This window comes from Cyanobium sp. Maggiore-St4-Cus (genome assembly GCF_024345615.1).
Lineage (GTDB): Bacteria > Cyanobacteriota > Cyanobacteriia > PCC-6307 > Cyanobiaceae > Cyanobium_A > Cyanobium_A usitatum.
In genome coordinates, this window is record NZ_JAGQBL010000016.1 from 1 (window position 1) to 51,078 (window position 51,078).

Genomic DNA, 51,078 nt, shown 5'->3' on the forward strand with positions numbered 1-51,078 from the left:
AGCTACGGCAGCTCAGAGGGCTTTGTCAGCAACCGGATGAGGTGAAGACCTGCGGCATCCTCATGGAATTGAACCGTTCGGCACGAATCGACAAGGCTCAGATCTGATCATTTCCGACCAGGCTCAGCCCTTGATATTGCCAAGCGTGGGAGTGCGGAGCAGCCGCAGGCCATTGGCGATCACGATCAAGCTTGTGCCCATGTCCGCGAAGACCGCCATCCACATCGTGGCATTTCCGGCCACGGTGAGCACCAGAAACAGGGCCTTGATTCCCAGTGCCAGCGCGATGTTCTGGCGCAGGATGGTGAAGGTGCGGCGAGAGAGGGCGATCGTTTCCGGTACGCGCATCAGATCGTCGTTCATGATCACCACATCGGCCGCTTCGATGGCGATGTGGGTGCCCGCGGCCCCCATCGCGAAACCGATGTCCGCCTGGGCCAGGGCCGGGGCATCGTTGATGCCATCGCCGGCCATGGCCGCGAATCCATAGCGGGCCTGCAGATCGGCCACCGCCTCGAGCTTCTCCTGCGGCAGCAGGTTGCTCTTCACCTCATCGATGCCGGCCAGGGCCGCAATCGCACTGGCGGTAGCTGCGTTGTCACCCGTGAGCATCACCGGGGTGACTCCCAGGGCTCGCAGGGCTTCCATGGCCGCCGCCGAGCTGGGCCGAACGGTATCGGCGACGGCGATCAGGGCGAGCACGCCGCTGTCATCCGCGAGCAGGCTGAGCGAGCGGCCCTGCCGCTCATGGACCTGCATCGACGCCTCCAGTGTGCTGGAGCAGAGCCCCAGTTCCTCGATCCAGCGGTGGTTGGCCAGCATCAGCGGCCTCCCCGCGATCACGCCGCGCACCCCGCGCCCAGGCAGGGCCTCAAAGGCCTCCACGGCCAGCCGCTCGCCATCAAGGCCTGTGGCCACCGCCCGCGAGACCGGATGGTCGGAGCGCTCTGCCAAGCTGCTGGCCCACTGTTTGAGCGCGTCAGCGTCTGCTCCTTCTTGCTGTGGTGAGAACGCCACCAGCTTGGGCTTGCCCAGGGTGATCGTGCCGGTCTTGTCGAGGGCCAGCGCCTTGATCTTGCGGGCCTCTTCGATGTAGAGGCCGCCTTTGATGATGATGCCGCGGCGGGCGGCGGTGGCCAAGCCACTCACCACCGTGACCGGTGTGGCGATCACCAGCGCACAGGGACAGGCGATCACCAGCAGCACCAGGGCCTTGTAGATCGCCTGCATGGGGGTGAATCCCAGCAAGGGCGGCGCCAGCAGGGCAACGGCCAGGGCCACCACAAACACCGCCGGGGTGTAGCGGGCCGCGAAGCGATCCACGAAGCGCTGGATCGGGGCACGGGAGGCCTGGGCTTCCTCCACGGCCTGGATGATGCGCGCCAGGGTGCTCAGCGAGGCAGGTGCCGTCACCTGGATCTCCAGGGCGCCGCCCTGGTTGATCGTGCCCGCGAACACTTCATCACCAGGGCCTTTGTCAACCGGCAGGCTTTCGCCGGTGATCGGGGCCTGGTTGATCGCACTCTCGCCGCTGAGCACCGTGCCATCAAGCGGCAGCCGTTCACCTGGGCGGACACGCACTACATCTCCGATGGCCACAGCACTGGCGACCACGCGTTGCCAGCGGCCATCGCTCTGGCGGATCTCCGCCTCATCGGGGGCCAGGGCCATCAGGCTGGTGATCGCCTGACGGGCCCGCTCCACGGCCCGCGCTTCGATCGCCTCAGCCACGGCATAGAGCGCCATCACCATGGCGGCCTCCGGGAAGCGGCCGATCAGGAAGGCGCCCGTGACCGCCACGCTCATCAGCGCATTGATGTTGAGCCGGCCCTGGCGCAGGGCGGCCAGGCCCTTGCGAAACACGGAGAAGCCCGCCAGGGCGATCGCGGTGATGGCGATCCCGATCTCCACCAGCTCATCGCCCGGGTAGGCGGGAACGACCAGATGCAGCAGCTCCGCCGTGAGCGCCAGTGCCAGGGAGCCCGCCAGGCGGAGCCGTTCAAGGCGCCGTTCGGCGCGGGTCTGGGCGGCAGAAGGCCGGTGATCGGAGCTGATCGGCTCCGGGTTGAATCCCATCCGGCGGATGGCAGCAAGGGCGGAGTTGAGCGCGGCCGTTTCGGCATCGATCGCCAGAACGCGCTCGGCCAGCAGGAACCTCAGGCCGCGGATGCCGTCGAGCCCTGCGAGGGCATGGCGGATCTCGGTTTCTTCGGTGGCGCAATCCATCGCGCTGATCCGATACAGCACTTCTCTGGCGCTTGCCGGCTCCAGCTGCGACGCCGTGGTGCCTCCAGCCTTCTGCCCGCTGGTTCCGCTGCTGCAGCAATGTTCCGCCATGGTCCTGTCATCCAGACCCCAGCAAACAGCCTGTAGTCACTTCAGGGTCAAGGGTCTTGGCGGCACCTGGTGCCCGCAGGCTGTTGATCAACGCAGCTGGGGACACTCCTGATCCTGCATCTGCTGCATCAGCCCATCGGCTTGCCGGGCCAGCTTGGCTCCAGCCGCCGTGTAGAACCTGAACTGCTGGATGTTGACGTAGAAAACCCGCCGGCTGCGCAGCAGCTGTTCTTCCGCCTTGCGGCGGCACTCGATCAGGGCCTGGTAGTCGATGGTCGTCTCGTTGTGGTCGTTGGCATTGGCCCCATCGGCCTGCTGGCTGAGGACAGGGCAGATCCGTTCGCGGGTGGTGCGAACCAGGGCGATTTCGGCCTTCATGGCCTGCTCGGCCAGGGCATTGCGTTGCTCCAGCAGGTTCCGGCACGCCTCCACTTCAGCCGCCATCACCGGAGCTGTCAGCCAGCAGCAGGCCAGCGAGAGGGTCAGGACGTGGCGCATTCACGGATCAATTCGAGTCCTGTGTCTTTGGCGGCTATGGGCGTGATCATCATGGGCAGCGTCAGACCATCCACTACTCGATCTGCAGCACCCCCATCAGCCCCAGATCCTCGTGGTCGAGGTTGTGACAGTGATAGACGGTGCGCCCCGGGAAATCCCTGAATGTGACGCGGATCCGCACCTCTTCGCCCGCTTTCACCAGCACGGTGTCTTTCCAGCGTCGCTGAGATTCAGGACGACCCGCGCGGCTGATCACCTGGAAGGGATTGACGTGCAAGTGGAAGGGGTGATCCATCACGTCGTCGTTGACGATCAGCCAGTCTTCCGTGCTCCCGAGGGCGACACGGGTATCGATGCGATCGGGATCGAAGGCCTGGCCATTGATCACGAAGCCCATGCCCATACCGCCCATATCCATGCCGCCACCGCCCATGGCGCCCATGTCGTGCTTCATCCCACCCATGCCCGTTCCCATGGCATGGGCCATGACGAAACGGCGGGTGCGCTCCGGCTTCGGCAGGGCCGGCACAGGGATCAGGGCCTTCGGCAGAGGTAGTGGTGGCACCGTTCCGGCGTAGCTGAGGGTGGCCAGGGTCCGGGGAGCGTCCTCAGCGGCGGCCATCCCCATGTGGCTACTGCGTTGGTAGGGCAGGTTGAGCAACCGGTAGCTGCCGGATGCCTGGTTGCCCTGCACGAGCACATCGGCCCGCTCGCCGGGGGCCAGCAGCAGCTCATCGAGAGGCTCTGGGGTGGCGATCGCGCCGCCATCGGTGGCGATCAGAACCAGTGAGTGGCCCTCGAGGGCCAGGCGGTACATCCGTGCATTGGAGGCATTGAGCAGGCGCAGCCGCAGCAGGCCGCCGCTGGGAATTGCCAGGCCTGGGTTGATCGCCCCGTTGACCGTCAGCAGGGGGCCTTCCCGGCCGAGCATGCGCCCCACGCCCATGGCGGCTTCCTGGCCGGAGGCGCTGGCGAAATCCTTGAGCACCAGCACGGTTTCTTTGGCGGCCGCCACTTCCGGAATCCTGTCCAGATCGCCGCGTACCACCAGGGCGCTGCTGAGGCCGCCGAACACCTGATCGGCCGAGAGTCCGTGCTGGTGGGGGTGGACGTAGAACAGGCCGGCCGGGTGGTCTTTGGCGAGCGTGAACTCATAGTCGAAGGAGCCACCGGGCGGCACGCTCAGGAAGACGTTGTCGGCCGTGCCGGTGGGGGGGATGTGGAGCCCGTGGAAGTGGAGATTGGTGGGTTGCCTGAGTTCATTGCGCAGTCGCAGGCGCACCCGATCGCCGGCGTTCACCTCCAGCAGCGGACCGGGTGAGCGGCCGTTGTAGGTGAGCAGCTCGGCGGGGCCACCCGGAAGGCTTCCCCGCGTGGCCTGGGCCACCAGCTCCAGATCGGCCACGCCGCCACGGGAGGCCAGCCGCGCCGCACCGGCCGGCTGGGCCCGGGCGGCGGAGCGCTGCAGCCGGTCCCAGAGAAGTGGGCCGACCACGGCCGTGCCGAGGCCGGCGAGCCCAAGTCCGAGTACCTGCCGTCGCCGAAGTGGAGTGGTCATGGTTGGGTTCTCATTTGGCGTACTGGGAGAAGCTGCTGATGGCTCCGGTCCGCGTGAAGGCCATCACCGTGAACGCTTCTTTGCCGTAGGCCGATTCCATGCCTGGGGAGCCCAGGGGCATCCCCGGAAGGGCGAGGCCCGCCACAGGCGGGCGTTTCTGCAGCAGCCGTTTCACATCGGCGGCAGGGACGTGACCCTCAAGGGCAAAACCAGCCACTTCGGCGGTGTGGCACGAGGCCAGGCGGGCGGGGACCCCCAGTCGTCGCTTGACGACGCCGACATCGGCCACCACGACATCACGCACCGTGAAGCCATTGGCGCGCATGTGCTTGACCCAGCCCGTGCAGCACCCGCAGCTGGCGGATCGGTAGGAGGTGACCGGCATCAGGGCTGGAGCACTGGCGCGTGCCGCGAGCGACCCGCCCCCTGAGACAACGGCAGCAACAGCGCCGACCCCCAGCAACAGGTCCAGGAACCGCGAATGACCGCGGAAAGATGTCGAGTTCATGGCCTGCGATGCGGGGATCTCTCAACCGTAGTGCCTCCACTCAGGTGGAGAGTCAAGCTCGTGATGACCGGCATCGATAGGCGCAGATTTGCTGCGCCCTTGGCCCTTGACTCTCCTGTCAAGGGGAGACCATACCGTTAGGAGGTCTCACCTTGCCGCCATGTACCCATTCCGCTTCACCGCCACCCTGATCGGTCTGGCCTCTGCCCTCACCGTTGCGGCTCCTGCCCTGGCCCAGATGCCCGGTGGCATGAATCACGAAGGGCACCAGGGCATGCCAGGGATGATGAACATGCCTGGGATGTCTGCTCCGGCCGGATCCGCCCCGGCCCATGCCGCCCACGCCCACGACGTGGGCCCGGCCGGTGCCACCTACGACCTGCGCTTCATCGACGGCATGGTGCAGCACCACACCGGCGCCCTTCGGATGAGCGAATTCGTCTTCAACATCGGCCAGCCCGGCGTGGGAGCGCTCGGCAAAACGATCTGGCGCGACCAGGCCAACGAGATCCGGGCCATGGGCCTCTGGCGCAAGGCCTGGTACCCCCAGGCACCCGTTTACCCCGTGTCCCTGGCCTCCGGAGGCGATCCCAACAGCCTCAGCGGCCTCACCCGCATGAGCCAGGCCCAGATCGATGGCATGCGGATGATGGGCGAACTCCCCACCAAGGACAACCGGGTGGTGTGGTTCTTGGAGGGCATGCTCGAGCACCACGGCGGGGCGCTGATGATGGCCCACGACGCCCTGGCCAAGAGCACCAACCCCACGATCCGACGCTTCGCGCGAGGGGTGATCGTGGCCCAGCGCGCCGAGATCATCGAACTGCGCAGGATGCTGGCGGTGGAGGGCTTGCGCAAGCCGGAGTACAGCAAATACGACGCTCTTTTTCGTCTTTGAGCGAAAACCTGGGTAGATCTTTCCTAACTAGCCCCACCGATCAGGAGCAGCCATGATGAACGCGGCGACAATCACCCAGACCCCTGGCCATTCCCACGGGAAGCCCGGAAGCCACGGCCCGCCGCCCACCGGCGGCGGCAAGGGAATGGCCAAGGATCCGATCTGCGGCATGGTGGTTCCCAAGGCCACAGCCCTCAGCGCCCAGCGCGGCGGCCGCGACTACTACTTCTGCAGCCAGACCTGCCTGCAGACCTTCCAGAATCCCGACCGCGAATTGCGCGTCATGCGCCGCCGGGTGGGCTTCGTGATCGGCGGGGTGCTGGCGCTGGCGCTGTTCCGGGCCGGAGCCTTCATCGCCCTGGCGGCCGGCATCAGCCTGGTGTCCTGGGTGCCGCTGCCGGCACTGCCCTGGATGAGCTGGGGGAAGTGGCTGTTCGTGCTTGCCACTCCGGTGCAGTTCATCGGTGGCTGGTCGTTCTACACCGGCGCCTGGGCGGCCCTCAAGCGCCGCGCCCTCAACATGGATGTGCTGATCGCCCTGGGCACCTCCGTCGCCTACTTCTACAGCGTGGTGGTGGTCTTCGCGCCCACCTGGCTTCCGGTTGGCGTCAATGAACGGGACGTCTATTTCGAAGTCTCGGCGGTGGTGATCGCCTTCGTGCTGATGGGCAAATACATGGAGGAGATCATCAAGAAACGCTCCTCTGCCGCCGTGCGCAAGTTGCTCGATCTTCAGCCCGCCACGGCCACGGTGATCCGCGACGGCATGGAGATGACCGTGCCCGCCGATGCCATCGACACCGGCGAGACGGTGCTGGTGCGCCCGGGCGAGAAGATCCCCGCCGATGGGGTGGTGCTGGAGGGCAGCTCCTCGGTGGACGAATCCTTGCTCACCGGTGAATCCCTGCCAGTGGCCAAACAGGCCGGTGCCGAACTCATCGGCGGCACCGTGAATGGCAATGGCCTGCTCCGTTTTCAGGCCAGCCGGGTGGGATCCGACACCGCCCTGGCCCAGATCGTTCGCATCGTGGAGGAGGCCCAGGCCAGCACGGCCAGCGTGCAGCGCCTGGCCGATCAGGTCACGGGCTGGTTTGTTCCAGCCGCGGTGCTGATCGCCTTCGCGGCGTTTGCCCTCTGGACCCTGGCGGGCCAGTTCAGCAGTGGTCTGCTGGCCTTCATCGCCGTGCTGGTGATTTCCTGCCCCTGTGCCCTGGGCATCGCCACCCCAGCGGCCCTGATGGTGGGGGTGGGCAAGGGCGCGGAGCAGGGCATCCTGATCCGCAGCGGCGAGGTGCTGGAGCGGGCTGAGAAGCTCACCACCGTGGTCTTCGACAAGACAGGCACGCTCACCTTGGGCAAGCCGGTGCTCACCGATCTGGAGCCCCTGGCAAGCCAGTCGGAGCAGGAGGTGCTTCAGCTCGCAGGGTCCCTGGAGCACGGCTCCGAACATCCCCTGGCAGCGGCAATTGCCGAGGCCGTTGCAGCGCGCCATCTGGAGCTGCTGCCGCTGAAGCAGTTTGAGGCCCAGGTGGGCGAGGGCATCACCGCCAAAGAGGGCGGGGACGTCGTCTGGTTCGGCAACCGTTCCCTGGCAAGCCGCTTCCTGCCTCGGCTTCCCGAGCCTGTGGAAGGCCAGCTCGCTGGGCTCGAGGCCCAGGGGAAAACGGCCATGTTGCTGGGGCGCGCCGATCAGATCCTGGGGGTGATCGCCGTCGCTGACACGGTCAGGCCCGAGGCCGAGCAGGCCGTGGCCCTGCTGCGGCGCCGTGGGGTGCGGGTGATCATGCTCAGCGGCGACAACCGCACCACCGCAGAGGCGATTGCCGCCCAGGTGGGGATCACCGAGGTGATCGCCGAGGTCCGGCCTGCCGACAAGGCCGGAACGATCAAGTCCCTGCAGTTGGATGGGCAGAACGTGGCCATGGTGGGTGATGGCGTCAATGACGCCCCGGCCCTGGCCACGGCCAACATCGGCATCGCCATCGGCTCGGGATCGGATGTGGCCAAGGAAGCCGGTGACATCATCTTGATGGGCAACGACGTGCGGCTGGTCGTGACCGCCATCGGCCTGTCGCGGGCCACCATGCGCAAGATCCGCCAGAACCTCTTCTGGGCCTTCATCTACAACGGGATCGGCATCCCGATTGCTGCCCTCGGCTGGCTGAACCCGATGATCGCCGGGGCGGCCATGGCCCTGAGTTCGCTCTCGGTGATCGTCAACTCGTCGCTGTTGCGTCGCTACCGGGCCGCTTGATCACCAGTGCTTTCGTCCGAGTCCGTCCCCTTTAGCGAGATTCGATGGCTGATCCCAACTTCCTGTCCAGCTGGTCACCACGCCGCCGATCCCGGTGGGTGCTCTATGGCTTTCTCCTGGTGGCGGCCTTCTACCTGCTGCTGGAGCACACAGCGCACACCATTCCCTTCCTTCCCTTCCTGGTGTTCCTGGCCTGCCCGCTGATGCACCTCTTCATGCATGGCGGCCATGGTCATGGCCATCACAGCGCCCCGGAGGGAACGGACTCGCGATCGACCCCTACCCCCAAGTCGTGATGAACCAAAGTGACGCCCCGGCCTATGGCCTCTGGGGACTGGCGGTGGTGAATGCCGCTGTTTTCATCTTCTTTGCCTTCAGTTTCTTCAAGCCAAAGACGCCGCGTGACTGGCGCAGCTTTGGGGCATTCAGCGCCTTCCTGGTGGCCTTGTTTGCCGAGATGTATGGATTTCCACTGACGATTTACCTCCTCTCCGGCTGGCTTGGGAGTCGCTATCCATCCGTGAACTGGCTCTCCCATGATGCGGGACACCTATTGGAAACGCTGTTTGGCTGGCGGGTGAATCCGCATTTCGGCCCCTTCCATATCGCCAGTTTCGTGCTGATCGCTGGCGGCTTCATGCTCATCGCCAGGGGCTGGGACATGCTTTATGCCGCCCAGCAAAAGCATGAACTGGCGACCACCGGCATCTACGCGCGTCTGCGTCACCCCCAGTACCTGGGCCTCATTCTGGTGATGACAGGATTCCTTCTGCAATGGCCCACGTTGCTCACCCTGGCGATGTATCCAGTGCTTGTGGTGATGTACCTGCGCCTTGCAAAGCAAGAGGAGCGGGAGGCTGTGCGCGAGTTTGGAGATCGCTATCGGGACTATCTTTCGGCTGTGCCGGGCTTTCTTCCCTGGCGGCATCGGTAAAGGAACTTCACAGAGAAGGATTCATTTCGGCCTGCCCCCGGCTGCCACGGAGATCCAGATGACCAGCCGCAAAGACACAAGCATTCGGTGGCCAAGTGACACCTGCCATAGAAGAAGCATTGATGCGTGCCTCGACGATCAATGCTGCATGGAATGGCATATCGTTGTCTCGTATACATTTTAATGGTTAAATGAATAGCCTGGTGAAGCAAAGGCTTGTGGTCAAGAAAAGTGCACGAATTCTCGCTGCACCAGAAACAAATCTGTTTCTCTTTGCCTTTCTGCTCAACTTCGTTTACGAGGTTTGGCAGTCTCCATTTTACGAGTTCTACGCAAGTCCATCCCTGGGCGACAAAGTTATTGACTTGACCCACTGCGCCTTTGGCGATGGGGTCATCATTCTCTTCAGCAGTTGGACTGTGAGCGCGTTGATGCGTTCGCGGTACTGGGTGCTGACCCCAACCTGGAAGCTGACGCTCCTGTTTACCGGTATCGGCCTTCTGATCACGCTTGCGATCGAAACCTATCGAGTTAATGTTTCCAAGGCCTACGGAGTGCCGATGCTGGCAGTGCCCCTACTAGGCATGAGTGCACTTGCCGTCATTCAATGGATCGTCTTGCCTGTCATCATCCTCTACATGGCTCGCCGGCACATGTTGGGATATTCGGGGCAAAACTTTCACTAACCCGTGGCATCATTCGCGGCTCCTGCTTCTTCTTTTGATACTCAATGTGGCATTGCCTTTGATGGCATAGATGATGCGTGCTCCCCATCAGTCGTTCAGTGTCTACGAAAGCTGTTGGCATCACTTCATTTCCATCGACCCTGTGGCCTGATTACCAGAAGATCATCCGCCGCATTCCTGGCGGAGATGAGTTCAAACCGAGTCCATGCATTTCGAAGTGGTTGTGGAGGTTGAGCTTTTTGTTGTCGTTGCGTGTCAGGCTCAGAATCCTCATTAATACCCTCCTCCTGAGCGGCCTGATCAGGCCGCTGGCGGCGGTTGCTTCATCCCCCTGCGGCGGCCCAGCAGCAGTCCCATGCCGGAGCCGATCACGAACAGGGTGAGCAGCGCCAGGACCGAGGAGTACCAGGGCTGCAGATTGAGGAGGCCGAAGTTGCCCGTGTGCAGCTTCATCAGCCAGAAGGCCTCGATTCCCTGGGCCGATAGGGCGCCGTACAGGGAGCCGGAGAGCGCCGTGAGCAGCAGTGGCAGGGCTGCCAGGGGCACGAGGCTGCGGTGCACCCGGCGCATCAGGTGATGGTGCCTCACTCCTTATCCATTGCCTTGTGCAGATCCTGCATGTTGGCGCAGGGCATCCAGAGGGAGCCCATCGCAAAAGCCCCCTTGCACTTGAGTTCGGCGGCGCGTTTCTCCGCCTCCTGCTTGGTCTTGAACATGCCCTTCATGTGCGCCGCAGCGGGTGCGCTGACGAGCAGCGGAGCGAAGGTCGCCGCTACGAGGGCCGCCAGCAGAGCCCAACGGTTGGTCTGCTGGAAGGGGCCGGTGGAGTGCTGGGTCATTGAGATTGCGAGGGGATGGTCAGTGACAGAAAAGGGACTGCTGGTGTCACTTCTCCTTGGAGACGGCTTTCTCATAGACATCGAAGTTCTGGCAGGGCATCCAGTCCTTGCCCATTGCAAAGGCGCCGCTGCACTTGAGTTCCTTGGCTCGCTTTTCCGCAGCGGCCTTGCTCGGGAACATGTCGTTGGCCTGAGCGCGGGCGGCGCCGGGTGCCAGGGCAACGCCTGCCGAGAAGAGGAGAGCCAGAGCGAAGGGGTTCACGGAATACCAGGAGGAAGAGGTGGACACCAGCTTAGAGTCTCCCCATAGCAGGAGAGTCAAGCCCATGGCAGCTGTTGGCATCAAGACCGGCATGAAGATCGGGGCGCTGGCCGGCCGCAGCGGCTTGCCGGTCAAGACCCTGCGCTACTACGAAGACTTGGGTCTGCTGCCGGCGATCGGCCGCAGCGAAGGCGGGTACCGCCTCTTCGCCGAGGAGAGCCTGCAACGCCTGGAGTTCATCCGCCGGCTCAAGACCCTCGGGCTCAGCCTGGAGGAGATCCAGGACTGCCTGGCGGTGCACGATGCCGGTGAGCTGCCCTGCGGCGACATCCAGGTCCAGCTGGGGCGCCAGATCGAGCGGATCGATGGCCAGATCAAGGAGCTGCGGCAGCTCCGCAAGGAACTGCAGGGCCTGCTGGCGGGCTGGCAGAGCGGTCCAGCCAAGGATGACGCGGTGATCTGCCCCAATCTTCACGTCTGAAGGCTGATCGTGACGTTCGGCCCATACGCAGCGAATGGGCACACCGATTCGATGAAGCCATGACCCGAATCCGTGTCCGACTCCCTGCTAAGTGCCCATGCTGAAGAAAGGCACAAGCAAGGGAGAGAACTGATGGGCCATCACCATGCCGCGTTGGACCAGAAACGTTCGGCGGCGCTCAGGCTCGCGGCCGCTGCAGGGCTGGGAGCGCTCGTTCTGTCGCTGGAGGCTCCAGCGCGCTCGGTGCCGCCCCAGGTGGTGGCCCAAGCCGGAAGCGGGATGGGAAGGGGACTAAGCGGTCCGGGGCGGATGGCGGCCCAGTCGATGGATCAGCACTTCATCGTGATGATGATTCCTCACCATGACGGGGCGATCGCCATGGCAGATCTTGCCCTCTCCCGCGCGCGCAGGCCCGAGATCAAGGAGCTGGCCCGCAGCATCAAGGCCAGCCAGAGCCAGGAGAACGCCCAGATGCGGACCTGGTACCGGCAGTGGTTTGGCGGCGATGTTCCCAGCTGGACGACCGGAGGAGCCATGGGTATGGGCGGCATGGGGATGGGCATGGGTGGTGGCATGAAGATGGGCGGCATGGGCATGGGGATGGGCGGCATGGGCATGGGGATGGGCACAAGCCTGGCCGCCCTGAAGAATGCCGCCGACTTCGATCGTGCCTTCATCGAGCAGATGATTCCGCACCACCGCATGGGCGTGATGATGGCCTCGATGGCCCAATCCAACAGCCAGCATCCGCAGCTGCGGGAGCTGCAGCAGACCATGGTTCGGGTGCAGAGCCAGGAGATCGAACAGATGGCGCAGTGGTATCGCAGCTGGTACGGAACGTCCTGATGCCAGCCATGGATCCGTTCTTCATCCTCGACACTCCGAAATCCTTCGAGGAGGCCAGTGCCGCCCTCCAGGAGGCGGTGGTGAACCAGGGCTTCGGCGTGCTGGCCGTCCATGATCTGGGCAACACTCTGCGCAGCAAGGGCCTGCCGTTCCCGGAGCAGTGCCGCATCTTCGAGGTGTGCAACCCCCAGCAGGCCGCCGCGGTGCTCAGCACCACGATGGCGCTCAACATGGCTCTGCCCTGCCGGATCTCCGTCTACACCGAAGCCGGCCAGACCCGCCTCGGGATGATCCGCCCCGAGGCGATGCTTGCTGGCCTCTCGGCCGATCCCTCCCTGAAGGAGCTGGCACGAGCGGTGGAGGCCTCCACAACGGCGATCATCGAGGCCGCTGCGGCTTAGCTAGCGGCAGTATCTGAGCGGCTGCGAGACCAAGGAGTCTCTGGACGCTGAATTTCGGGCCAGCCGGCTGCGCTACAGGGTCTGGCAGGTGCCGGGTGGGATCACCCGCCCCTGGGACTACCGCCGGGGCCGCAGAGGCGCCGTGATCCCCGATGGCACCACAGGGGTGGTCACCGCTACCGCTGTAGGGAGATCGGCTCCTATGCCCGCGCCCAGGAACTGCTGCGCCAGGGGCACACCGATCTCGATGGCAACGGCAATGAGGAAGCCTGTGAATCATTGCGCTCACTGGGTTTCTGCAGGTACGGGAACAGGCACTCCAGCAGGCCACCGCCAGCTGAAAAGGGGCGTACTTTGAACTTGAGGGGAGGCCCGGAAGCCAACCAAGGTCCCACCCTCCAACAGAGTCCGGCCAGGGAGCACCCGAGCCGGTGCGCACAGCGGAGGTGCGCCAACGATGCGACACACAACAGGTGAACTCGATGACGCAGCGCGAGCGTCATCCCGTAGCCGCAGAGAGCGATACGCCAATTCTGATTCCCGCGTGTTGACACCCCGGGCAGCAGTACCCGGGTCGAGATCACAACCGAGAAGGTCAAGCCTTGAGCATCTCTTCTCCCAGACGTGATCTCCTTCCCTTCCCTGCCAGGCCCAAGACAGGTCATGCGTGAACCACAGACACCCGACCGGCAGTCCTTGGTGTGAGGAGGTGACCGCCGCAACCGGTGCTAAGGCGCCCCCCACGGGGCGCCTTCCTGTTGGCGAGACAATCACCAGACCACACCAGCGCTCCTCTAACCTCCCCCCGATCGCACCTGCAGATCCGCCCCTTTGAGGCAACAGACTGGCCGTTGCTGTGGGCGCTGCTGGAGCCGGTGTTCCGAGCTGGTGAAACCTTCCCCCACGACCCGGCCATCAGCGAGGCCGAGGCCCAGCTGGCCTGGGTGGAGCAGAGCCAGGCGGTGATGGTGGGTGTGGATGCGGCCGGGGCCGTGGTGGGCACCTACTACCTGAGGCCCAACTCCCTCGCGCTCGGCGCCCATGTGGTCAATGCCGGCTATGTGGTTGCCGAGCAGACGCGGCGGCTGGGGATCGGCAGCCGCCTCTGCCAGCACTCCCTGCAGGCGGCCAGGCGGCTGGGGTTCCGGGCGATGCAGTTCAACCTGGTCGTGAGCACCAACACCGCCGGCATCCGCTGCTGGCAGCGCAACGGCTTTCAGGTGGTCGGCACCCTGCCGGGGGGCATTCCGCCACAGGCGGCTGGGTTACGTCGATGCCCTAGTGATGGTCCAGGGCCTGGTGGAGGGGCCGAAGCCATGAAGGTGGTGCCGCTGCGGCTGCCCCCTGGCGCCGACCTGCGTCGGGCGCTGGAGGCCTGGATGGCCGAGCAGCAGGAGCAGGCCGGCTGTGTGATCAGCGCCGTCGGCAGCCTGTCGGTGGCCCAGCTGCGCTTCGCGGGGGCGACTGAGGAAATGACAATCCACGGCGATCTGGAGATCCTCAGCCTCTCCGGCACCCTGTCGCCCGATGGCGTCCACCTGCACATCGCCATCTCAGGCAGCAGCGGCGCTGTGATCGGCGGCCACCTCTGTGTGGGCTCGCTGGTGCGCACCACCGCGGAGCTGGTGATCGGTCTTCTGCCGGAGTGGCAGTTCAGCCGGAAGCTGGATCTGGACACCGGCTACGCCGAGCTGCAGATCAAGGCTCAGCCAGAGCGGTGATCGCCCGCAGGGTCCCCAGCAAATCCGGTAGTCGCTGCTGGCTGGCTTGATCCGGCGGCAGGAACGCAGGCAGTGCCTCCAGGAAGGCAGAGGTTTTCAACAGCTCAAGGAACTGAGCCGCCAGATCATTCCTCAACTCAAGCGGGCTGAGCCTGCATTCCTCCAGCAGCGAGGCACGTCCGTCGACGACGGCCATGAGGTCCTCCAGGTCGTGACTGAAGAGAAAATTGCCCTGACCGCGACCGCGAAAGGCCTCCAGCTTGGTGGCCAGGAACACAGGTGCGGTCACGATCCGAATCGCGCAGCCACTTGGCAGCTCTTGAAGCTGGGCGGTCTCCAGGGCGAGGGGATACCAACGGTTGGAGAAGCCCAGGATCTCGCCCTGGGTAGGCATCAGATCGAGAATGAGATCGTCTGTGCACCAGCGGCACAGGGGTGCCCCTTGTCGGCTGTCTTCCTGGAAGCCCCGCTGCCGCAACTGCCTCCCCAGCTGGTGGTAGTCAGACCTGGCGATCACGCTGCAGATCACATCCACATCCTGGGTGGGCCGGATCTCTGGCATCGCCGGATCCGTGATCAACACTCCGGCCACGGCGCCGCCGACAAACACCAGTTGCTCAAGCAGCGCCTCGCCCAACTGCTCAGCCGCCCGCTCCAGCAGGGAGACGTTGGGGTCGTTGGGGTTCATGGCTGCAGCCGCTCCTCCAGCAGGGCCAGCGCCAGGGCCTGTTCCCGGGCGCTGCCGCCGCGCACCGCATCGAACAGGGCCAGCAGTTCCCCCAGGGCCGGGTTGCGCTCTGCCGCCTCAGGGACGCTGGGATACAGCGGATGGAAGGAAATGCCGCGGGCCGTTCCCTTCTTCCACGGCCATACCGGCGGTGGGTCATGGCCCGGGCGGACCTGCTCGCTAAGGGGGGAGGCGGCGTAGCCGGTGGGAACACCGCGGCTGAGCCCGCCCTGGGTGGCCGGGAAGCAGTAGCGGGCCCCGTGCTGCACGAAGGATTTCAGGGCAGCGCGAACCACGGAGGGCTTGCCAGCCTCATCCTTGATCGCCAGCCTGGCGGCCACGGCACGCTCCACCGCCGCATGGGCCTCTGAGGCCGTCAGGCCCAGCTCGGCGCCGAGGGCCGCATAGGTGGGCGCCGGGCCTGACTCCAGGGCCAGACGCAAGAGCACCACCAGATCCTGCGGGCGCAGGACGAGCTGGGGATTGGAGGGTGAGCGGGCCACGGTCGCACCAGGTCATTCGGCATTCGCGAATAGCGAATATAGAGCGTCCAGCCTGTCTGTCTCTGCGCGGCTTCAGCTTGGCGGAGCAGCCGGCGGCAGCAACCGCTCGATTGCTACCGCAGGTACACCCACCTGCTGAGCGATCAGCAGCACCAGCTGCTCCAGCCGCTCGAGACGCTGTTCAAGGGCCTGGAGCTCAGCAGTGCCTGCCTTGGACGCGGTCTTGCCAGCACCGATAGGGCTCTTGCTGCCCTTGGTGGCCTTGCTGGGCAGGGCGCTGCGCAGCGGTGGGCCATCCGGGTGGCTGAGCAGGGCATCCACCTGTTTCGCCGCCGGGCCCTTGCTGAGGCCCTTGATGCCGCGTGCCTTGCAGAGGCTCCAGAGGACAGCGACGGACAAGCGCTCCAGCTCCTCGCGGCTGGCCGGGGCGTCACCAGCCAGCAGCACGGCGGGCTGGTCGCTGGCTGGCCTGGGGTCACCAAGCTCCTCCTGCAGTCCGCGGTAGAGGCGGGCATCGGACTGGGCCAGGTCCCGCAACGTGGCCCGCAGGGTGTCAGTGAGTTGTCCCATCGGCCTTAACCTCCTGGGCCTGCTGGGCCGCTGGGCTGTCCACGATCTCCACCTTGGCGGGCACAGACAGTTCTGGCTGGTTCACGGGGCCGCCATGGCCATTGCCTCCCAGGTTGAGCGGCGGCAGATCCTTCGTCTTTTCGATGAACTCCTGACGCTTCTGATCCAGCTGCACCACACGCTCTTTGGTGTGGGTCCAGCGGTTGATGAAACGGATCACCGCCTGCACCAATCCACCAAGAAAGGAGCCACCCTGATAGGTCTTGCGGCCGAGTTTGTAGCGCCCAAACTCGTTGACAATGTCATCGCCAGCATCTTCCAGATCACCTGCAATCGCGGTGACGATTTCCAGCATCTGATAAATGTCAGTGCGCACAGAAGCCTCCCGTGCCGCAAGATCGAGCAGTCGCTGCTTGAGCTGTGCCGTTTCTTCCCGGGCCTTGGTGGCCAGGCTGCGATGCTGGCCGCGACTGCGCATGGAGCTCTTGTAGCAGTTGCGCAGCTCGAGGTAGACGCTGTTGAGATCTTCCCGACTCAGGGGCTCGGGATCAGGCGGAAAATCGGTTGTGGGGGGTAGAAAAACCATGCGGCTGGCCATTCAGAGACAATCCTGCCTCGTGCCGCACCCTGCCCCAGACCACATCGGCTCAGAGAACAATGCAGAAATTGCATACGCCTGCGGCGATGCCTTGCAGCACTGGGGGTTTTGGCGCTGACGCAAGGAGCTACGACGGCCAACGGAGGTTCACAGACCCTCACAGCAACAACGCCAGCCCATACCGAATCCGCCTTGGTGCAGCCTGGGCGAGGCCCGGTGCACCTGGCGGCCGCTGCCGATAGGTACAACCTCCACCAGCCAGTCCCTTTTGTAGAGCTGATCCCCCGGGAAGCGAACGGGGAGGCGCCCCTGAGGTCTGGCGATCACGCCACCCGGCCTGCCCCGGCTTGCGCGCCGCGCAAGGGCTGACGCGAGTCGCTGCGCTGCGCTCCGCGCCCCTTGCGCGGCGCTGGCGGCGCTGGGGCTTGACGGCGGTGTCGTTCGCCAGCACAGCCATGGCCGCCACCCCTCTCAGCCGCACCTGCCCGATCCGCATCGTCTCGGTGCATCTGCTTGATGCCGCTGGCCGGCTTCTCAGAGTTCTGTTCCTCGATCGCGAGGGGCACATCTCGGCTGAGCCGCACTACGTGCCCCGCGATGAGGCGCTGATCCTGGCCTCCAATGAACAGCGGGTGCTCGGCCCTCAGGCCAGGGTCCAGGTGCTCTGAGCGCCCGCGGCCGGAGGCCCTCCGCCTCCGGCTTTCGGCTGTCGCCGCATCGCCCGTGGGCTTGGGCTTCCTGGAGCCATGGCCTGACGGTTCGACTGGGCGGTCCCTGGGCTGGGCACCCTGCAGGACCGGCAGTGGGGGGGAGGGGTTGGCCCCAGGTCGGCGCACACCCACCGCATCCCTCGGGCAGTCCTCACGCCGCGTCAAGGATCGGGCCAGGCGCCCTCCAGTGTCGGGCGTCCTTGCCGCGGCGCTGCGGCCGGCCGGTGGGGGTGGGGTTCTCCGCCGTCCCTCAGGTGGCTTCCCCCGCTTCCTCCTCCCGTCGCCAGCAGCAGTCCACGCCTCTCAGCCGTTCTGCCCTGCGTGCCCGCAATGCCCTGGTGCTGGAGCACCTGCCCCTGGCTGATGCCCTCGCTTCCGCCGCCGCCCGCCGCCTCTTCCCGCTGGTGGAGCGGGAGGATCTGATCCAGGTGGCCCGTGAGGCCCTGGTTCGCTCCGCTCCCCGCTGCAGAGCGGGCGAGCCGCCAGCGCCCTATCTGCGCCGCTGCATCCAAGGGGCGCTGCAGCACCACCTGTGCGATCGGGTGCGGCTGGTGCGCGTGCCACGCCGGCTGCATGAGCAGGGCCAGTGCCCACTGGGGCACCTCAGCCTCGATGCCACAGCCGATAGCGAGCACTGCCTGCTCGATCAGCTGGCCTCCCCTGAGCCCGAGCCGGCATCCAGCGAGGCCATGAATGGCCTGGGGCTGGAGCAGCTGGTCGAGCAGCTGCCCGCAGCCCAGGCCACAGCCCTGCGGCTCACCGTCCTCGAGGGGCTGTCCTTGCGGGCCGCCGCGGCGCAGCTGCAGATCAGCCCGATGGCCGTTCAGCGGGCCCAGAAAAAGGCCCTCGCCGCCCTGCGCCAGCAGCTGGCAGGTGGGGGCTGAGGCCCCTTCACTCAGCTCTGTTCAAACACCAGCGTGGAGAGTGGCCACCAGCCGCTGCCGCCCTCGTCGTAGGTCAGCTCCACCATCGGATCGGCGTCACTGCTGTCTGCCGCCAGGTTGAGCACTGTGGCGCCGGTCTCTGGGCTGATCAGGTCGCGCCAGCAGCGCGAGCCAGTCGCTGGCAGGGGTGTCGTGGTGTCAGGCATGGGTCAGGGGCTCACCATCACCCGGTTGCCAGCACCGCTGTTGCTCACAGCCACGAACTGGCGCCGCTGGGGCGACCAACAAAGCGAGCGCCAGCCCAGATCTGCCGGGGAGCTCCGCACCGTCCAACTGAGGCCATCGCCGCTGGTCATGATCCTGTTGCCGGTGCCGCTGCTGGCCGCCGCCACCAGCAGCTCCCGCTCCGGAGCCCAGCAGAGGGAGGACCAGGCGTTGTCGGCCACCGAGCTGCGGCTGCTCCAGCTGATCCCATCCGGGGAAGTCATCACTCGGTTGCCCCGGCCGCTGCTGCTCAGCGCCACCAGTAAACCGAGCTCCGCCGCCCAACAGAGTCCTATCCAGTTGTTGGTTGCAGCGGCCGTCCGCAGCGTCCAGTTGCGGCCATCGCTTGAGGTCATCACCCGCTGGTTGCTGCCGGTGCTGCTCACCGCCACCAACAACCCCAGTTGAGGCGCCCAGCAGATGGAGCGCCATTCCTGATCCGCGGCAGCAGGGCCGGCCGTCCAGGTGAGGCCATTGGAGCTGATCATCACGCGGTTGCCCGTGCCGCTGCTGGCCACGGCCACCAGCAGGCCTAGCTCGGGCGCCCAGCAGATCGAGGTCCAGTTGTTGTCGGCCGGCGTCTGGCGCAGGTTCCAGCTGCGGCCATCCTGAGAGGTCATCACCCGCTGGCCCGTGCCGCTGTCGCTGACGGCGACAAACAGCCCCAGCGCAGCGGCCCAGCAGAGCGCCACCCAGTTCTGATCAGCGGCCGCCGGTTGGGGGCTCCAGCGAATGCCATCGCTGGAGGTCATCACCCGATTGCCGCTACCGCTGTTGGCCACGCAGACGTAGAGCTGCAACTCCGGCGACCAGCAGATCGCCTGCCAGCTGTTGTCCGCCGCCGAGCGCACGGTCGACCAGAGCACGCCGCTGATGCCCAGCACCGGTATCGGGCCAGCCAGCTCTGCCAGCGCCGCTGCCGGCAGCTGGTAGGTGCCGGCCTGGGGCCCAGCGGGACGGGTGATCGCCAGCAGGTCGCCTGGTTGGAGGGTCATCTGCTGCGGCGCTCAGGGCAGAGCCGGCAGGGTGCTCAGGTCCAGCGGCATGTAGTCGCCGGCCGGCTGGGCAGTGGCCATCGCCGCCTGCAGCTGGGCCGCATCCACCACCCGCCCGGGCGTGCCGTCTGCCAGCGCCAATGGGTCGGCCAGCTGCACTACCCCCGACGCCTCGGCCGTGGCCAGGACCACGCTGAGCAGCGGTTGGGCGGGATCGCTCTCATCGACGGCCAGCGGAACGGCCACCTGGATGCGGATCACCCCGGCGCCATCGGGCCCCAGGGCGGCGTTGGCGCTCCAGCTCGTGCCGTCAAACAGCAACAGATCCCCCTGGGCGATCTCCGCTCCGGCGATGCCGCTCCAGCTCGCCAGGGCAGGGCCGGCGCTGCTGGCCAGGTACACATCTCCGGCCACAGCCCCAGCCGGGGCCTCGGTGGTGGTGGGGTCGATCGCGCCCCTGTAGGTGAGCGCGCCGGGGATGGCGGCATGGAGGGTGCCGTCGGCATCCACCGAGAGGTTGGTACCGGGCCTGATCGCCCCGATCGCCGCCGCGGTGGCCGGGCTGAGCATGAACGCCTTGACCTCATCAGCAGTGGCCCGGTAGGGCGTGCTGCCGCGCTGCACCAGCAGCAGATCGGTCGGCTGGGGCAGGGAACGGCCGGCGGTGCGGCTCTCGGTGGTGGTGGCCATGGTGATCCGTGCAGAAGGGGAGAGAGGTGGAGGGGAGAAATCAGTGCGGCAAGGGGCTGAGCAGGCGCAGGTCCAGCGCGATCACCACCACCCCATCGCCGGCAGTGGCACTGATGAGCGGCGCCAGTGCCTGCATTGCCGTGATGCCGCCGGTGGGCGGCGGTTCAGGGGTGCCGCCGTCCTGCAGCTGGGCCTGGCCCAGGAAGATCACCCCCTGGGGCCGGCTGCTGCTGCGGCACTGGGCCGTCAGCTCGGCCAGCACAGCCGGATCGGGAGTGGCCATCGACGCCAGGGCAGTGCTGCTGAGCTGTTGCCAGCCCCCAGCCAGGAATGCGCTGGCCGGGGCAGCGCAGGCTGCAGGGATCAGAGCAGGGCATCCCCCAGCTCCAGGGCCGCGAGATCGGCGGCATCGTTGCTGCTCTCATTCGTGGCATCGCTGCTGCCGCTGGCAGTGCCCGATGCACTGGCCTTGGCCTCCAGCGCCATGGCCTGCTCCACCAGCTCGGCCTTGGTCTGGCTGCTATCGAGCTCCACGCCGTAGACGGTGGAGCAGAACTCGACGATCTGGGCCTTGGTCATGGCCTGGAAGTCAGTGGGCTGTGAGGCAAGCAGGGCCTCGCCACCATCGGTGGTGGTCTCTAACCGGTCGTCGGTAGGAGTGGGCTCATCGGGTGTCGGGGCGGGATCCGGCGCTTCCGGTTGCTCGGGCTCGAGGTCCAGCGCATCCGCCAGCTCCGGTTCCGGCGCGTTGTCCCCGGAGTCCACCGGGACCGGCTCATCGCCGCCACTGGCGGGGCTGAGCAACTGCCAGCCCAGGGCCTGCCAGCCGGCCAGGTGCACCGGCCAGATCGAGCGGGTCGCACTGTCCTTGCCGATCAGCAGCTGGCTGGGCGGCAGCAGCGCTGCATCGCCTACACCTGGATCCGGTGTGACGTTGAGCCGCTGCTCCGGGCCCGAGAGGCGAACAGGCGTGGAGTCGGGGTTGCTGCTGTCGAGAGGCTGCAGCAGCTCCAGCGGCAGGGCCTCAGCTCCAGCCGCCACGTTGAGGGTGTCGAGTGGGTTGCCCATGGCGCTCACCTCACAGCCCCTGGTTGGCGGTGAGCGCCACGGTCATCCCGGCAGGCGTGCCAGGCGAAACCGTCGCCCGCGCCAGCCGCAGGCAGGGCGGCGTGATCAGTGCGCTGTCAGCCGGGTTGATCAGCAGGGCGGCGCCGCTGATGATCGCCTCGACCTTGCCGCCTGCGGCGGGGATGGCGACGGCCGCGGCGGTGATCCAGCTGCCGGCGTTGCCATCGGCCAGCAGCGGCGCCAGCTCCAGGGTCACCGTCACCGCCCCGCTATGGCCGGGGTGGGAAGCCACCAGCACAAAGGAGCTGGTGGCATCGAGATCGGTGCCGAGGTTGACGACATCACCGCTGCTGCGGGTGTGCTCGTAGCAGTCAGTGGCGGAGTGGTTGATCCAGCCGACGAGCACCGTCTGGGCGTCGAGCAGCCGGGTGGCTTGAGAGGTCATGGATGGAGCTCCTGGGGGAAATGAATGAGTGGTTCTGGGCAGTTCTCCTGGGTTGGGGCTGGCGTTCAGGGCAGTACCAGCGGCATGGGCGCCACGTTGAACAGGCGTGCGGCGGCCTTGCGGTTGCACACCGCAAAACCCACGTACCAATCCACACGCGTGCGGAACACCGGCGCGTCGTGCACCTCCCCGAAGTCCCGGACCGAGATCCCGTAGCGCCCCTCAAACGGGCCCTGCAGTCCGCAGACCGCCGCATCGCCGAGCACGCAGCAGTAGATCGAGGTGGTGCCTGCCGGTTCGTCGTAGCCGAGCACGGCGTTGCCCTCGGCGTCCTCCTCCACCAGCAGGATCTCGATCCCCTCGAAGAAATGCCGCCCGTCGATCACCTCGTAGAGGTCGCCGCCGGCCTGGCGGGAGGCGGTGCTGATCTGGCGGCGGGCGGCCTTGCTGGCGATCAACACCTTGTCGCCGCCGTAGCCGATCACGCTGTCGGTCAGCGCCTCCAGCGCCAGCAGGTTCAGCGTGCTGCCGCCGTTGTCGATCGTCTGGTCCTCGCCGGGCACCAGGCGCTTGCTCAGCCCGTTGAACGCCCGCGGATCAAAGGTGTCGTCGCCGTTGATGATCGCTGCCTCCAGGGTGAGGCGCATCGAGCGCACCTTCATCTCGGTCTGGGCAGCACGGGCCTCCGGGCCCTGTAGGTCCACGATCGAGCGGTCCACATCCAGGTCGCCGCCAAAGAGGTGCACGAACTCCGAATCGGAGTTGATCACCCCGTAGCTCTGGCGGTAGCCCTCGTTGACGGCCCGAAAACCCACGCGGGGGAGTTTCGTTTCCGCCGGGAAGCTCAACGAGCCACCGACAAGGTTGCGGAAGGGCAGGCGGCGCAGCAGCTCCCCCTCCGCAAAGGTCTTGAGCACCGCTAGCTGCTCAGCACGGCGGGCGTATTTCTGCGCCTCGATCAAGGTCAGGCCCAAGGGCACGCTCCAGGGGCCTGGCCCCAGTGACAACAGCAGCTGTTGCCAGGTCGCTTGTGGGCAGGGTGAACCCTGAGGTTCAGGCTGTTTAGCCTGGGGCGATGACCAATCCCCAGCTCACCGAGAACCTGCTTGCGGTGATCCGCAGCCTGCCGGCTGACGATCGCCGCTGGCTGCTCAGGCAGCTGGAGCAGGACAGCAGCGACCTGAGTCACGGGGCCCTGGCTGAGATGGCGATGGCCGGGGGTGCCTTTGACGACCTGGCGGCTGAGCCTGACCTCTACAGCTTCTCTGACGGAGAAGCGATCGGCGCCGGCTGATGCTGAGCCGCTACGACATCGTGCTGGTCGCCTTCCCATTCACGGATGGGCCTGCGGCCAAGCCTCGGCCGGCCTTGGTGATCACCACCAGTGAGCGCCATGGGGATGTGTTGCTGGCCTTCATCAGCTCCAACGTCAGCGGGCCGCCGGGCCGCGATGAGCTCGACATCCCTGCCGATCATCCGGGCTTCTCAGACACCGGCCTGAAGGTGAGCTCGAGGATCCGGCTCAGCCGCATGACAACCCTGGCGATGCCACTGGTGAAACGGCGCATCGGGCTGCTGCCGCTGGCCTTGCAGACGGAATCCCAGCAGGTGCTGCAGCGGGTGATCGGCGGCCAAGGCTGAGCGTTCCCCTGTTGGCCAGTTCGTGGCTGTGACAGCAGTGGGCGGCACCGGTTTCCAATCCCGTGCCCGGTAGCGGCCTGGGCCCCTGCCCCACCAGCTCCTGGTGGATCGGCTACGCGCAGCCCTCCTCATGGTCCGGGCGGCCTCAAGGGCTGCGCAAGTCAGCCGGACTGGTGCGTTGGCTGCGCTGCGCTCCGCATGTCGGAGGGGGCTGCCCCTTGACCCCGCCCGGCCTGCTTCGGGGTCTTCGCTACGCCTGCCATGGCTTCTGCATCCCGGATCCGCGCCTTCCAGCTCCTGAGCTCCCGCACCCTGGAGTTCCTGTGCGAGGAGGCATCGGCCCACCGCCCGGCTCCTCTGGAGCGGCTGGAGCGCCTCTGCGCCGATCTGCTCTTCGATCGCCAGCTGACCACGCCAGCTTCGGTGCCCGTCTGGTGCCCCGAGAGCGAGCTGCCCTTCTGAGGGGGCGGCCCCGGCTGCGGCTGGGGCGCTCTCTTGTTGCCCGCAGCCGGCACCCCCAAGCGACCACTGGCAACAGGGCTCAGCAGCACCACGCCCATGGCCAGCCCCATGACCCCCGAGCGGTTTCAGGATCGCTTTGAAGCCTTTCGCGGTGAACCCCAGCAGGTCTCCGGCGTCTGGACCCTCCATGCCGCGATCGCTGCCCTGCCCGGCAGCGAGGCCGTCCTCGATGAGCAGGCCCCCTGGGCGCTCACCTTCAGCCAGAAACCCGCTGAGCCCCCGGCACCAGCAGTCCCCAGCGGCGGCCTCGATCCGCGCGGCTCAGAGGAAGCCGGGATGGCCGGCCCGCAGCTGGCAGCTCCCGTCCAGCCCGGGGATTCCTACCTGCTGGTGAATGACCGCGACCAGGACATGGAGGCCTACGACCACACCGGGGCCTTCCTCTGGAAGATCCCCTGCCTAGCCCGCGGCCAGGGGAGCGACACCGACTGGACCCAGAACAGCACCGACACTCCGCCCGGCCTCTACAAGCTCGGCCAGCTCTACCCCGACTACGAACAGAACCCCAACCCGCCCTGCTCCGATACCGCCATGGGCTACGGCTGGTATTCCTTCGACATGGAGGAGCTGGAGGGCCAGGAGGTGGCCCATGGTCGGGCCGGGATCATGCTCCACGGCGGCGGCTCGGCCTGTGGCTGGCCCGGCGCCTGGGCACCGCAGCAGCCCCTGCACCCCACCCTCGGTTGCGTCCGCCTGCACAACGCCGATCTGCGCGACAAGGTGCTGCCCCTCTACCGGCAGGGCACCGTCTATGTGGGGGTCTTCCAGGAAAAAAAGTGACGGCGGCTCTGGTGCCGCCAGCTGGGGCCTGATCGCGAGGGAAGAGCAGCGATGGACTCAGGACCACTGGCCCGACCGCCCAAGCCGCCGTTTGACCGTGAGCGGTTCGTCTTCAAGATCCTGGCGCTGGTGATCGGCACCCAGCTGCTGATCTATACGCTGGCTGCTGGGGTCTGCGGCCAGCGGGCGCTGGAGGGGCGATCGATCGGGCAGATCTGCCCCGGCACGCTGGAGCAGCTGCAGGGCGGCTTTGATTCCACCCTCAAGTTGCTGCTGGCGCTTCTGGGTGGGGCAGCGCTGACGCGGATGGACCGGTAACGCCTGGGAGCGGGAGGAGGGCTTGCTCCGGGCCTCTCCAGTCTGAGGCCCTCCTGGGGTCGGGCCTCCGCTGGGATCGGTCCCGTCGCTGCGCCATACCTGGCGCCGATCGTCATGGCCACGCTCTCTGCAGGCAGCCCCGCTGCCACCTCCCCGTTCTGCAGGCCAGAAGAGGATCCCTTTCTGCTGCTCGAATCCACGCTGCGCTCGGTAGAGGAGATCCTGCTGCGTCGTCGTGGGCTGCCGCTGCGCCGCACCTGGATCGAGCAGCCCTATGGAGAAGAAGAGATCACCCTGCTGGAGGAGGAGGTGATTCCGGCGATCCAGCAGTGTCTGGCACGGGTCGATGAGCTGGATGAGCGGCTCTTGGCCGAGCAGGAGCTGATGCAGCGCTGTGAGCTCGAGCTGCAGCGCCAGCCACTGTCGGTGCAGAAGCTGCAGATGGCCTGAGCGCCATGGATTGGGGGCTGCAGCAGCGGCCCCCTTGCCTGTGCCTTGATCCCAGGGTTGGCAGAGCAGCTCCACTGCTCGGGCGCGGTGGGTGCTCAGCACGGATCTACAGCAGGGCCAGTGGGGCGTGGCTGGCCGGGTGGAGCGAAACCCCGCCGCAGCATGCCCCTGCGGCTTGCGCTGGCCAGGGCTGACGCAAGGCTCGCGGGGCTCGCCCCTGGCCAGCACTGCGCCTGCGGGGCGTCTGGTCGGTGTTCTCCGCTCCATCCCAGCCATGGCCGCTCCCCAAGGCCCCGTCTGCGAAGTCCGCCTGCTTGTGGTTCACCGCTATCAGCCCGGCGTCCAGAAGCTCGGCACTGCCCCCTGTGCGGTCGAGTTCTTTGGCCGCCGAGGCAAGCCCGTCAAGAAGATGCGGCTGATCCCTGCCGAGAAGGCATTCGCCTTTGCCCGCAAGCTGCAGGGCACCCCCGGCTGCACCGTCTCGGTCTGCTGAGCCAGGGGGCTCAGGCCCGGCTGCCGGTTGGTGGCCGGGCCTCACAGCCAATGGCGGTAGGCACTCCGCTGCCGCCGGGCCCTGGCTTTGGCGCGAGCATTGCCGAACTGGGGGCTGCTGCCGTCACGGCGACGGCGCACCCAGACACCACGGCGAATGAGCTGGCTGTCCTGGGGATTGGCCCGACGGGCGGCCACGATCACCCCATAGCCCTCCTTGTGTCGGCGCTGGGCGCGGGAGCGGGCCTGGTTGGCGCTGGCGGCCGGCACCACCGTGGCGGTGGATCGGTTGCGCCAGAACACCAGGTACCAGGCCATTGCTCCCTCCCGGCGGGTTGATCAGCGCCGCGGTGCAGCCGCCCTGGGGGTGGTGCCCTTGACGGCCTCCAGGTAGAGCTCGGCGGTGCTCAGGGTCTGCAGGTTCACGGCTCCGCCGTGCTCGTGACCGCTCTCCGGCACAGCCGCCGAGTACAGCCCGCTGCGCTGCTGGAACAGGAAGCTGTACACCGGGTGGCGGCGCAGCTCCTCCATGTAGTCGCCATCGCTGAGGGCGACACCGTCGGCTGTGAGGGGCTGGCCCTTGCCGTCCACCGGCAGCAGCCGCTCGCGGCCGTCCACCTCGCCCAGCTGGAAGTGGCCGCCGCACAGCGTCACGAAGGTGTCAAAGAACGTCCCCCGTTCATCACCGCCCACCCGGCCTTCCGCTTCTGAAAACAGCCGTTCCATCAAGCGCTCCTTGCGCAGGTTCTGCACCTGTGAGCGGGCCTCGTCCCGTTCCTTTTCCACGCTGCGCACGCGGCGCAGGTTGGCCTCATTGAGCTGGCGTTCGCGCTCGCCCACCTGGCGTTCGAACTCCTCGCGCTTGCGCTCGGCGTCCTGCAGGCGGGCGTACTCGTCCGGGTTGATCTCGGAGAAGCGGGACAGCTGGGCTCGGGCCTTGCGCAGCTCTTTCTCGAGTTGGTTACTGCGGCGCCGCTCGGCCCGCAGGGGATCAGCACTGCTGGGAGCAGCGGCAGGGGGGTCGTCGTTGTCGCTGGGGCTGGAGTCCTGTGGCAGGGAGAGATCGAGGGTGTCGTCGCCGTCGGCAGCATCCAGACCCGCGTCAGCAGCGCCGTCGCTGTTGAGCAGGTCGGGGTCGGCGGCAGGTTGGACAGAGCCAGCAGAGCCCTGGTTGGGTTGTTGCTGCTGTTGGCGGTAGGTCTGCCATCGGCCAGGAGGGACCATGGGACCTGGAGCAGCGCCGCTGTTGGCGACGCTGGAGTCAGAGGAGAAGAAGGAGGAGGGCATCACCCATCACGGCTGTGGTGCTGCGGGCGCCCCGTCCGGGCTGCGCTCGCTCTCCCTGTTGCCAGCTCCTCAAAAGCCCTGCTCAGGCAGCTCATCCAGCACGGGAGCAGAGCGCCGGGCCGGCAGGTAGATCCACTCCCCCGCCGGCAGCGGGGTTGAGGGCATGTAGCCAGGCACCAGCAACTGCATCCCCGCCGGGATGGAAGTGGTGGAGCGGTAGACGGGCAGGAGCAGGGTGGTGCCAGCCGGCAGCGGTTCCTCGCTGGGCCAGCTGCTCAGCTCCGGGTTGAACTGGCGCAGCAGAGTGAGGCTGAGGTTCTGCTCGGCCGCCACGCTGCTGAGCGTTTCGCCTTCGGCGCTGATGTAGGTCTCGCTCTGCTGCAGCACCGGGTTGAGGCTGCGCAGCTTGCTTTCGGTGGTGCCATAGCGACCGGCCAGCACCGCCAGGGAGTCGCCCTCGACGGCGATGATCGTCTGGGTGCTCTCCAGCTGGGGGTTGATCCGCCGCAGGGTGGCCACGGTGGTGCCGTAGCGCTCAGCGATCAGGTTCAAGGTGTCGCCATCGCGCAGCACCAGCACGCTGTGGGGTCTGAGCACCAGCTGGATCGCTTCCCCCAGCAACGGCTGCAGCAGCAGGCTGATGCCGCCCGGGCCGTAGTCCGCCCCGAAGTGCATCACCTGGCAACCGGCGAACTGGGCCCGTCCCCCCGAGGGAAGTCCGCCCTGGGGCTGGAGCAGGGCCAGGTCCCCCAGCCACATCACACCCTGACAAGGAGCCTGCACAGTTCCCAGCAACGACGGGTCCCAGGGCAGCGGCGCCTCGTCGCGGAAGCCTGGGGTGGCCCAGTCCTGCTCAGCCGCCAGCCAATCGAAGGTGTTGCTGGTGCTCACCGGCAGGATCGCCGCCCGGCAGAGGTAGCCGCGCAGCAACACGTCCCCAGGGTCGGTGAGGGCGGTGTCGTTGTAGCCGCTGACGATGCCGCTCTGCTCGAGGAAGCAATCGATCACATGCCGGCGGATTGGAACCGGATTGCGGCTGTCAGGCCGGTCCACCTCGAACAGGCAGAGGCGGGCATTGGCGTAGGGCTGCAGCGCCAGCCACAGGGGCAGAGCCGCGGGCTGAGCTATCCGGCTGTCAATCGCTGAAGCGGCTGCAGGCAGGGAGACCAACTGGCCCCACAGCGGCGCACCCCGCAGGGGGTTGAGGCCCTGGTTGAGTGGCGAGAGGGGTAGCTCCATCGCTCAGCCCCGTACCAGCGATCCCCGGAAGGGGTCGGGGTTGCACTGGCGCCAGTTCTGCAGCCGCGGCAGCAGCAGCGCCAGCTGGCCGATGTGCTGGCTGCGCTGCCGGTTCAGCACCACCGCCGGTGAGGGGCCCGCAGGGTTCCACTCGCTCTCGGTTTCCTCCAGCAGCAGCTCGGTGGCGTACTCCACCACCGCCAACTTTCTCAGCGGCAGTGGGTTGGGCACCACGCCACCGGCCACGCCCTTGCGCCGGCTGCGCACCGGGCTGTTCACCTCTGCCGGTGTCAGTGCGGCCAGCTGCTCATTCAGCGCCGCAATGGCATCGAGGTGGCCCTGGGCGGTGCAGACCCCTGTGGGGTAGTGGGTCTGCAGCTGGGCCATCTCCCGGTTCAGGGCCGCAAGGGCGGCACTGGTCACCGGGATGGACAGGGCGATGCGCAAGGCCTCGGCATCACCGGGACGCCAGGTGCAGGTGGGTGGGGAGGACTGGGTCATGCCCTCCCTTGCCAGATCAGCTGCCTCTGCCCCCGTTGGGCTCGCCCAGCCCCAGCTGCTGGCGCAGCTCGGCGCCGTCGATCACCCCCCGCTCATGCAGCACCAGCCACTCCTGCACCGAGGGCTGGGGTTTGCGCGGTGGTTGCGGCGGCACCAACGGGCAGATCTCCACGCTGCAGGCCGGAGTGTCGGAGAGCTTTTCGCCGGTGAGGCGGGTCCACTGGCGCAGCAGGGTGCTGAGCATCGAGGCCTTCTGGCCTGCCAGCGACTGGAGCACCGCAAAGCTCTGGCCGGCAGTCAGGGAAATCTCCAGCTCGGTGCGGGCTGGACCGTGGCCGCCGGCGGGGATCAGGGCGTCGCGGCGCATGGCCTCTTCCAGCTGCTGCAGGTAGGCCCGGTGCTCCGCCAGCGAGCGGGCCTCGATTTCGACCCACTGGAACGTGGCGCCCTCCGGCAAGTCCATGAAGGAGGAGGTGGAGAGCACCAGACGCTGGGGCCGTTGGCCTTCTGCGCCGCCGGTGGCAGCACCTGAACCGAGAGCGCCGTCGCTGCGGCGGAAGCCGTAGGCATCCACCAGGCCCGTGCGCACGCCAACCGGCAGGGCGGTGCGCGACAAGAGGTCCTCGTATTCGCTGCGGCAGCGGTAGTGGTTGAGGTACTGGTGCGCCAGGCCCAGATGGGGCAGATCGCCCTCGCCAAAGGCAGTGCCATCCACTGAGTACCAGAGGGCCGGCAGATCAAACCGCTGGGGCAGCAGCGACGGCTCGCCCACCGGCACCATGTCGTAGCCATCGGCAGCGCCGGGGTTGGGGTTGGCCTGCCAGCTGCGCAGCACCAGGCCGTCGTCCGTCACCGACAGGCTGCGGTAGAGCCAGGCCTGGGGATCGGGCACCAGCCCGCCGTGGGCGTCGAGCACCACCGTGGGCACGGCGGCATGGCCGCTGGCGAAGCGGGGCGGCAGGGTCTGCCGACGCGGCTCCCGCCAGACGATCTCCACCGGGCCCGATGCCGGAGCGCCTGTGGTGCCGTCGGTGGGCAGGCGCCAGTTGAGCAGGTCGCCCCGGGGCACCAGCTGCAGCCGCGGCAGAGAGAGCCGGTCGCCCTTGGCGAGGGCCTCCAGCCGGTCCCCTTCTGACGGCCAACGATGCTGAGGCGGCAGCTGCAGGATCAGGCAGCCGCCATCGCGCAGGGTGAGCAGGTCGGCCAGGAACAGGAACACCCCCAGGTCCGTGCCCTGGCCGTCCACATCGGTGGCCACCCTGGTCAGCGAGTCGGGCAGCTCCTGCCAGACAAGTCGCGACAGCATCCCCGCGTAGGTGCGCAGGGCATCGCGGTAGAAGCCGGTGGGGCGGGCAGCTTCCAGCCGCTTGAGGTAGCAGGTCTCGGGCTCCTCGATGCCGCGGGGCAGATACACCGGCCGGCGGCTGGTGCCATCGGGGAGCTCCAGCAGGCTCCAGCAGTCGTAGACGAGCTGCAGACGTTCCCGCAGGCCGCTCAGGGTGGAGTGCTCCAGCCAGGGGGCCTGGTCGGGGTCTCGCTGCTGAATTTTTAGGGATGAGTGGATTGCGGAGGGAGCAGTCCTGCGGCGGTGGCTTGTGGGCAAAGTCAGCTGGGCGGGTGCCAGCACTTGCCAGGAGCGGCGATTGAGCCAGTGGTCAGTGAATGCCGAATCAGAGCGATGTTTGCCTGGTCAAATGGCAAAGACAAGGGGCCTGGAGTGCAATCCTTAGCTTTCTGCGTGAGTCAGGCGAGGATCCCCGATCCCCGTCCAGGGAAACGCTGAGTTCGACGCTCATTGCCGCCAAGCGGCCACATAATATGGCACATGGCTGCAGTCTTGTGCGGCCCGAGCAGAAGGAGCGGCATTAAATGGAATTCCAACTTATTCACGCTTACATTGAAGGAATGCAGCCATGACAGAGGCATTGCCAGCCCTGCTCGCATCACCCGACGACAGCTCCTTTCCCGTTCTCATTGATCGAGAGAGCGAGCTTTTGATGCAAGCGCGCAGGCTTTTTGATGGCGGTTTCTACGATCACTCGTTGCTCGATATATGGAACGCTGCTGTTTGCAACATGAGGCGGCGGGTCGAGGCCTACGGGGTTGACATCTTTCAGTCAACCGTGAAAGACGAATCCGGGCGAAAGAAGTTTAATCAAGATGGTGACACGCTTGCAGAAAGATGGTCGGGCGTAGACGACTTAGTACTGATAGCTGGGTGCACGCGTCTCGGCCTCCTCAACAAGAAGGCTGGCAAGACGCTCGAAATGATCAACTGGATGAGAAATCATGCGAGTCCATCTCACAATAGCGATGATCCCGTACAAGCAGATGATGTCATTGCTCTCGCCCTAATTCTTCAGCGGAATCTCTTCGAGAAGCCTTTGCCGGACCCGGGGCATTCGGCGTCGTCTCTTTTCGAGCCTGTTCGGCGTTCGCCTCTCACTGGGGATGGGCTCTCGACATTGCAGGATCAGGTGCGCGGCCTGAGATCCCCTGATGTTCGGGTTGCCTTTGGGTTCATGCTCGATCTGATTTGCGCTGGCGTGGATCCTGCCTATAGCAACACCGTACAACTCTTCCCTGCGGTCTGGGAGCGGGCCAATGATGATCTCAAGCGACTTGCTGGTCTTCGATATCACTCATTTGGGGTTGACCCGGATTCAGACGAAAGTTCCGACAAGAAAGCCCGCGACAGGATTCTCTATATCTTGACGCAGGTCGGAGGGATTCAATTTATTCCTGATGGAGCTCGCGCGGCGATCTACCGAAGGGCCGCCAAGCTATTGGCCGCTGCGAAGGACACCAGTTACGGGTGGAAAGCAGAGGAAGAAGCAGCAAAGTCGCTCGCCCAATTTGGGCCATACGTACCAGCGATTGCATTTGTCGAAGTCTACCAGGAAATTCTCGCTGTCTGGTGCGGAAACTACTGGGGAGTCTCTGATGCGCAAGTCATTCTTAAACCATTCATCGACCAGCTTACGGTTGATCAAATTCGGAATGTGGTCCAAATGTTTATCGAAAATGAGCGCGTACGATCTGAGCTATCCCAGTCGAAGCCGTGCCGCCAGGCAGTCACTTTACTGGAAGCACTTAGGCCTAGGCTACCTCTTGATGCCCACAAAGCGGAAGTGGATGCCGCCATAAGATCTGTAGAGGAAGCGTGAATGCGGCGATGCTATGTAATCGGACAGGAACATCACTCAGCTTGACTCTGTCTGGTGAAGGCCGCGTTACTCAAGTTGATGAGTTACAACCCTTACCGAGCAGGCTTCCGCAAGCTGCTGCCAATGTTCTCGGCTAGTTCCAAGTCTCTCAAGCATCTCCGCAATCCCTGTTCCTGACATCAGCAACCGCTGCCCCCGCGCATGAAGCTCCCTCCACGTCGGCGGCACCTTCAGCAGGAAGCCGTTGTCCCGCAGAAAATGCGTGATCTCCCCATTGGCATAGGTGCGCCCGTAAGGCCGGAAGGGGCCCCGTGAGGGGTCGTAGCGGCGGGCCGCCTTGATCAATCCGATCATCGCGAGCTGAAGCAGGTCCTCCTTGGGGTGCACGGTGCGCCGGGCGAAGTTGCCGGCGATCTTCTCCGCCAGGTCCCGGTGCTGCAGCGCCAGGGCATCGGCCGCGGCATGGGGATGCACGGGCCGCTCTCGCCGCGGCCTGCAGCGCATCGGCACCTGACTCACCGGTCTGGGCGGGTGATGTGCCGGTGCCTGCAGGCTGAACTCCAGCTGCTCTGCCCGCGCATGGCACGTCGGCCGCCGGTAGCGGCGCTGCCGCAGCATCTGGTCTACGCCGGCGCCATCACCCACCAACACCACCGTGATCGGTAGGACCAGCTGCACCGCCGTGGCGGTCGTCTCGGTAGGGGCAGGGAGCAGTGCAGCCGTCACGGTTCCTCACTCCTCAGCGGCTGATCAGCAGCGGAGTCGCCAGCGGCTGGAGGCCCTGGGCACGCCAGTAGCGCCCCTCCAGCCAAAGGGCGCCCTGGCAGAAGGCATCCACCAGGTCCTTGCTGCCTTTGGGGAAGCGGATGGCTTCCTCCACCAGTGGCTGGGCTCGGTGGTGGAAGCGGATCTGCCCGGCCTCCACCAGCGGGGCCACCGCATGGGCACGGGTTTCCTTGCTGCCCCGAGCCGTGATTGGCAGCATCCCCGGCACGCGGCGCCTGAGCGTTTGCAGCACCGCCGGGCCGTTGGCGGCGTCCTCGATCAGCACGGCATTGGGCCGCAGGCCCTGCTGTTCCAGCGTCTCCAGGCAGCCCAGCAGGAAGCGGATCACCTCCGGCAGGCCAAAGCGGTGCCGCGCCGCCCAGAGCACCTCGATCTCCAGCGCCGCCTGGGACATGGCTCCCTGAAGTTCCCCCGATCGGGGGATGACGCCATGGGCCGCTGGGGCTACCAGACCGGCCAAGCAGAAGCCGCAGTAGTCGCTCTCCGCCTCCCCCTTGAAGCTCAGGTCACAGGAGAGCGCCAGCAGTGCGTACTGACGCTGCCGGCCGTCCTCGCGGTGGAAGGGCGGCCGGATCCACTGCCTCAGGAAGATTGAGCCCGATACCGGGCTGGGCCGCTGCTGATAGAGCGCCGCCCACCAGTAGGCGCCAAGTCGGGCGCGGATCTTGAGCAGTTCCGGCAGGGGGAACCGCTCCGGACACAGAGCTTCGCCCGCCTCGCGCCAGTCGGTGATCAGGGTGCAGGTGGGAGGCAGCTTGGGTCGTTCGGCGGGGTCTTCCGCGATGGCCGGCAGGTCCAGCACGGTCCAGTGCTGGGGGGGCTCGCCCAGCTCCTGCTCCAGCAGCCAGCCGATCACGTCCTGGTGGTCCCAGCGGGTCAGCACAACCACCTGGGCCGAAAGGTTCGGTTGCTCCCTGCCGTCCGGGCCGAGCACTGAGGCCGGTTCGGCACGGGTCAGCCACACCGAGCGCAGCCAGTCGATCAGCTTCTGCCGCAGCGCCGGGGATGCGGCATCGCCCGGACCCTTGTAGGGGTCGTCGATGATCCCCAGGCTGTAGCCCTTGCCCGTGAACGGGCCATCCACACCGGCAGCGATACAGCCGCCCCGCTGGCGGGTGAGCCAGTTGCCCACCGCCGCCGAATCGCGGGCCAGCAGGTGGCCGGTCACCCGGTAGAAGTGCCGCGCCTCGCGGGAGTGGGCATAGGCCAGCTCAGCCGAATAGGAGGCGATCGCCGCAAACAGATGGGGGTAGCGCTGCAGGAAGTAGGCCGGGAAGAGCTTCGACACCAGCAGCGATTTCCCCAGCCGGGGCGGACAGGTGACGATCAGCCGGCTCAGCTGGCCATCGGCCACCTGCTGAAGCAGATCAATCAGCACCTGGGCCCAGCGGTGGAAGCCGTAGCGGGGGTAGGCCTCGGCAATGAAGCTGCGCAGGCTCTGGGGTTCGGATTGCTCGGTAGCAGTGGCCGTGGGGAGGTGCAGCAGGCCGCCGTCGCCCCAGGGGTCGAGCTCGCTCAGCAGCAGGCCGCCTTCTGCAGGGGCCGGTGACGTCAGCACCGGCGCTGGCATCGCGGTGGTGGTGGTGCTCGCTGTCATGCCCGTGGCTCCGGCGGCTTGATCGGTGCCCGCAGCAGGCCGCCGATTTCAGCAATCACCCGGAAGGCGCCTACCGCCGCGTTGAACTGCTCGGCGTCCATCGCCCGGCGGGCGCAATCGTTCAGGGCAAAGATCTGCTCAGCCTGGTGGCGGCGCCGATCGGTGATTAGCTCCTCCACCATGCGCTGCCGAGCCAGCGCCAGATAACGGCTGATCGTTTTGATGTTGGTGATTCCCCAGTTCTGGGCTGCTTTTTCCCTGATCTGTGCCAACGGCAGCCGCTGGGCGATCCACAGCTGCGCCTCAGCGATGCGCGTCTCCACCTCCATGTGGGTGGCCCGGGGCTTGTGGCTCTGGCTGCGGCGGCCCCGCGGCGGGTTGCCCTTCCCCACCGGCCTGCTGGGGTCGGCGGCCGGCCAGATCGGGTTGCCGTCGTCGTCCTGCTGGGTCGGGGCAGCACGCAGCTCCTCCAGCGACTCAGTGCCCGCCTCTGAGCAAGCGCCCGCTGTCGGTGGCTGCTCGGGGCTCATGCTCCACCTCCACTACTGGGCGGCAGATCAGGGAGCGCCGTCCCCTGGGGGGACTGCCTCAGGATCAGCCGCACGTAGGCGGCCCACTGCTCGGGGGTGAGCACCACCCGCCAGGTGCCGCCGCGGAAGCGCACCAAGGTCGCCGCGAATCCAGCAGCGGCGTGCTCGGCCTGCAGGGCGGCCTCGTCTGGCTTGAGGCGGGCCGCGGCGGCGGTGTTGGCCCAACTGGCCACCTGGATCACATGGGCCGGCACGCCATCGAGGTCGCCGGTGTCACCACCGGCCGTGGTGGTGCGGCCGGCGCCGAGCTTGCGGCGCACCACCAGGCCCAGCAGATCGCTCAGCAGCTGGGCCGCTTCCCGCTCGGCCGCATCCCCCTTGCGCTTCTGGGGATTGGCCATCGTTCAGCTCCGGCCCGGCTTGATCGTCCAGAACGCCTTGCCGTGCTTCTCCCTGGCGGCGCCGGTGGCGACCGCCAGCCGCTGGGCCTCCTTGAGGGCCTGCTCCTGCTGTTGCAGCGGCTCGGGGTAGGCGTAGCTGGTGCGCCCGGCCGACCAGCAGAAGCTGCAGCCGTTGTGGGAGAAGGAGGCATCCAGCTCGCCGGCCTCCAGGGCCCCGCTGAGTTGCTCCAGCAGCGGGGAGAGCTCGGCGTCGATGCTTTTTTGCTGCAGCTTGAGGACCGTGATGCGATCGAGCAGCGCGTCGAGGGCGGCGCCAGCCATTCGAGCAGAGCTGGCGGTGGTGGCAGCCATCAGCAGAGCCAGCGAAGGAGCAAAGAGGCGCGAGCAAGCGACCTGCAACAAACCATAGCGGCTCGATAGTCCGAATACATCGGTTCGGAGAGTCCATCACCAGGGCCGGAACCTGCTCACGTAGCCCGCCCACGCCGCTGCCCAGGCGGCCAGGCATTCCTCGCGGGAATACAGCGGCGAGAAGCGGGTCTCCCCCGGCCGGGCCCAGATCGTCTGGCCTGCGTCGTAGTGCACGCCCCAGGTGGCTTCCAGTGCCATGTAGCCACCCAGCTGGGCGCGGGTGCAGTAGCTGCCCGATCCGGGCCTGGAGAGGGTCTTGAGGTCAGCGAGCACCCGCAGGCCATCGGCCTGCTGGATGTAGCCGGTGTCGTAGGTGCCGGCCAGGTTCCGGATCAGGCAGCAGGTGGGGCGCTCGGAAGCGATCACCGTCACCTGCTGCCAGTGGGGGTGGGCCAGCAACGGCTCGATCCAGTCCCGGTAGTCGCCAGAGCGCAGGTGCTGCAGCAGTCGGCTGGCCTGCTGGCGTTGCTGGGGCAGGGGATGGAAGCGGCTGTGCAGCAGGGCCTCCAGCGCCAGGTGCACGGTGTGGCCCCGCGGCTCCCAGACGTGGCGGGTGGCCTCGATGCGGGCCATCGCCCATTCGCTCTTGGTTGAGCCGATCACGCCGGTGACGGACACCGCGAACAGGTGCTCCCCCAGCCAGTAGCGGTGCTCCGGGTCGGTGCGCCGCAGGCCTGGGATCGGCCTGAGCCAGGGACCGGCAGCGATCTGGCGATCGAAGACATGCGCGGAGGTTGTCGTCGGCATCACCAGAACCTCACGAGATACACCAAATTGGTTGGATTCTTTGGACCCCGTTGCAGCGCAGGGGATCTGGGCAGAAGATCGAACGTGAGATTCTTTGGATACTTTGGATTCTTTGATCCCCAGGGACTGTCTGCTGCAGGGAGTGAGGTCCCCCAAAGAATCCCAAGAATCCAGAACGGATCCAGCCCGCTTGGCGCTCCAAAGTGGCTGCGCTGGTGAGGGGGCCAAAGAATCCAACGAATCCAGCTCCTTCTCCAGCGGTTGTGGTTCAGTCGCCCGTGAGCAGCGTCGGACTGGCGGTGGCCAGCAAAGAATCCAGAGAATCCTGAGAGAGTCCGCTCTGCCAGAAGCGTCAGATCAATTGCGCTGCAGGAAGATCCAAAGAATCGCAAGAATCCACCCCCTATAGATCAAACTCACGCGCCAGCCACTCCGCGCCGGCGTCACTGAGCCCATAGCGGAGGTAGTAACTGGCGCCGCTGGTGCCCACCCTGGTGGCTGTAACCAAGCCGTCCAGGCTGCCGAGGAAGCGGCCCATGGCCTTGTAGGTGGTCAGCGCTTCCCCCTCCAGGTCCCGCTTGAGCCGCGCCTCCGCCGGCGCCATGCCGATCGCCTGCTGCAGCTCCAGCAGGCCCACCCCGGCCAGACCGTTGGTGTGCAGCGCCTGGAGATAACGCAGGGCCTCCTTCTGCTTTTCGCTGGCCTTGCGCACCCGCTGGGCGGCGCGATCGAGATCGCTCTCCTGCTCCTGCTGCTCCTGCAGGTCGTCGTAGGTGCCCAGCCGGGCAAAGGATCCGGTGTTGCCGTCGATCGCCACCACCAGATCGGCGGGTGGGCCGGAGCGGGCCTCGCGCACCAGGCGGCGCTGGGGTGAATCCTTGATCAACCGATTGCCCTTGGCCAGGTAGTGGAGGGTGAGGATCGTGTTGGCCGCCCCGGCAATGGCGTTGTGGCCCGAGAGGGCCTCGGTGCCGGTGGTGTCGTTGGCCTTATTGCAGTGGTGGATCAGCAGCAACGTGCCGCCGGCATCGGTGATCTGGTGCTTGAGGTCATAGATCAGCGACCCCATCTCCGGATCGTTCTCGCCAAAGCAGCAGCTGCGGGTGATCGAGCGCAGCGAATCGAGGATCACCACCGCCCCAGGGTGGGCGGCCAGACAGGCCAGCAGGGCATCGAGGTTGGCCTCCGTGGCCCGGAACCGGCGCGACCAGAGCAGCAACGGGTGATCCCAGATCCTGAGCTGCTGCAGCATCTGGGCAGTGTCGCCGTCGCCCTGGTCATCGGTCACCAGGATCACCGGCCGCGGTTCCTCCGGCGCCCCGAACCCGAGAAAGTCCTCGGCGCAGAGCAGGCAGCGGGCCAGGGCATGCACCAGCCGGGTCTTGCCCACCTTGGCCCGGCCGCCCACGATCGAGAGGTCGCGGCGCGGGATGCAGCCGGGGATCTCCCACGCCACAACCGGTTGCGGCATTGCCAGCCGCTCGGCCTGATCGAGGCCGCGGAAGCGGTTGCCATTGCGTAGGTCGTGGGCCTCGAGGATCAGCTGACCGATCTCCTGCAGCCGCAGGGCGGTTTTGAGTTGCAGGGCGGCATGGGACTCGCGCACGCGGGCCGAGCGGCGCAGGCTGTTGCGCTCACGGCCCACTAGGGATCGGATGCAGTGCTCCAAGGCGTTGAGGCGGCGGTTGATCGGCAGGTGCACCTTTCCCCAGCGCACCCGGGTGTCGGGCCGAGGCGAGAAGCGCTGCGGGCCTGCGCCAGATCCAGCTCCTTTGGTGCCCCTGGCATTGCTGGTGTGGTCGGTGCCCTTGCCACCGGGATGGCGCCCACCGGTGTCGCCCTGGTGTCGGCGGCTGCCTGTGGCGTGCGCACCAGGAGGCCTCGGGGTGTGGGCAGGCTCCGGCGGCAGCCAGCCGTGCTGACGCGCGTGGAACCAGAAAGTCGCCGCGCTGATCTGCTCGCCTCCAGAGCTGGCCACCTGGCGGATGTCCCAGCCGCAGCTGGCCGAGGGGCTGTGGGACTCCATCAGGGCAATCGCCAGCTCACGGTCGTGGCCGGCCTGCTCGCAGGCCTGGATCAGTCCCCAGAGGAGGTTGCGGTAGTCGGCGTAGGTGTTGCTGCCGGCCACGCGCCTGGGGATGGCGGCCAGGGCGGTGCGGATCTGCTCAAGCGGCCGCGGCGGCCCGAAGTCCTCGTCATCGAGGTTCGGCAGAGGGATGCCGCTGGATGAACCCTCGCTGGGCTGCTCCGGGGGGATGGCTTGCTGGGGCGACGGATCAGCGTCGGGTTCGGCGAACTCATCGGGCAGCAGCGCCAGGGCGATGTCCTCCGGCGCGTAGCGCTGGCCGCTCACATGCGCCAGCTCCACCAAGGCGGTGGGCTCGCCAGCCGAATCCACGTACCAGCAGCCGGGCAGTCGCATCACCCGCGAGGCGTCCTTGCAGTGGGAATCGCCGCCGGCGTAGGCGATCAGCTCAGCCTGCAGTGGCTCCCACTCCTGCGGCGGGATGGGCTGCTCCAGCAGCCAGTAGCAGTGGGCCGACTTGCCGCCGCTGAGAACGATCAGGGAGGGCTCGGGCAGCCCCAGCTCCTTCCAGGCGTTCAGCTGCCAGGCGATCGGCCGGTCGTCCCATTCCACAAAGAACGCCCGGCAGGCCGTGATCTCGCTCTTGCGGTCACCGCCGTCATTGATCACCAGGTAGATGCCCCGGCCTTCCCGCTGCCACTGCTCCGCCGCCGCCAGATCGAAGGTGCCCTTGCGGGCGCCGATTGCTCCCTTGGCGGGGTTGGCGCGGTGGGGGAAGGCACGCAGCCGAGCGCTGGCAGGGTCCTTGCCCAGCAGGGAGAGGAACTGCTCGGCGGCGCCGCGGTCGATGCAGGCCTGCGTCGGGGCAGCGGCCGCTTCAGCGCTGGCCATCGAGCCCCTGGCGCTGGCGGGGCTTGCTGGCGAGCTGCTCGCGTTCCATCGCCTCGGCCACGATCAGCCGGATCACCGAGGAACGCGAGAGCACACCGCCGCGGGTGCGCGCATCCAGCCAGTCCCGCTGCTCAAGCGTGAACTGCACGGAGAGCGGGGTCATCATCGAGGGCACGGGAACCTCGGCATGTCGAATCAGCTTATTCATGCTGGCACAGGCTCGCTAAGCTGATCCGGTTGGCGAATGGGACATGGTCGACAGCGCAGCGGCGGATCGGGCAGCGGAGAAGGTCCGCAAGCTGGTGGCGATGACCGCCTCACCCCACCTGGAGGAGGCGCGCACCAGCGCCTTCCTGGCCTGCCGACTGATCCGCGAACACGGGCTCCAGATCGCCACCCATCGCCCTTCGCCCGCCAAGCCACCTGCAAAGGCGGGCGTTGAGCAGGGGCAAGGTCCGGCGGGCTTTCGCCGCATCCGCGTCCGCCATCCCGGCCATTGCCGCTGTTGCGGCAAGCCGATCGCCCTCGGAGAGTGGGCGCTCTGGTGCCGTGGCAATGGCTTGCGTCACCCGCTCTGCACCCCCTGAGCCGTTGCTGCGCCACCGAGATCCAGCAGGCTTTACGAAAGCTGCTGGCGGGAGAGGCCTTCCTGGCGGACAAGCCCTGGAGTGAGATCTGGTGGGGACGAATGCGGCTCGATCTGGCCAGCGGCTGGCAGCTGGAGATCGCGATCGAGCGTGACCAGCTCGGCGTCCTGCATTGGGCGCAGGCGCCTGACGGCCGTGATTGGGTCTACGGCTGCCAACGTGACGACTGGACCCTGGGGCCCGATAGCCGCATCGTCGAGCCCGTGGCGTTGCTGGAGCCGGAGCAGCGCCAGCAGCTGGAGCGGCTGCTGCGCGAGGCCATCTGCTGGCCAGCACCGGTGGTCAGCTGCGGTTGGGTGGTGTCGATGGGCAAGGTGAAACCGTCGCGACACGCCTGGCGGAGAGGGCGGCGCTCCGTCCACCACCCCGTCACCAGGGCTGGTCGGGGCAGGCCAAAGCGAGCGTCCAAGACAGGGTCGCCAGCGCCCACACCGCTCTGAAACAGGCACGTCAGCGGTTCATGGTCATGAATGGGATGTCTTAGCCTTTCGCTAATGGCCAGATCGCAGTCCTGATGAGCTCTGAGTACCGGTACATCGAGGCCAAGCAGCTCGAAGCCGGTCAGGAGTTCGGGCGCATGCTCAGGCGCTGGCGGGAGCTCAACAACTGGACCCAGTACACGGCCTACAAGTGGGCCAAGGAGGCCGGCTTTGAGGTGATGGCGCCCAGCACCTTGAGCGTGTTCGAAAACGGCAAGGCGCCCAAGCCCAGGCCGGAGAGCTTCTTTGCCCTTGCCGAGGTCAACCGCCGGCTGGCCGCCAAAGACTTCAGCGGCGTGCGCACCCGGGCCCTCAAGGATCTGATCAGCCAGGCCAAACCCCTGGTGGATGACGAGCAGCGGGTGTGGGGGCCAGCAGAGTTCTGGAGCTGCCACCTGGGCCTGTTGCCGGTGCCGAGCGCCTACCAGGCGCCTGTCGTGCCGGCCCAGCCCGAGGTCGATGCCGCAGAAGCGGCGAGGCTGAGCGAGCAGTGGCGCGGCCAGCTGGTGCAGACCGCCAAGCAGCACGGCATCGGCGTGATGGAGGCCCTGAGTTCTGCCGCCAAGGTGGCCCCAGCCAAGCAGCGGCAGGCCTTTCAGGCGATGCTTGCCGGCTTTGAGCCCTACTCCGCCGAGCAGCTGCAGGGCATGTGGGACGGAGAGACGTGGCTGCCCCAGCGCTGGCTGGAGGAGTGGTCCACCAAGACGGGCCCCAGCTGAGGAATGCACGAACACCTCCCGGACAGGTTCGGAGTAAGCCATGTCTTGCGTTGCGCAAGCTACAGATTCGGATTAGCGAGCCGCTAATATTCGAGGCAAGCGGGCGCCGGTCCCGCAGTGCCTTCGATGACCACCACCCCTTGCGGGCGGATGGAGCCGACGCCAGGTCCCACCGCCGCCTTTGATCTCAACCAGGCCCTGTTGCAGAGCCGCGAGCAGGCCCGCGCCCAGTGGGCCGAGGGCCTGGCCCAGTTCCAGTCCCAGATGGCTGCCATCGCCGACTCCTCCATGCAGGAGGTCGTTCAGGCGGCGGCGCCGGCCTTTGCCCTGGGCTTCTCCTTCAGCGCCCAGAAGCTGATCAACGAGGAGCATGAAGTGCTGCGGGTGACCCTGCGGCACCGCGGCGGCGCCGAGGAGTTCAGCGAGGCCCAGGCTCCCCAGGAGGGCAGCGCGGCCTGGTATGCGCTCACCGCCTCCCTGTTGGCGGGCCTGCTGGGCATTCCTGTGGGCAAATCTCCTCGGACTATCGAGCCGGATCAGGCGCGACCGCAGCCCTCGGTTTCCGCTTCCGGTACTGGGGCCGCGGCAACTTCTGCAGCCCCTGCCCCCGCTGCGGACGACCCTGAGGCCGCAGACGACGAGTGGGACACCGGCGCTCCGGATGGGCCGGAAGCCGGCGACTCCGGCCTGGAACCCTTGTCGGACGAGGAGATCACCACCCTGCACAAGTTCCTCGGGGCGATGCCTCAGGAGGCGCGCAAGCGCTTCACGATCGAGTTCCGCCATCACTTCCAGGTGCCTCGGGAGGTGCGGACGATCAAGGACCGCATCACCCAGCGGCGCCACAAGGACTTCATCGACGTGTTCGAGCGCGAGCTGGCGGGGGGAACGCCATGAGCGTCTGCCGCCGCGCCTACGCCAGGCCCCAGCCGCGGTCGCAGCACGGCCGTCACTACCTGTGCGTCTGCGTGCACAGCGATGTCTACCGGCAGGTGCGGCAGCTGTCGGTCGAGCACCAGCTGTCTCTCTCCGGTGCCGCCCATCACCTGTTGCGGCTGGGTGCCGGCCTGGAGCCCCTGCTTCCCCTGTCCTCTTCCTCGTCCACTCTTTCGAGCAAGTCCCATGGCGATTGAACTCAACGACGGCAGCCGCATTGCGGCGCCGGTGATCCGTCAGCAGCGCCTCGGTGAGGTGGCCTACCTGGCGATCGTGCGCCCGGAGCAACGCGACCGGCTGCGCAAGAACCTCAGCAGCGGCGCGATGGAGCCGATCCCCAACGGCACCGACCGTCAGGGCCGACCCAAGGTCAAGCAGGAGATGGTCGTCCATGCGATTGCCATGCCCGGCACGACGATGGAGGCCCGCATCGGAGATGAGGGCGGAGTGCCGGCCCCGGGAGATCGGGTGCGGCTGATCCTCAAGGCCAAGGGTTTTGGCGAGTGGATCGAGGCTCGCCGTCAGCACCGCCGCGGCCGGCTGAACGTGGGGGATGTGCTGGTGCTGGAGACCCGTTGGGCGCAGCAGTACGACCAGGACGGCAACCCCAAGGGCCCCAAGATCGAAGACCAGGCGGCGGCCGATGCGGTGCCGCGCAACGTCACGATCGGCTTCTACGGCCCGCTGAGCATCCGCGAGGGCACGGACCCCGCCTGGATCGAGGCGGCGGAGCAGGCCTACCGCTCCGATGAAGCCGCTGCCCGCCAGCAGCAGGCGATCCCGCTGGCGGATGGGGAGGACTACGGCGACGAGTTCGCCGATGAGGAGGTGCCGTTCTGATGGCCTACCCCCAACACCCCGGCCGCACGCCGCGGCCGATGGCGCAGCCGCAGCTGCCGGCCTTCTGCCGCACACGCCGGCCCATCACCACCACCGTCCGGCTGGGCGACCTGCGGCAGCTGCAGTGGTTGCTGTGGCTGGTGCTGGCCCTGCAGCTGAGCACGGTGCTGCTGGTCCTGGCGGGTCCGGTGCCAGCTCCACTGGCCGCGACCCCTGGGGGATTCACCCCCGCAGTGTTCGCGTCGCGGCATGACTCACCTGTCCTCTCAACTTCCCAGCCATGAGCAACACGTCCGCTCTGGTGCCCTACCTGTTCGAGGGGCACCGCATCCGAGTGAGCACCGATCAGCAGGGCGAGGCCTGGATCGTCGTCGCCGATGCCTGCAATGCGCTGGCGGAGAGCCCGATGGCCTGGGCCATGGCGAACCGACGCGATGAGGAGCATTGCCTCCATTCAGAGGAGGGTCCCGGCGCCGGTGGTTTCACCCTGGCGCTGATCAATGAGGCCACGCTGCTGCGCAGGCTGCTCAACAGCGACAACCCCAGCGCACCGCGGATGCGGCGCTGGCTCACCCACGAACTGCTGCCCGCCCTGCAGCGCCGACAAGAGGGCAAAGGAGAGCTGCCGCGACGCAGCATCGAGGCGATCCGCAGGCAGACCGCAGCGGAGGTGCTGCGCGGGGCCGACGAGATCATCCACCTCACCGGGGTGTCCCATGCCGAGGCCCTGCTCAGCGTCTTGGAGGAGATCCAGGCCCACAGCAGTCCTGCCGGCGTTGACGTGAAGCAGCGCGCCGGAGTGGCCTGGCTGACCGCTGATCAGCTGGCGGACCGACTGGATGGCACGCTCCGCCACACCAACCAGCGGCTCGCTGCCGCCGGATTGCAGCAGCGCAACGAGGACGACGACTGGCAGCTCACAGAAGCCGGCCTGGACTGGGGCGTCGCCCTGCCGCTCTGCAGTCGGGGAGAGCGCCGCCAGCAGATCCTCTGGGATCCGGCCGTGGTGGCGTTGCTGCACCAGACCAACTGAAAGGCACCAAACCAATCCAAGACACACACCTGAGATTCAGACCATCAGCCATGACATCCGCAACCGATCGACTGCTGCGGCTCCCAGAGGTGATCCACCGGGTCGGCCTCTCACGCACCACGATCTACAGCCTGATCGCCACAGGCGAGTTCCCCAGGCAGATCGTGATTGGCCCACGGGCGGTGGCCTGGTCCCAGCAGGAGCTGGAGGACTGGATCACCTCCAAGCGTCAGGCCGCATGCAGCGCTGATGGTTGACCAGCCAGTTGTGCGCTCAGCTCTGAGACCGGCGCCAGACCGGCAGCGACGGCCACCTGATCGAGCAGATCGGCCCAGCGCTGCAGCATGTCGGAGCGCTCCTCGAGATATTCGGCCCAGTCGTAGGCGCGGCTGACGCTGTTGCCATCGGCATGGGCCAGCTGCTTTTCGGTCACCACCCTGGGGATCTTGAGCTGCTCGATGCAGTTGGTCTGCCCGAAGCCCCTGAAGCCATGGGGTGTCTGCCGCCCCTGGAAGCCCATGCGCCGCAGCAGCATCGAGAGGCAGCCATTGCTCATGACCCGCAGCTCGCCGCTGCCGCGGTGGTTGGGGGTGTGAAAGACCAGATCGGTGTGGCCGGTGATCGGCCGCTGCAGATCGAATAGGTGCCGCGCCTGCGAGGAAAGCGGCACGATGTGGCGAACGCGAGTCTTCATGCGTTCAGCGGGAATGATCCACTGACGACCCTCGGTATCCACTTCGCTCCAACGGGCTTCCCGGAGTTCACTGGGCCGCACCAGGGTGAGCATCATCAGGCGCAGAGCGATGAGGCTGCTGCGCTCGGCGAGGCGTTGCCGCTCAAAGCGATCGATCACCTCCAAGAGATCGGGAAGCTCCACCCAGCTGATGCGGTGGTAGTGGGTTACGCGGGTGGCGGCGATGACCTTGCGGGCTTTGACGGCGGGGTTGTCCTGCCGAAGTTCGAGATCAACGGCGTGCTCAATCACGCGACGGGTGACGTCATTGCAGCGGCGGGCTTGTTCATTGGCACCTCTGGCGAGGATGGGCGCGAGCAGCTGGGTTTCAATGTCGCTGCGAGTGATCGCCTCGATATCAAGTTGCCCCAGTGCCGGTATCACGAAGTGATCAAGTTTCTCCCGCATATCTCTGCAATAGCGGGGGCTCCAGCTGGCGCTGTGGTGCTCGAACCAGGCCTGGGCGATCTGGACGAAAGGTCGGCTGCTGCTTTCGACCTGCTTGCGCTGCTGAGTTGGGGCCTGGGTGCGCGGATCGATGCCAGCTTTGATCCAGGTGTTCAGCTCCAGGGCCTGCTTGCGGGCATCGGCGAGCCGCACGGCCGGGTAAGGGCCGATGGTGAAGGTGCGGCGTAATCCCTGCCAGCGGTAGTCCTTGCGCCAGGTCTTGGAGCCGGAGCGCGCCACCCAGAGGTAGAGGCCGTCCCGGTCGTGGTGCTTGCTGCCCGGGCGTTCCGGGTCGGGCCGCAGGGCCTGGATCGCCTTGTCACTGAGCATGGCGGACAGCGCCGGAACGCTGGCGCGGGAGGGGATGTCGGCAGTTCAGCAAGGCAGGTGACGGTATAGACCCGGACCCGGCTGGCTATACCGTCAAAAATACCGTCATCCGCAGCGGCAGTAGCCGGTTTTCCCCGGATCTACCCGGACGAGCCAAAAGGGCAGATCGACTGCGCTGGAACAGTTTTGGGATATCCGCGGATCCTTTCGGATTTTGTGGAAACGGAGAGGGTGTCCGTGTGCAACGGACCGGATCGACTGCTATAGGACGACTTGGGACGATGGGTGCCCCCGTCTGTACCGTCTTTTATACCGTCATTCACGGTCTGTGATGGATGGACGGAATTCGAGGGCCGTGGGACCTGCTTGAGACCCGGATCAGAGGGTTCAGGGGAGATGGCTGAGCCGGCGCTGGTTGGGGCTGAGAGCTGATCCGCAGCCAGACTGACGAGCACCATCGCTGGATTGACCCATGCGGCGTGATCACGCGACAGGAAGGGGCTGAGGAGAACCCTTTCATGGGCGACCGATTGATCATCTCTGACAACCGTGAGGACCCGGGCAACCCGCTGGTGCTTGACGGTGAGGCCATTGACGCAGCGGCACGGGACCCACTGGCGATCGGGAAGCTGATGGTGGATCAGGTCTGGGCAGAGGGAACCGACCCCACCGGTGGAGGCCTGTACTACGAGCGCAACAGCAACCAGCACCGCCGGCTGCAGGTCTTTGAAACAGGCAGCGAGGACTTCATGACCGGCGGCTGGGTGCGGGTGCTGGCTACCGCCGAACAGGTCCGCAAGGAGCGTCCTGGCATGGAGCTTGCTGCCAAGGCGGGACTGGTCACGATCCATGGCACCCACCGAGGCGTGCTGCTGGTGGAGTTCCTGGACGTTCCCTGGGGCTGAGCAACCGCCACTGGGCTCCGGTCGGATTCGTTGAGCGCACCTCCCGGTGCGACAGCGGCCGTCCTTCAGCGTGCCACGGCTGCGCCGTGGCGTGCATCGGCCAGCCGCCGCCGCCCTCCGCTCCGGGGCCGGTGTGGGGGTGGGCAGGCATGGCTACTCTCCCGCGGCTGCGGTGCCCGGGAAGTTGCCCCGTGCACGGGGCTGGGGTGATGCCTCTGATTTCCTCGCGCGGCTGCGCGGCCAGCTGGGCATTCAGGGCTGAATCTGGTGGCCTTGCTTATCAGCTCGCCGATCCATCAGCGGCTAGCTCTGCTTTGCGTAGATCCATTGCCCCGCAGCCACTCTGCCCGCTGCTCAGTGCGTTTGTACTGGTAGAATAAGAGCTGCGCCAAAGGCCACGAGCCCATCGCCTGCGGCAACGAAATCCTCGGACAACTTGTCCCGTTCGTTTGCTCTGTAGCCATGAGCTTGTCCTCTGCTGCAGTGGCCCAGGCCGCTGCATTGCCTTCCCTTGGCCTCCTGTCGCCGCCGGCGTTGGCCCATCGCTCGGTCGTCATCGTTGCCGCTGGTGGCCGTGATCTCGTCTGGCCCCAGGAGCGCATCGCCTCTGCTCTCCTCCAGCGCTCTGGCGGCCGGCCTGTCCATCTGTTGCTGCATGGCGGTGCCCGTGGTGCTGATCGCGCCATCGGCCGTGCCGCCCAGCAGCTCGGCTGGCGGGTCCAGGCCCTCGCCGCTGATTGGCGCCGTCATGGCCGCGCTGCCGGGCCCATCCGCAATCGCCTTCTGCTGGAGCAGGCCCTGGTCGAGGCCCAGGCCCACACCTCCCCTGCCTTCAGCGCCTCGGTGCTGGTGATCGCCTTCCCCGGTGGGCCGGGCACGGCTTCGCTCGTCCAGCAGGCCCGCCGCTGCTCCTCCCGCTCGCCGGTGCCGGTGGTGGTGATGGAAGTGCCGCCGCCCTTCTCGCCGGAGCCGCTCGCCGCCTGAGCGGCAGTCGCCGCGCCGTTCTTCCCGTTCCCTCCTCACATCCCCATCCCCATGGCCGTTCTCACCGCCCCCGCCGTACCTCTCGCCCCAGCTCTCCCGCAGACCGCCGGGCCTTCCTGCTCCCTGCAGCGGTCCGGCTCGCTCTGGCAGCTGGGCATCGAGGCCCAGGAGCTCACCACCGCCATCGGTCAGCTCGCCGAGCAGCTGGAAGCCGATGACGACGACAGCCGCGCCCAGGCCCTCGCCGAGCTGGAGGCTGCCCTGCTGGCGGAAGAAGGCAACAAGCAGGCCCTCGCCGCCAAAGCCGATGCCACCTGCTGGGTGATCGAGCACCTGCGCGGCCAGGCCGCCTACCGCCAGCAGCAGGCCAAGCGGCTCACCGAGCTTTCCCGGTCTGATGCCTCTCGGGCGGATGCCCTCGAGGACTCGCTGGTTCTGGTGCTCACCAGGCTGCAGCCCACGGCCACCCGCTTCTCGTTTCCCAACCACGAGCTCAGCAGCCGCAAGTCACAGGCGGTCGAGATCGAGAACGAGGCCCTGCTCGATCCCGAGTGGCTCAGCGTCAAAACCACCTTCTCGGCCGACAAGACCGCCATCAAGGCGGCTCTCAAGGCAGGCCAGCAGATCACCGGCGCCCAGCTGATCTCCCGCCGCTCCTGGCGCATCCACTGAGGAGCCACAGGCCTCATGCAACTGGGGTTCCGGCCAGGCAGCCGGGGCTCCTTCTCCTTCCTCCTCACACCATTGCTTCCATCGCCATGACCGTCGCCGCTCCTTCCACCAACGGGGCCAGCCGGCCCGCTGCTCCACGTCCCGTCCAGAGGCCCCCCTCAGCCCTGGAGCTGATCCGCTCCGCTGATCGACGCGAGGCGCTCCCTCCATCCGTGCCGGAATCCGCGTCGGCCGCCGTCTCGGTCCAGCCCCCTGGCTTCTCCCCCGAGCAGCTCGCCGCTCTTTCCGCCCCCCTCGATCGGGCCAACGTCCGCCAGCGGGAGCAAGGCCGCAGCCGCGTGAGCTATCTGGAGGGGTGGCAGGTGATCGCGGAAGCCAACCGCATCTTTGGCTTCGATGGCTGGCAGCGCCAGACCGTGGCCGTCCGCTGCGTCGCCCAGGCCGAACGCTTGATCGGTGCCAGAGGCACGAGCCGAGACCAGAAGCCCGGTTGGGGCGTCACCTACACCGCCCGCGTCCGCGTCACCGTCACCGCCGGTGGCCTGACACCCCTGATCCGTGAGGGCAGCGGTGCCGGCCACGGCATCGACGTGGACCTGGGCCAGGCCCATGAATCCGCCCTCAAGGAAGCCGAGACCGATGCCATGAAGCGGGCCCTGATGACCTTCGGGAACCCGTTTGGCCTTGCCCTCTATGACAAGCGCCAGCGGGAGGTCAGCAGTGCAGCGGGCCAGGGTGATGGGGCCCAGCGGCCTGGTGGGCAGCGGTCTTGTCTGAGCCGGCCGGAGGCTGGTTCTCCCGCCGCCGCCGCTGCCTCCGCTGCTCAGCGCCGCACCCAAGCCACGGACCCGACGCCACCGCCATCAGCCCACGCCGACTGCGGCCAGATCCCCCTCGATGCCGAGACGATCCAGCACCTCCACAGCACGCTGCGGGCTCTCCCCCGCCCCCAGCTGGAGAGCCTCACCCGGGCCTTCCGCAAGCGGTTCCAGGTGCCCGAGGAGGCGGTGACGATCGCCGATCGGATCAACCAGAAGTGCCACCACGACTGGATTGAGACGTTCCTGGTGCAACACCAGCTTCAGTCCGGCTGAGCTGCCCAGCCCCTCTCCTGAAGGGGGCAAGTTGGCGGCTTCTGCCTACGCTTGGCCCATGGCGTTTCCCCGCATCAGCCACGATCCCGCCGTGATGGGTGGCAAGCCCTGCATCCGCGGGCTGCGCATCACGGTGGGCACGGTCGTGGGGTTGATCGCCAGCGGCAGCAGCCGCGAGCGGATCCTGCAGGCCTACCCGCAGCTGGAAGCGGCAGACATCGATGAGGCTTTGGCGTACGCCGCCTGGCGCATGGAAGAGCGAGAAGAGGCGCTGGTCCTGAGCTGATGGCCAGGCTCCTGGTCGACATGAACCTCTCGACCGAATGGATCCCCCTGTTGCGGGCCGCAGGTCATGAAGCCGTGCACTGGTCGGAGGTGGGCGATCCAAGGGCACCGGATACGGTCCTGATGCAGTGGGCGATCGCCAACAGCTACGCCGTCTTCACGCACGACCTGGACTTCGGCACGATGCTGGCCCTCAGCGGTGCCGATGGGCCGAGCGTGCTTCAGGTGCGCTGCTTGAATGTCCTGCCCGAGGCGATCGGCACGCTGGTGCTGTCACTGCTCAAGACCTATGGCGCCGAGATCGAGCAAGGGGCGCTGGTGGTCGCCGATGAACGCCGGCGGCGGGTGCGCATCCTGCCCCTGAAGCGGACGAGCTGAGCAAGCCAGACCAAGACAACCGCGCTAGTACAGGTGTACGCATCTTGAGTGGTTCATGGGCGTCTCCTTGTCCCGGCCGGCAGCCCTGGCAGCCAGGCTTGAAGCCCCGATCGAGGAGTGGCCCTACCTCGACAGCGAGGTGCTGCTCAAAACCCGCAGCCGCAAGGTCTGCATGACCTGCCACTGGTTTCGCCACCACGCGGGAGTGAACTGCATCCCGGTGCTCACTTGCCAGCTGCATCAGGGTCTGATCGCCCATGGTGAGCACCTCACCAGCCGCTGTCAGGGCTGGACCGACGACATGACCCGGAGCCAGGGCTGGGCGCCGGAGGTGGCCTGAGCGGCCCATGCACGTCGGTGACCGGAAGCGACCGCCGCTCTCGCCCCAGGAAGGCTGGCTGAGCGACGGTCGCCAGGTGCTGCACTTCAGGCCAATGCGTTACGACCGCTGGAGTCAGAGCCTGGAGGTGACCTTCGGGGAGGTGATGACCGGCGGTGAGCCGCCGCTGCTCAAAAAGCGCAGGGAGCTGACGCGAGAGCAGGCGATCAAGCTCTAGGCCCAGAAGCGCCAGCAGGGCTGGCAGCCTTGCGCGCCCCAGTGGCTGCCACCGCCTTCCCCGGCTGAACGCTGAGCCGGTTCAGAAGCGGGAGCCCGGCGTCTGCAGGAAGGCCAGCTCCTCCGCGCTCGACACCCGCCCCAGAGCAGCATTGCGGTGGGGGAAGCGGCCAAAGCGGGCGATCACATCCCGGTGCTGGCGGGCGAAGTCGGCGGTGCGGGGATCGCTGAACCGCTCGAACAGCGGCAGGTGCCGCCTCCTGCTCTGCCAGGTCTTCCGAATGCATCAGCGGCATCAGCCAGAACTGCCGCCTTGCCTGCTCGTCTTCGGCCTCCAGCCGGCCGCGCTCCACAGCCATCAGGCTCAGCGCCAGGGCCTGGAGATCGCCCGCGAAGGCCATGGCGGTGTCGCGCCAGAACTGGCGCGGGAACTGATCCAGCAGCAGCACCAGCGCCAGGCCTCGGGACGGCTCTTCATTCCAGGCATCGAGCTCACCGGCGATCGCCCGCCGTGTCAGGCCCAGGAATCGTTCCCGCAGGAGGGCATCAAAGGCCGGGTCCTTGGCGAACCACTGGC

Annotated in this window: 71 protein-coding genes and 1 pseudogene (1 of these 72 only partly in view); 37 read left to right on the plus strand and 35 right to left on the minus strand. The window is 66.8% G+C overall.

Features of this window, described 5'->3' with window-relative positions; all coding sequences use genetic code 11:
- Window positions 1-123 precede the first annotated feature (123 nt).
- The 4 genes from KBY99_RS13085 to KBY99_RS13100 all read right to left on the minus strand — a co-directional run bounded on the left by KBY99_RS13085 (window position 124) and on the right by KBY99_RS13100 (window position 4,901).
- Entirely contained in the window at window positions 124-2,226 is a 2,103-nt protein-coding gene (locus KBY99_RS13085) for a heavy metal translocating P-type ATPase (protein WP_409996571.1), read from the minus strand.
- Window positions 2,227-2,424: 198 nt separating this feature from the next.
- Window positions 2,425-2,835 (minus strand): hypothetical protein, encoded by a 411-nt coding sequence (locus KBY99_RS13090; protein WP_197169820.1) that lies wholly within the window; start codon window positions 2,833-2,835, stop codon window positions 2,425-2,427.
- Window positions 2,836-2,908: 73 nt separating this feature from the next.
- Entirely contained in the window at window positions 2,909-4,393 is a 1,485-nt protein-coding gene (locus KBY99_RS13095) for a multicopper oxidase family protein (RefSeq protein WP_254999514.1), read from the minus strand.
- Between the two features lie 10 nt (window positions 4,394-4,403).
- The gene (locus KBY99_RS13100) at window positions 4,404-4,901 is read right to left on the minus strand and encodes a DUF411 domain-containing protein (protein ID WP_254999515.1); all 498 of its coding nucleotides are present in this window, start codon (window positions 4,899-4,901) and stop codon (window positions 4,404-4,406) included.
- A 160-nt stretch (window positions 4,902-5,061) separates the two neighbouring features.
- Here KBY99_RS13100 and KBY99_RS13105 point away from each other — a divergent pair, with 160 nt between their 5' ends.
- The 5 genes from KBY99_RS13105 (at window position 5,062) to KBY99_RS13125 (ending at window position 9,673) form a co-directional block, all read left to right on the plus strand.
- Entirely contained in the window at window positions 5,062-5,799 is a 738-nt protein-coding gene (locus KBY99_RS13105) for a DUF305 domain-containing protein (RefSeq protein ID WP_197169818.1), read from the plus strand.
- A 55-nt stretch (window positions 5,800-5,854) separates the two neighbouring features.
- Window positions 5,855-8,053, plus strand: a complete 2,199-nt coding sequence (locus KBY99_RS13110) for a heavy metal translocating P-type ATPase (RefSeq protein WP_197169817.1) — start codon at window positions 5,855-5,857, stop codon at window positions 8,051-8,053.
- A 44-nt stretch (window positions 8,054-8,097) separates the two neighbouring features.
- Window positions 8,098-8,349 carry a DUF2933 domain-containing protein gene (locus KBY99_RS13115; RefSeq protein WP_197169816.1) on the plus strand — a complete coding sequence of 84 codons (252 nt, stop codon included), beginning with the start codon at window positions 8,098-8,100 and terminating at the stop codon, window positions 8,347-8,349.
- Window positions 8,349-8,987 (plus strand): methyltransferase family protein, encoded by a 639-nt coding sequence (locus KBY99_RS13120; RefSeq protein ID WP_197169815.1) that lies wholly within the window; start codon window positions 8,349-8,351, stop codon window positions 8,985-8,987. The genes KBY99_RS13115 and KBY99_RS13120 overlap by 1 nt, the downstream gene beginning before the upstream one ends.
- Before the next feature lie 191 nt (window positions 8,988-9,178).
- The gene (locus KBY99_RS13125; RefSeq protein WP_231596989.1) at window positions 9,179-9,673 is read left to right on the plus strand and encodes a hypothetical protein; all 495 of its coding nucleotides are present in this window, start codon (window positions 9,179-9,181) and stop codon (window positions 9,671-9,673) included.
- Window positions 9,674-9,973: 300 nt separating this feature from the next.
- On the opposite strand, the gene KBY99_RS13130 is transcribed toward KBY99_RS13125, so the two are convergent.
- Genes KBY99_RS13130 through KBY99_RS13140 form a run of 3 tightly spaced genes read right to left on the minus strand, consistent with a single transcriptional unit; the run spans window position 9,974 to window position 10,801 of the window.
- Window positions 9,974-10,243, minus strand: coding sequence for a hypothetical protein (locus tag KBY99_RS13130; RefSeq protein ID WP_197172286.1), 270 nt, complete (start codon window positions 10,241-10,243; stop codon window positions 9,974-9,976).
- Between the two features lie 14 nt (window positions 10,244-10,257).
- On the minus strand, window positions 10,258-10,512 hold the full coding sequence (locus KBY99_RS13135; protein WP_197169814.1) for a DUF3721 domain-containing protein: 255 nt from the start codon (window positions 10,510-10,512) through the stop codon (window positions 10,258-10,260).
- 46 nt (window positions 10,513-10,558) lie between these two features.
- Window positions 10,559-10,801: a DUF3721 domain-containing protein gene (locus KBY99_RS13140; RefSeq protein WP_231596990.1), complete on the minus strand. Its 243-nt coding sequence runs from the start codon at window positions 10,799-10,801 to the stop codon at window positions 10,559-10,561.
- 37 nt (window positions 10,802-10,838) lie between these two features.
- Between KBY99_RS13140 and KBY99_RS13145 the strand changes: the two genes are divergently transcribed.
- The 4 genes from KBY99_RS13145 (at window position 10,839) to KBY99_RS13160 (ending at window position 14,223) form a co-directional block, all read left to right on the plus strand.
- Entirely contained in the window at window positions 10,839-11,255 is a 417-nt protein-coding gene (locus tag KBY99_RS13145; RefSeq protein ID WP_254999519.1) for a heavy metal-responsive transcriptional regulator, read from the plus strand.
- A gap of 72 nt (window positions 11,256-11,327) precedes the next feature.
- On the plus strand, window positions 11,328-12,101 hold the full coding sequence (locus KBY99_RS13150) for a DUF305 domain-containing protein (RefSeq protein ID WP_254999520.1): 774 nt from the start codon (window positions 11,328-11,330) through the stop codon (window positions 12,099-12,101).
- Window positions 12,102-12,109: 8 nt separating this feature from the next.
- Window positions 12,110-12,502: a DUF302 domain-containing protein gene (locus KBY99_RS13155; protein WP_197169810.1), complete on the plus strand. Its 393-nt coding sequence runs from the start codon at window positions 12,110-12,112 to the stop codon at window positions 12,500-12,502.
- Between the two features lie 851 nt (window positions 12,503-13,353).
- Window positions 13,354-14,223, plus strand: coding sequence for a GNAT family N-acetyltransferase (locus KBY99_RS13160; protein WP_231596992.1), 870 nt, complete (start codon window positions 13,354-13,356; stop codon window positions 14,221-14,223).
- Here KBY99_RS13160 and KBY99_RS13165 read toward each other — a convergent pair.
- From KBY99_RS13165 to KBY99_RS13185, 5 genes are all read right to left on the minus strand, one after another.
- A complete protein-coding gene (locus tag KBY99_RS13165; protein WP_197169808.1) occupies window positions 14,201-14,911 on the minus strand; it encodes a hypothetical protein in 711 nt (236 codons plus the stop codon). The two genes, KBY99_RS13160 and KBY99_RS13165, sit on opposite strands and share 23 nt — an antisense overlap.
- Window positions 14,908-15,453 carry a hypothetical protein gene (locus tag KBY99_RS13170; RefSeq protein WP_197169807.1) on the minus strand — a complete coding sequence of 182 codons (546 nt, stop codon included), beginning with the start codon at window positions 15,451-15,453 and terminating at the stop codon, window positions 14,908-14,910. Before KBY99_RS13170 ends, KBY99_RS13165 begins: the two co-directional genes overlap by 4 nt.
- Before the next feature lie 72 nt (window positions 15,454-15,525).
- On the minus strand, window positions 15,526-16,023 hold the full coding sequence (locus KBY99_RS13175; RefSeq protein ID WP_197169806.1) for a hypothetical protein: 498 nt from the start codon (window positions 16,021-16,023) through the stop codon (window positions 15,526-15,528).
- On the minus strand, window positions 16,007-16,621 hold the full coding sequence (locus KBY99_RS13180) for a hypothetical protein (protein WP_231596993.1): 615 nt from the start codon (window positions 16,619-16,621) through the stop codon (window positions 16,007-16,009). Before KBY99_RS13180 ends, KBY99_RS13175 begins: the two co-directional genes overlap by 17 nt.
- 147 nt (window positions 16,622-16,768) lie before the next feature.
- Window positions 16,769-16,948, minus strand: a complete 180-nt coding sequence (locus KBY99_RS13185) for a hypothetical protein (protein WP_254999522.1) — start codon at window positions 16,946-16,948, stop codon at window positions 16,769-16,771.
- Between the two features lie 20 nt (window positions 16,949-16,968).
- Between KBY99_RS13185 and KBY99_RS13190 the strand changes: the two genes are divergently transcribed.
- Together KBY99_RS13190 and KBY99_RS13195 are read left to right on the plus strand one after the other, a co-directional pair.
- Complete coding sequence (locus KBY99_RS13190; RefSeq protein WP_197169805.1) at window positions 16,969-17,289, plus strand: hypothetical protein; 321 nt, start codon at window positions 16,969-16,971, stop codon at window positions 17,287-17,289.
- 242 nt (window positions 17,290-17,531) lie between these two features.
- Window positions 17,532-18,215: a sigma-70 family RNA polymerase sigma factor gene (locus KBY99_RS13195; RefSeq protein WP_231597797.1), complete on the plus strand. Its 684-nt coding sequence runs from the start codon at window positions 17,532-17,534 to the stop codon at window positions 18,213-18,215.
- An 11-nt stretch (window positions 18,216-18,226) separates the two neighbouring features.
- On the opposite strand, the gene KBY99_RS13200 is transcribed toward KBY99_RS13195, so the two are convergent.
- The 7 genes from KBY99_RS13200 to KBY99_RS13230 form a co-directional block, all read right to left on the minus strand.
- Window positions 18,227-18,421, minus strand: coding sequence for a hypothetical protein (locus KBY99_RS13200; protein ID WP_197169804.1), 195 nt, complete (start codon window positions 18,419-18,421; stop codon window positions 18,227-18,229).
- A gap of 3 nt (window positions 18,422-18,424) precedes the next feature.
- Window positions 18,425-19,474: a hypothetical protein gene (locus tag KBY99_RS13205; RefSeq protein ID WP_197169803.1), complete on the minus strand. Its 1,050-nt coding sequence runs from the start codon at window positions 19,472-19,474 to the stop codon at window positions 18,425-18,427.
- A gap of 12 nt (window positions 19,475-19,486) precedes the next feature.
- Entirely contained in the window at window positions 19,487-20,164 is a 678-nt protein-coding gene (locus KBY99_RS13210) for a hypothetical protein (RefSeq protein ID WP_197169802.1), read from the minus strand.
- Window positions 20,165-20,204: 40 nt separating this feature from the next.
- On the minus strand, window positions 20,205-20,447 hold the full coding sequence (locus KBY99_RS13215; protein ID WP_197169801.1) for a hypothetical protein: 243 nt from the start codon (window positions 20,445-20,447) through the stop codon (window positions 20,205-20,207).
- A gap of 80 nt (window positions 20,448-20,527) precedes the next feature.
- On the minus strand, window positions 20,528-21,232 hold the full coding sequence (locus tag KBY99_RS13220; protein WP_254999525.1) for a hypothetical protein: 705 nt from the start codon (window positions 21,230-21,232) through the stop codon (window positions 20,528-20,530).
- A gap of 10 nt (window positions 21,233-21,242) precedes the next feature.
- A complete protein-coding gene (locus KBY99_RS13225; RefSeq protein ID WP_094592159.1) occupies window positions 21,243-21,677 on the minus strand; it encodes a hypothetical protein in 435 nt (144 codons plus the stop codon).
- Window positions 21,678-21,742: 65 nt separating this feature from the next.
- Complete coding sequence (locus KBY99_RS13230; RefSeq protein ID WP_261352736.1) at window positions 21,743-22,651, minus strand: major capsid protein; 909 nt, start codon at window positions 22,649-22,651, stop codon at window positions 21,743-21,745.
- Between the two features lie 101 nt (window positions 22,652-22,752).
- On the opposite strand from KBY99_RS13230, the gene KBY99_RS13235 reads away from it, so the two are divergent.
- The 7 genes from KBY99_RS13235 (at window position 22,753) to KBY99_RS13265 (ending at window position 25,881) form a co-directional block, all read left to right on the plus strand.
- The gene (locus KBY99_RS13235; protein ID WP_197169792.1) at window positions 22,753-22,971 is read left to right on the plus strand and encodes a hypothetical protein; all 219 of its coding nucleotides are present in this window, start codon (window positions 22,753-22,755) and stop codon (window positions 22,969-22,971) included.
- The gene (locus tag KBY99_RS13240) at window positions 22,971-23,318 is read left to right on the plus strand and encodes a type II toxin-antitoxin system PemK/MazF family toxin (protein ID WP_254942885.1); all 348 of its coding nucleotides are present in this window, start codon (window positions 22,971-22,973) and stop codon (window positions 23,316-23,318) included. The genes KBY99_RS13235 and KBY99_RS13240 overlap by 1 nt, the downstream gene beginning before the upstream one ends.
- A 261-nt stretch (window positions 23,319-23,579) precedes the next feature.
- A complete protein-coding gene (locus KBY99_RS13245) occupies window positions 23,580-23,780 on the plus strand; it encodes a hypothetical protein (protein ID WP_254942886.1) in 201 nt (66 codons plus the stop codon).
- Window positions 23,781-23,876: 96 nt separating this feature from the next.
- Window positions 23,877-24,620 carry a L,D-transpeptidase gene (locus tag KBY99_RS13250; protein ID WP_254942887.1) on the plus strand — a complete coding sequence of 248 codons (744 nt, stop codon included), beginning with the start codon at window positions 23,877-23,879 and terminating at the stop codon, window positions 24,618-24,620.
- Between the two features lie 51 nt (window positions 24,621-24,671).
- On the plus strand, window positions 24,672-24,938 hold the full coding sequence (locus KBY99_RS13255) for a hypothetical protein (RefSeq protein WP_254942888.1): 267 nt from the start codon (window positions 24,672-24,674) through the stop codon (window positions 24,936-24,938).
- A 114-nt stretch (window positions 24,939-25,052) separates the two neighbouring features.
- Window positions 25,053-25,388, plus strand: coding sequence for a hypothetical protein (locus KBY99_RS13260; protein WP_254942889.1), 336 nt, complete (start codon window positions 25,053-25,055; stop codon window positions 25,386-25,388).
- A 91-nt stretch (window positions 25,389-25,479) separates the two neighbouring features.
- On the plus strand, window positions 25,480-25,881 hold the full coding sequence (locus KBY99_RS13265; RefSeq protein WP_254999530.1) for a hypothetical protein: 402 nt from the start codon (window positions 25,480-25,482) through the stop codon (window positions 25,879-25,881).
- 41 nt (window positions 25,882-25,922) lie between these two features.
- On the opposite strand, the gene KBY99_RS13270 is transcribed toward KBY99_RS13265, so the two are convergent.
- The 5 genes from KBY99_RS13270 to KBY99_RS13290 form a co-directional block, all read right to left on the minus strand.
- Complete coding sequence (locus KBY99_RS13270; RefSeq protein WP_197169779.1) at window positions 25,923-26,198, minus strand: hypothetical protein; 276 nt, start codon at window positions 26,196-26,198, stop codon at window positions 25,923-25,925.
- 21 nt (window positions 26,199-26,219) lie between these two features.
- Window positions 26,220-27,167 (minus strand): hypothetical protein, encoded by a 948-nt coding sequence (locus KBY99_RS13275; RefSeq protein WP_197169778.1) that lies wholly within the window; start codon window positions 27,165-27,167, stop codon window positions 26,220-26,222.
- A 69-nt stretch (window positions 27,168-27,236) separates the two neighbouring features.
- The gene (locus tag KBY99_RS13280; protein WP_254942894.1) at window positions 27,237-28,406 is read right to left on the minus strand and encodes a LysM peptidoglycan-binding domain-containing protein; all 1,170 of its coding nucleotides are present in this window, start codon (window positions 28,404-28,406) and stop codon (window positions 27,237-27,239) included.
- 3 nt (window positions 28,407-28,409) lie between these two features.
- Window positions 28,410-28,907, minus strand: a complete 498-nt coding sequence (locus KBY99_RS13285) for a hypothetical protein (protein ID WP_197169776.1) — start codon at window positions 28,905-28,907, stop codon at window positions 28,410-28,412.
- A gap of 16 nt (window positions 28,908-28,923) precedes the next feature.
- Complete coding sequence (locus KBY99_RS13290) at window positions 28,924-30,534, minus strand: DUF4055 domain-containing protein (RefSeq protein WP_254999531.1); 1,611 nt, start codon at window positions 30,532-30,534, stop codon at window positions 28,924-28,926.
- A gap of 286 nt (window positions 30,535-30,820) precedes the next feature.
- Here KBY99_RS13290 and KBY99_RS13295 point away from each other — a divergent pair, with 286 nt between their 5' ends.
- Window positions 30,821-32,074 (plus strand): hypothetical protein, encoded by a 1,254-nt coding sequence (locus tag KBY99_RS13295; RefSeq protein ID WP_254999532.1) that lies wholly within the window; start codon window positions 30,821-30,823, stop codon window positions 32,072-32,074.
- A gap of 66 nt (window positions 32,075-32,140) precedes the next feature.
- On the opposite strand, the gene KBY99_RS13300 is transcribed toward KBY99_RS13295, so the two are convergent.
- The 8 genes from KBY99_RS13300 to KBY99_RS13335 form a co-directional block, all read right to left on the minus strand.
- Complete coding sequence (locus KBY99_RS13300) at window positions 32,141-32,800, minus strand: sigma-70 family RNA polymerase sigma factor (RefSeq protein ID WP_254999533.1); 660 nt, start codon at window positions 32,798-32,800, stop codon at window positions 32,141-32,143.
- 13 nt (window positions 32,801-32,813) lie between these two features.
- Window positions 32,814-34,457 carry a terminase gene (locus KBY99_RS13305; protein WP_254999535.1) on the minus strand — a complete coding sequence of 548 codons (1,644 nt, stop codon included), beginning with the start codon at window positions 34,455-34,457 and terminating at the stop codon, window positions 32,814-32,816.
- Window positions 34,454-34,987 carry a hypothetical protein gene (locus KBY99_RS13310; RefSeq protein ID WP_254999536.1) on the minus strand — a complete coding sequence of 178 codons (534 nt, stop codon included), beginning with the start codon at window positions 34,985-34,987 and terminating at the stop codon, window positions 34,454-34,456. The genes KBY99_RS13305 and KBY99_RS13310 overlap by 4 nt, the downstream gene beginning before the upstream one ends.
- Window positions 34,984-35,388, minus strand: coding sequence for a hypothetical protein (locus KBY99_RS13315; protein ID WP_254953230.1), 405 nt, complete (start codon window positions 35,386-35,388; stop codon window positions 34,984-34,986). Before KBY99_RS13315 ends, KBY99_RS13310 begins: the two co-directional genes overlap by 4 nt.
- Before the next feature lie 3 nt (window positions 35,389-35,391).
- Window positions 35,392-35,739, minus strand: a complete 348-nt coding sequence (locus tag KBY99_RS13320; protein ID WP_197169771.1) for a hypothetical protein — start codon at window positions 35,737-35,739, stop codon at window positions 35,392-35,394.
- A gap of 96 nt (window positions 35,740-35,835) precedes the next feature.
- Window positions 35,836-36,546 carry a hypothetical protein gene (locus KBY99_RS13325; RefSeq protein ID WP_197169770.1) on the minus strand — a complete coding sequence of 237 codons (711 nt, stop codon included), beginning with the start codon at window positions 36,544-36,546 and terminating at the stop codon, window positions 35,836-35,838.
- Window positions 36,547-36,949: 403 nt separating this feature from the next.
- Window positions 36,950-39,463 carry an AAA family ATPase gene (locus KBY99_RS13330; RefSeq protein WP_254999537.1) on the minus strand — a complete coding sequence of 838 codons (2,514 nt, stop codon included), beginning with the start codon at window positions 39,461-39,463 and terminating at the stop codon, window positions 36,950-36,952.
- Window positions 39,450-39,671, minus strand: a complete 222-nt coding sequence (locus KBY99_RS13335; protein WP_254999538.1) for a hypothetical protein — start codon at window positions 39,669-39,671, stop codon at window positions 39,450-39,452. The genes KBY99_RS13330 and KBY99_RS13335 overlap by 14 nt, the downstream gene beginning before the upstream one ends.
- A 43-nt stretch (window positions 39,672-39,714) precedes the next feature.
- Between KBY99_RS13335 and KBY99_RS13340 the strand changes: the two genes are divergently transcribed.
- The 9 genes from KBY99_RS13340 to KBY99_RS13380 all read left to right on the plus strand — a co-directional run bounded on the left by KBY99_RS13340 (window position 39,715) and on the right by KBY99_RS13380 (window position 44,374).
- Window positions 39,715-40,050, plus strand: a complete 336-nt coding sequence (locus KBY99_RS13340) for a DUF2786 domain-containing protein (protein ID WP_254999539.1) — start codon at window positions 39,715-39,717, stop codon at window positions 40,048-40,050.
- Window positions 40,008-40,550: a hypothetical protein gene (locus tag KBY99_RS13345; protein WP_254999541.1), complete on the plus strand. Its 543-nt coding sequence runs from the start codon at window positions 40,008-40,010 to the stop codon at window positions 40,548-40,550. Before KBY99_RS13340 ends, KBY99_RS13345 begins: the two co-directional genes overlap by 43 nt.
- 74 nt (window positions 40,551-40,624) lie before the next feature.
- A complete protein-coding gene (locus tag KBY99_RS13350) occupies window positions 40,625-41,308 on the plus strand; it encodes a helix-turn-helix domain-containing protein (RefSeq protein ID WP_254999542.1) in 684 nt (227 codons plus the stop codon).
- Window positions 41,309-41,434: 126 nt separating this feature from the next.
- Complete coding sequence (locus KBY99_RS13355) at window positions 41,435-42,205, plus strand: hypothetical protein (RefSeq protein ID WP_254999544.1); 771 nt, start codon at window positions 41,435-41,437, stop codon at window positions 42,203-42,205.
- Window positions 42,202-42,441: a hypothetical protein gene (locus KBY99_RS13360; protein ID WP_254999545.1), complete on the plus strand. Its 240-nt coding sequence runs from the start codon at window positions 42,202-42,204 to the stop codon at window positions 42,439-42,441. The genes KBY99_RS13355 and KBY99_RS13360 overlap by 4 nt, the downstream gene beginning before the upstream one ends.
- Window positions 42,431-43,084, plus strand: coding sequence for a hypothetical protein (locus tag KBY99_RS13365; RefSeq protein ID WP_197169763.1), 654 nt, complete (start codon window positions 42,431-42,433; stop codon window positions 43,082-43,084). The genes KBY99_RS13360 and KBY99_RS13365 overlap by 11 nt, the downstream gene beginning before the upstream one ends.
- Window positions 43,084-43,368, plus strand: a complete 285-nt coding sequence (locus tag KBY99_RS13370) for a hypothetical protein (RefSeq protein ID WP_197169762.1) — start codon at window positions 43,084-43,086, stop codon at window positions 43,366-43,368. Before KBY99_RS13365 ends, KBY99_RS13370 begins: the two co-directional genes overlap by 1 nt.
- Window positions 43,365-44,117, plus strand: a complete 753-nt coding sequence (locus KBY99_RS13375; protein WP_197169761.1) for a Bro-N domain-containing protein — start codon at window positions 43,365-43,367, stop codon at window positions 44,115-44,117. The genes KBY99_RS13370 and KBY99_RS13375 overlap by 4 nt, the downstream gene beginning before the upstream one ends.
- 50 nt (window positions 44,118-44,167) lie before the next feature.
- Window positions 44,168-44,374 (plus strand): helix-turn-helix transcriptional regulator, encoded by a 207-nt coding sequence (locus tag KBY99_RS13380; RefSeq protein ID WP_197165875.1) that lies wholly within the window; start codon window positions 44,168-44,170, stop codon window positions 44,372-44,374.
- On the opposite strand, the gene KBY99_RS13385 is transcribed toward KBY99_RS13380, so the two are convergent.
- Window positions 44,347-45,627, minus strand: coding sequence for a tyrosine-type recombinase/integrase (locus KBY99_RS13385; protein ID WP_197169760.1), 1,281 nt, complete (start codon window positions 45,625-45,627; stop codon window positions 44,347-44,349). The genes KBY99_RS13380 and KBY99_RS13385 overlap by 28 nt on opposite strands.
- Window positions 45,628-46,145: 518 nt before the next feature.
- On the opposite strand from KBY99_RS13385, the gene KBY99_RS13390 reads away from it, so the two are divergent.
- The 9 genes from KBY99_RS13390 (at window position 46,146) to KBY99_RS13430 (ending at window position 50,502) form a co-directional block, all read left to right on the plus strand.
- Window positions 46,146-46,532 carry a hypothetical protein gene (locus tag KBY99_RS13390; protein ID WP_197169832.1) on the plus strand — a complete coding sequence of 129 codons (387 nt, stop codon included), beginning with the start codon at window positions 46,146-46,148 and terminating at the stop codon, window positions 46,530-46,532.
- Window positions 46,533-46,578: 46 nt separating this feature from the next.
- A complete protein-coding gene (locus tag KBY99_RS13395; RefSeq protein ID WP_197169831.1) occupies window positions 46,579-46,794 on the plus strand; it encodes a hypothetical protein in 216 nt (71 codons plus the stop codon).
- Window positions 46,795-46,994: 200 nt separating this feature from the next.
- The gene (locus KBY99_RS13400) at window positions 46,995-47,516 is read left to right on the plus strand and encodes an SLOG family protein (RefSeq protein ID WP_197169830.1); all 522 of its coding nucleotides are present in this window, start codon (window positions 46,995-46,997) and stop codon (window positions 47,514-47,516) included.
- A 51-nt stretch (window positions 47,517-47,567) separates the two neighbouring features.
- Complete coding sequence (locus KBY99_RS13405) at window positions 47,568-48,188, plus strand: siphovirus Gp157 family protein (protein WP_197169829.1); 621 nt, start codon at window positions 47,568-47,570, stop codon at window positions 48,186-48,188.
- A gap of 86 nt (window positions 48,189-48,274) precedes the next feature.
- The gene (locus tag KBY99_RS13410; RefSeq protein WP_197169828.1) at window positions 48,275-49,282 is read left to right on the plus strand and encodes an RAD52 family DNA repair protein; all 1,008 of its coding nucleotides are present in this window, start codon (window positions 48,275-48,277) and stop codon (window positions 49,280-49,282) included.
- Between the two features lie 58 nt (window positions 49,283-49,340).
- The gene (locus KBY99_RS13415; RefSeq protein ID WP_197169827.1) at window positions 49,341-49,568 is read left to right on the plus strand and encodes a DUF433 domain-containing protein; all 228 of its coding nucleotides are present in this window, start codon (window positions 49,341-49,343) and stop codon (window positions 49,566-49,568) included.
- Window positions 49,568-49,945 carry a DUF5615 family PIN-like protein gene (locus KBY99_RS13420; protein WP_197169826.1) on the plus strand — a complete coding sequence of 126 codons (378 nt, stop codon included), beginning with the start codon at window positions 49,568-49,570 and terminating at the stop codon, window positions 49,943-49,945. The genes KBY99_RS13415 and KBY99_RS13420 overlap by 1 nt, the downstream gene beginning before the upstream one ends.
- A 55-nt stretch (window positions 49,946-50,000) precedes the next feature.
- The gene (locus KBY99_RS13425; protein WP_197169825.1) at window positions 50,001-50,285 is read left to right on the plus strand and encodes a galactose oxidase; all 285 of its coding nucleotides are present in this window, start codon (window positions 50,001-50,003) and stop codon (window positions 50,283-50,285) included.
- Between the two features lie 7 nt (window positions 50,286-50,292).
- A complete protein-coding gene (locus KBY99_RS13430; protein ID WP_254999547.1) occupies window positions 50,293-50,502 on the plus strand; it encodes a DUF1651 domain-containing protein in 210 nt (69 codons plus the stop codon).
- An 81-nt stretch (window positions 50,503-50,583) separates the two neighbouring features.
- On the opposite strand, the gene KBY99_RS14950 is transcribed toward KBY99_RS13430, so the two are convergent.
- Both KBY99_RS14950 and KBY99_RS14955 read right to left on the minus strand, forming a co-directional pair.
- Window positions 50,584-50,688 carry a DUF924 family protein gene (locus tag KBY99_RS14950; RefSeq protein ID WP_370525789.1) on the minus strand — a complete coding sequence of 35 codons (105 nt, stop codon included), beginning with the start codon at window positions 50,686-50,688 and terminating at the stop codon, window positions 50,584-50,586.
- Between the two features lie 97 nt (window positions 50,689-50,785).
- Window positions 50,786-51,078: pseudogene (locus KBY99_RS14955) on the minus strand (DUF924 family protein) (its annotated part continues 247 nt past the right edge of the window); the annotation flags it as partial.

Bases quoted from the DNA above. Each gene is read 5' to 3' on its own strand.
- KBY99_RS13085 (WP_409996571.1), bottom strand. From the start codon at position 2,226: ATGGATTGCGCCACCGAAGAAACCGAGATCCGCCATGCCCTCGCAGGG.
- KBY99_RS13090 (WP_197169820.1), bottom strand. From the start codon at position 2,835: ATGCGCCACGTCCTGACCCTCTCGCTGGCCTGCTGCTGGCTGACAGCT.
- KBY99_RS13095 (WP_254999514.1), bottom strand. From the start codon at position 4,393: ATGACCACTCCACTTCGGCGACGGCAGGTACTCGGACTTGGGCTCGCC.
- KBY99_RS13100 (WP_254999515.1), bottom strand. From the start codon at position 4,901: ATGAACTCGACATCTTTCCGCGGTCATTCGCGGTTCCTGGACCTGTTG.
- KBY99_RS13105 (WP_197169818.1), top strand. From the start codon at position 5,062: ATGTACCCATTCCGCTTCACCGCCACCCTGATCGGTCTGGCCTCTGCC.
- KBY99_RS13110 (WP_197169817.1), top strand. From the start codon at position 5,855: ATGAACGCGGCGACAATCACCCAGACCCCTGGCCATTCCCACGGGAAG.
- KBY99_RS13115 (WP_197169816.1), top strand. From the start codon at position 8,098: ATGGCTGATCCCAACTTCCTGTCCAGCTGGTCACCACGCCGCCGATCC.
- KBY99_RS13120 (WP_197169815.1), top strand. From the start codon at position 8,349: ATGAACCAAAGTGACGCCCCGGCCTATGGCCTCTGGGGACTGGCGGTG.
- KBY99_RS13125 (WP_231596989.1), top strand. From the start codon at position 9,179: ATGAATAGCCTGGTGAAGCAAAGGCTTGTGGTCAAGAAAAGTGCACGA.
- KBY99_RS13130 (WP_197172286.1), bottom strand. From the start codon at position 10,243: ATGCGCCGGGTGCACCGCAGCCTCGTGCCCCTGGCAGCCCTGCCACTG.
- KBY99_RS13135 (WP_197169814.1), bottom strand. From the start codon at position 10,512: ATGACCCAGCACTCCACCGGCCCCTTCCAGCAGACCAACCGTTGGGCT.
- KBY99_RS13145 (WP_254999519.1), top strand. From the start codon at position 10,839: ATGGCAGCTGTTGGCATCAAGACCGGCATGAAGATCGGGGCGCTGGCC.
- KBY99_RS13155 (WP_197169810.1), top strand. From the start codon at position 12,110: ATGGATCCGTTCTTCATCCTCGACACTCCGAAATCCTTCGAGGAGGCC.
- KBY99_RS13165 (WP_197169808.1), bottom strand. From the start codon at position 14,911: ATGAACCCCAACGACCCCAACGTCTCCCTGCTGGAGCGGGCGGCTGAG.
- KBY99_RS13175 (WP_197169806.1), bottom strand. From the start codon at position 16,023: ATGGGACAACTCACTGACACCCTGCGGGCCACGTTGCGGGACCTGGCC.
- KBY99_RS13180 (WP_231596993.1), bottom strand. From the start codon at position 16,621: ATGGCCAGCCGCATGGTTTTTCTACCCCCCACAACCGATTTTCCGCCT.
- KBY99_RS13200 (WP_197169804.1), bottom strand. From the start codon at position 18,421: ATGCCTGACACCACGACACCCCTGCCAGCGACTGGCTCGCGCTGCTGG.
- KBY99_RS13205 (WP_197169803.1), bottom strand. From the start codon at position 19,474: ATGACCCTCCAACCAGGCGACCTGCTGGCGATCACCCGTCCCGCTGGG.
- KBY99_RS13210 (WP_197169802.1), bottom strand. From the start codon at position 20,164: ATGGCCACCACCACCGAGAGCCGCACCGCCGGCCGTTCCCTGCCCCAG.
- KBY99_RS13215 (WP_197169801.1), bottom strand. From the start codon at position 20,447: ATGGCCACTCCCGATCCGGCTGTGCTGGCCGAGCTGACGGCCCAGTGC.
- KBY99_RS13220 (WP_254999525.1), bottom strand. From the start codon at position 21,232: ATGGGCAACCCACTCGACACCCTCAACGTGGCGGCTGGAGCTGAGGCC.
- KBY99_RS13225 (WP_094592159.1), bottom strand. From the start codon at position 21,677: ATGACCTCTCAAGCCACCCGGCTGCTCGACGCCCAGACGGTGCTCGTC.
- KBY99_RS13235 (WP_197169792.1), top strand. From the start codon at position 22,753: ATGACCAATCCCCAGCTCACCGAGAACCTGCTTGCGGTGATCCGCAGC.
- KBY99_RS13240 (WP_254942885.1), top strand. From the start codon at position 22,971: ATGCTGAGCCGCTACGACATCGTGCTGGTCGCCTTCCCATTCACGGAT.
- KBY99_RS13245 (WP_254942886.1), top strand. From the start codon at position 23,580: ATGGCTTCTGCATCCCGGATCCGCGCCTTCCAGCTCCTGAGCTCCCGC.
- KBY99_RS13250 (WP_254942887.1), top strand. From the start codon at position 23,877: ATGGCCAGCCCCATGACCCCCGAGCGGTTTCAGGATCGCTTTGAAGCC.
- KBY99_RS13255 (WP_254942888.1), top strand. From the start codon at position 24,672: ATGGACTCAGGACCACTGGCCCGACCGCCCAAGCCGCCGTTTGACCGT.
- KBY99_RS13260 (WP_254942889.1), top strand. From the start codon at position 25,053: ATGGCCACGCTCTCTGCAGGCAGCCCCGCTGCCACCTCCCCGTTCTGC.
- KBY99_RS13270 (WP_197169779.1), bottom strand. From the start codon at position 26,198: ATGGCCTGGTACCTGGTGTTCTGGCGCAACCGATCCACCGCCACGGTG.
- KBY99_RS13275 (WP_197169778.1), bottom strand. From the start codon at position 27,167: ATGCCCTCCTCCTTCTTCTCCTCTGACTCCAGCGTCGCCAACAGCGGC.
- KBY99_RS13280 (WP_254942894.1), bottom strand. From the start codon at position 28,406: ATGGAGCTACCCCTCTCGCCACTCAACCAGGGCCTCAACCCCCTGCGG.
- KBY99_RS13285 (WP_197169776.1), bottom strand. From the start codon at position 28,907: ATGACCCAGTCCTCCCCACCCACCTGCACCTGGCGTCCCGGTGATGCC.
- KBY99_RS13295 (WP_254999532.1), top strand. From the start codon at position 30,821: ATGACAGAGGCATTGCCAGCCCTGCTCGCATCACCCGACGACAGCTCC.
- KBY99_RS13305 (WP_254999535.1), bottom strand. From the start codon at position 34,457: ATGACAGCGAGCACCACCACCACCGCGATGCCAGCGCCGGTGCTGACG.
- KBY99_RS13310 (WP_254999536.1), bottom strand. From the start codon at position 34,987: ATGAGCCCCGAGCAGCCACCGACAGCGGGCGCTTGCTCAGAGGCGGGC.
- KBY99_RS13315 (WP_254953230.1), bottom strand. From the start codon at position 35,388: ATGGCCAATCCCCAGAAGCGCAAGGGGGATGCGGCCGAGCGGGAAGCG.
- KBY99_RS13320 (WP_197169771.1), bottom strand. From the start codon at position 35,739: ATGGCTGCCACCACCGCCAGCTCTGCTCGAATGGCTGGCGCCGCCCTC.
- KBY99_RS13325 (WP_197169770.1), bottom strand. From the start codon at position 36,546: ATGCCGACGACAACCTCCGCGCATGTCTTCGATCGCCAGATCGCTGCC.
- KBY99_RS13330 (WP_254999537.1), bottom strand. From the start codon at position 39,463: ATGGCCAGCGCTGAAGCGGCCGCTGCCCCGACGCAGGCCTGCATCGAC.
- KBY99_RS13335 (WP_254999538.1), bottom strand. From the start codon at position 39,671: ATGAATAAGCTGATTCGACATGCCGAGGTTCCCGTGCCCTCGATGATG.
- KBY99_RS13340 (WP_254999539.1), top strand. From the start codon at position 39,715: ATGGTCGACAGCGCAGCGGCGGATCGGGCAGCGGAGAAGGTCCGCAAG.
- KBY99_RS13350 (WP_254999542.1), top strand. From the start codon at position 40,625: ATGAGCTCTGAGTACCGGTACATCGAGGCCAAGCAGCTCGAAGCCGGT.
- KBY99_RS13355 (WP_254999544.1), top strand. From the start codon at position 41,435: ATGACCACCACCCCTTGCGGGCGGATGGAGCCGACGCCAGGTCCCACC.
- KBY99_RS13360 (WP_254999545.1), top strand. From the start codon at position 42,202: ATGAGCGTCTGCCGCCGCGCCTACGCCAGGCCCCAGCCGCGGTCGCAG.
- KBY99_RS13365 (WP_197169763.1), top strand. From the start codon at position 42,431: ATGGCGATTGAACTCAACGACGGCAGCCGCATTGCGGCGCCGGTGATC.
- KBY99_RS13370 (WP_197169762.1), top strand. From the start codon at position 43,084: ATGGCCTACCCCCAACACCCCGGCCGCACGCCGCGGCCGATGGCGCAG.
- KBY99_RS13375 (WP_197169761.1), top strand. From the start codon at position 43,365: ATGAGCAACACGTCCGCTCTGGTGCCCTACCTGTTCGAGGGGCACCGC.
- KBY99_RS13380 (WP_197165875.1), top strand. From the start codon at position 44,168: ATGACATCCGCAACCGATCGACTGCTGCGGCTCCCAGAGGTGATCCAC.
- KBY99_RS13385 (WP_197169760.1), bottom strand. From the start codon at position 45,627: ATGCTCAGTGACAAGGCGATCCAGGCCCTGCGGCCCGACCCGGAACGC.
- KBY99_RS13390 (WP_197169832.1), top strand. From the start codon at position 46,146: ATGGGCGACCGATTGATCATCTCTGACAACCGTGAGGACCCGGGCAAC.
- KBY99_RS13400 (WP_197169830.1), top strand. From the start codon at position 46,995: ATGAGCTTGTCCTCTGCTGCAGTGGCCCAGGCCGCTGCATTGCCTTCC.
- KBY99_RS13405 (WP_197169829.1), top strand. From the start codon at position 47,568: ATGGCCGTTCTCACCGCCCCCGCCGTACCTCTCGCCCCAGCTCTCCCG.
- KBY99_RS13410 (WP_197169828.1), top strand. From the start codon at position 48,275: ATGACCGTCGCCGCTCCTTCCACCAACGGGGCCAGCCGGCCCGCTGCT.
- KBY99_RS13415 (WP_197169827.1), top strand. From the start codon at position 49,341: ATGGCGTTTCCCCGCATCAGCCACGATCCCGCCGTGATGGGTGGCAAG.
- KBY99_RS13420 (WP_197169826.1), top strand. From the start codon at position 49,568: ATGGCCAGGCTCCTGGTCGACATGAACCTCTCGACCGAATGGATCCCC.
- KBY99_RS13425 (WP_197169825.1), top strand. From the start codon at position 50,001: ATGGGCGTCTCCTTGTCCCGGCCGGCAGCCCTGGCAGCCAGGCTTGAA.
- KBY99_RS13430 (WP_254999547.1), top strand. From the start codon at position 50,293: ATGCACGTCGGTGACCGGAAGCGACCGCCGCTCTCGCCCCAGGAAGGC.